Raw genomic sequence first — 56,901 nt, 5'->3', positions numbered from 1 at the left:
AGGAAGGGGCTTTAGATTATATCGCCAAGCCATTCCATCCTGAGGTAATCATGAAAGCTATTAATGAGGCCTTGCAGGATGAAGGGAATGTACCTGCGGTAAGAACTGCCAAAGCACAGCCGACAAAAATAGAAGATACTTATATCAAAGGAGGAAGCGAGGCTTCTGCAAAACTGAATAATTATATCGAGCTTGTCGCTCCTACCAATATGTCTGTTCTCATAATGGGAGAGAGTGGAACAGGAAAGGAGCAGATCGCAAAAAGTATTCACGATAAGAGTAAAAGAAATTCTGCTCCATTTATCGCAGTAGATTGCGGCGCCATTCCCAGGGAGTTGGCATCAAGTGAATTTTTTGGGCATGTTAAAGGCTCATTTACCGGAGCGGTAAATAATAAAACCGGGCATTTCGAAGCGGCTAATGGTGGTACGATATTCCTGGACGAAATAGGAAACCTTAATTACGAATTGCAGGTGCAGCTGTTACGTGCTCTGCAGGAGCGTAAGGTGAAGCCGGTGGGGAGTAATGAAGAGATCAATGTAAACATTCGGGTAATTGCAGCAACAAATGAGGACCTGTTCGCTTTGGTTAAAAAAGGTGAATTCAGGGAAGATCTCTATCACCGGCTGAATGAATTTTCTATAAAAGTACCTTCTCTTAAAGACAGGGATGAAGATCTAATGATCTTTGCAAATTACTTTCTTGATAGTGCCAATAAGGAACTTGAAAAAGATATAACCGGGTTTTCTGAAAAAACCATAGCTGCATTTAAGTCTTATCACTGGCCGGGAAATCTTAGGGAGCTTAAAAATGTGGTAAAAAGGGCGGTGCTTCTTTCTGAAACAGAATACATCTCTTCCACCTGTTTGCCTGCCGAAGTTCTTGCTGCCAGGGAAGAACAGAAAGAAGAGCAACACTTTAGCCTTTTCAAGAGTAAAAATGAACAGGAACTGATCCTTGATGCTCTGGAAAAAACCCACGGTAATAAAAGTAAAGCTGCACGAATGCTTTCCATCGACAGGAAAACACTTTACAATAAACTGAAGCAGTACGGGATCAAGCTTTAATTTCCTTTTGTAATTGCGTTAGCAGATTGTTTATCTCTCCAATAAGCTGCTTCACATTAACTTCTTGCTGTTTTTTGCTTTCAGCAGTTTCCAGAACAGCTAGTTTGCTTATTATATGCGGGACTTGTAGTTGCCTGAACATTGGTAGCATCTTATGAGCAACGGCAGAAATCTTCTTTTTTTCAGCTTTTTTATGGGCAAGTTCCAGCGCCAGAAGATTTGACCTGGTGCTTTCTATAAAAGCGGTAAGAATGGCATCCATGGCTTCAGTATCATCTCCTGCAAAATTTCTTATTTCATTAAGGCTGTAATCTTTGTCCGGATCTTTGGAAACAGGAGCGGGAGCGGCTACATTGGCTAATTTTATGTTGAGCAGATCCCCAATGATCTGCAGTAATTTCTGCGAGGAATAAGGTTTTAAAAGGCTACCGCGAAATCCCATTTTGAGGTATTCTGCAGGACTTATGTTAGGCTGCCCCGAAAGCGCAACTACAGGCAGGTGTTGTAATTTGGGATCATCATTGATTTTTCTCAGAAGCTCGAATCCATCCATCTTAGGCATCTGAATGTCTGTAAGCACAAGGTCTGCTTCTGCATTCTTTAGCTTCTCAAGCGCCTCCCTGCCATTTTTTGCAGTGCGAAATGACATGCCTGTACTCCTGATGAGTTCTTTTAAGAGTCCCAGTTGAGCCGGTTCATCATCGACTATTAAGACACTGAGTTTCTCCGGATCCTTTATCTGTACAGCTGTGCCGGGACCGGGTGTTTCGTTCTGGGCTGCATAATCCACAGGAATTTCCAGCAGGAAGGTGCTGCCTTTTCCGGGTTCACTTTCAAGGCTGATCCTTCCCTGTAAAAGATCAGTTAATTTTTTGCTGATTGCCAATCCGAGACCTGTACCTCCATAGCGTTTCTCAATGCTGTTGTCCTCCTGTGAAAATTCTTCAAAAACACGTTCTTTCCTGGATTCGGAAATTCCAATACCGGTGTCTTTTACTTCAATACATAGCACAGGATTATGTTTCGACTCCCGCAGCCAGGCCCGCACCTTCACACTGCCTTCGGGTGTAAATTTACAGGCATTACTTACCAGATTTGTGAGGATCTGTTTGATCCTGAAAGGGTCTGTGATCACTGGTCTATCCAGTTCATTAGCTACTTCTGTGATTACCTCTACTTCCCGCGGCTTTTCGGGAGGTACTGCATTTTCAACTGTTTCCTCGATCAAATTCTTCGGATTGAAGGCCAGCTCCTCAATAGACATTTTTCCGGCTTCAAGTCGCGAGAGGTCCAGCAGGTCGTTTACGAGGTGTAACAGGTAATCTGAAGATTTCTTGAGCTGCCGCAGGTAACGGTTCTGTGATTTGTTCAGTCCACTCTTTTCTAGCAAACCCGTATAGCCAATTACAGAGTTTAGAGGGGATCTAAGGTCGTGTGTAACAGTATTCATAAATTGTTCCCGGCTGGAGAGCAGGGATTCGGCATAAGTTTTTGCTGCTTCAAGTTCCTTACGGTAACGCTGACTTTTTATTACATCCTGGGTAACGAGAAAAACAAAAGTGAGAATTACAATGAGACTGGCGGCTCCAAGAAATCCTATGATCCGTGAGGTTTCTTCTACTGTATTCTGCCAGGCTGCTACCTGGTCAAGAGAGGCAAGTCTCTCTTCTGTTTCCAGGGTTGAAAAAAGGATTCTCAATCTACTGTTTAATTCCACTTCATTTGCCAGCAGCTGATCTTCCTGTGCTCTGAGAGCAGCCCTGTATCTTCTTTCCCTCGTCTCCAGCTGACTCAAAACTGTTTTAACCGAATTGACCAGGGAATCTATAGTGATCCCGGGAGGTTCCGGGTTTTCGGCATCTGAATATTGAAGCAGTTTTATTAGCAGCTGGCGTTGATGAGGTTGTAAGTCCTTGAAACGCTGCTCGTAATTTCTTCTTTCGAAATTTTCATCTACCCTTTGCAGTTCATTCAGTACGCGGGCATAATAACTCTCGGTCTCTCCCAATGCTCTAAGTTCGAGAAGTTCCTTGAGGTTTTCAGTTTTACGGGATAAAAGCACGTTGATACTGTCAATCTCCTGGTCCAGGGAACTATCAGTGCGAAAATTTTGGAGGGAAGCCAGGGTAGTCTTAATAGAATCTATTTTTTGTGTATAAGTATCCAGCCCCTCGATATCTCCGGTTTGGATCAACTGGCGGCTAAGGCTTTCCGCTTCATATAATTTGGTGGCAGCATCTCCCACCAGCAGGAGTTTTTGATTTCCGGAGGCACTTCTTCCGGTCATGCTTGCATAATCAATTACCTGATTATAAATAAACCATACCGCAAGTCCCATAAGAACCGTAAGTAGAAGATAACCGGCAAATACCGTGAACGTTATAGAAGACCTTTTCTTAGCCATAATTAACCTGATTCTGTAAAATTAAAAGCTTTCTTTTCCAAACCTTCAAAAATTAGGTTAAATCAAAAAAAAGCTCTTACCTTTGCCGCGTCTCAAAGGGGTGCCTACTTCGGTGAAAGCCGTAGGAAGCTGAGATCATACCCAAAGAACCTGGGCAGGTAATGCTGCCAAGGGAAAGATGCAAAAACAGCATCTTGCAAGTATAGCACTCCTGTTAACCGCTAATGGTTATCAGGATTTTTTATTTTATAACAACAGGAATAACAGCCCCTTTTATTCGTAACCATTTTTTACGAATGAAACATGTTTTCTTAATTTTCAGTTTTTTACTTGCCGCAGGTAGCGGTTATTCACAGGAATTCCAGGTGTCGGGAACAGTGACAGATGGCGGAACGCCTCTTGCCGGTGTGCTCGTACGACCCGATGGCAGTTCCCGCTTTACTCAAACCAATGCTCAGGGTAATTATGAGCTTCAGTTGAAAGAGGGAGTACATCATCTTATTTTTTCTTTCGGGAACCAAAAGAGAATAAGGATTGACCTCTCTGAAGATCTTGTACTCAATGTTGACATGAGCGATGCACAGGAAGTGCTGGATGAGGTATTTCTTTCAGCAGTTCGTGTAACTGCAGCCTCTCCCATTACCTACAGCAATCTTACCAATGAGGAGATCGAGGATCGCAACCTGGGACAGGACATTCCTACTTTAATGCAATATATGCCTAATGTGGTTACTACCAGCGACGCCGGTGCGGGAATTGGTTATAGCAGCATCAGGGTAAGAGGTACAGAAGCCCGGGGAATTAATGTCACCATCAACGGAGTTCCCTATAATGATGCCGAAAGCCAGGGAACCTTCTGGGTCAACCTGGGAGATTTCGCGTCATCTGTTGAAGACCTTCAGCTGCAACGAGGGGTGGGAACCTCAACAAACGGGGCCGGCGCATTTGGAGCAAGTCTGAATATACTAACTGACAGATATAACTATGCTCCTTCTGCAGAGATTGCTAACAGTTTTGGATCCTATAATACCCGAAAGCACACTGTTAAATTCAGCACCGGAATTTTTGATGACCACTGGGAATTCTCCGGAAGAGCCTCTGTGATCAAAAGTGACGGATATATAGATCGTGCCTCTTCAGATTTAAAATCTTATTTCTTCCAGGGATCTTACGTGGGAGAAACCAGTTTGATAAAAGCCCTCACCTTTGGCGGAAGCGAAGTAACTTACCAGGCCTGGGATGGGATAGATGCAGATCAACTACAGGAAAACCGGAGATTTAATCCTGCCGGGGCTTATGAAGACAACGATGGGAATTTACAGTTTTACGACAATCATGTTGATGATTATAAGCAGGATCATTTCCAGTTACTGTGGAATGAGAGGTATGGTGGCGGCTGGTCATCCAACCTTGCCCTTCATTATACCTATGGAAGAGGATTTTATGAGTCCTACCGGGCAAATCGTAGACTCACCCAATATGGGCTGGAACCATTTGTAGCTAATGGTGAGGAAATCACCCGAAGTGACCTGGTTACCCAAAAATGGCTGGTCAATGATTTCTACGGAACCACTTTTAATGTGCAATATGATACAGATAATCTGGAGCTAATTCTTGGTGGCGCCTGGAATAACTATGAAGGAGACCATTTTGGAGAAATCATTTATACCCGTTTTGCGCCCAGTTTGCCATTGCAGCGTTATTACGACAACTCATCTCAAAAAAGTGATTTTAATGTGTATGGGAAGGCAACCGTGGCAGTTTCAGAAGCACTTAGCCTTTATGGAGATCTTCAGTTAAGAAGGATACATTATGAAGTTGACGGGGTGGAGGAAGAAAATATTCCTTTTATTGTTGATGACACACATACGTTCTTCAATCCTAAAGCCGGACTGACCTATAAATTTTCAGAAAACAACAGGCTCTATTTTTCATTTGCCAGGGCACACCGGGAGCCAAACCGTACAGATTATGAAGCGGGAAATCCAGAACCCGAGGAGCTGAATGATTATGAATTGGGCTGGAGATTTTTGTCGGGGAACTTTCAGCTTAATTCAAACCTGTATTATATGGACTACCGCAATCAGCTGGTGCTTACGGGAGAGCTGAATGATGTGGGGGCCCCCATAAGGAGAAACAGCGGGAACAGCTACAGGCTGGGTCTTGAATTGGATGCCGTAGTAGTATTACATCCAAAATTCAGCTGGAGACCTAATGTCGCAATCAGCCGGAATAAAAATGATGACTGGTTCGCAAGCTGGGATGGAGAACTGCAAAGCTTTGGTAAAACAGATATCTCATATTCTCCGGGAGTAGTGGCCGGAAATATTCTTGAATACAGGCCCGTTGATGGGCTGGAGCTTAAATTCCTTACAAAATATGTGGGAGAGCAGTATATGAGTAACCTGCAGAATGAAGAAGCGCGTCTGGACAGCTATTTTGTAAATGACTTTAATGTGCAGTACACCTGGAGATCGGCACCTGTGTTTAAGGAAGTGGTTCTTACAGGCCTTATCAATAACATATTTAGTGAAGAATATGTGTCTAACGGGTACTACTACACTTACGATTATGAAGGGGTGACCTATGATGGTGCAGGATATTATCCGCAGGCCACCCGAAATTTCCTGGTAGGGATGACCCTGAAATTCTAAAGAAGATTCAAAAAAGGCATTTTAGGAACCTCTCCTCAAATGCCTTTTCTTTTTAATGTCTTAATTCGAGATCTGCAATACATTTCCTGTTCTGCGGGTGCGGTAAGGCTTAAGAGTGTAAGTTCCCTCCCCTGCAATTTGCTGTCCCGTGATGATGTCGTATTTATTTCCGTCGCAGGAGCAGCTTGCTTCAGTACCGTTTACCGTAAGGCTCGAACAGGCCTGGGGGACATGATTTGGATCTGTAAGTTCAAAAGCTAGGTATTGATCGTTGTTTAAATTAAAAATGACAATTCCATTTATTCCGTAATTTCTGGTGATATATTTATTTCCCGGAAAATTAAGTTGGTTGTATTCCGGCAGGCTTAGATCCATATTAACCGAGAAATTCAGGTTAGGAAGGTATGGGTTCTGACGCAGGTCATCGTCAGATGAGCATGCCAAACAGGTTAAGACCAGGAGTAAAAGAGGTAAAATATGCTTCATATCAGGTTTTGCCAAAGCTACGTGATTCTAATTGTACTGGATATTTTAATTTACTATATTTGTGTAAATCCCGTCGGCGAATGGGATTTTTTCTATTTATATAAACGATGAAATTATGAGTAAAGTATCATATTATACCGCAGAAGGCCTAAAGAAATTAAGGGACGAACTTAACCGATTAAGGGATGTTGAGCGGCCAAAGGCTTCTCAGGCTATTGCCGAAGCCCGTGATAAGGGAGATCTTAGTGAAAATGCAGAATATGATGCAGCTAAGGAAGCCCAGGGACTTCTTGAAATGAAAATTTCAAAAATGGAAGAAGTTTACTCTAACGCCCGGCTAATTGATGAGTCCCAATTGGATACTTCTAAAGCCCTTGTTCATTCTACAGTGAGAATTAAGAACCTTACCAATGGAACAGAAGTAAAATACAAACTTGTAGCCCAAAGTGAAGCCGATCTTAAAGCCGGTAAAATATCTGTTGATAGTCCTATCGGAAAAAGTCTTCTTGGAAAGAAAGTTGGTGAGGTGGCAGAAATCAATGTGCCTGCGGGGACAATGAAATTTGAGATCCTGGAGATCACACGTGACTAGGCTGCCTAAAATGCTTTTTTGAAGGATCCTTTCTGCGGAAAGGATTTTTTTATGCCTGAGCTTTAGCTTAAAATGTTAACTTGTTGCTTTAAAAATTAAACTATGTCAACAATATTTACCAAAATAATCAACGGGGAAATTCCCGCTTATAAGGTTGCTGAAGATGAAAAATTTCTGGCTTTTTTAGATATCAGGCCTAATGCTAAAGGGCATACCCTCTGTATTCCTAAAGAAGAGGTTAACAAGATCTTTGATCTGGATGAGGAAACATATATGGGCCTCATGGCGTTCTCCCGAAAGGTGGCTAAAGGACTTGAAAAGGCCGTTTCCTGCAAAAGAGTAGGAATGGCTGTGGTGGGGCTGGAAGTACCCCACGTGCATGTACATCTTATTCCCCTTAACAGCATGGGAGATATGAATTTTGGCCAAAGCCTTTCTTTTTCTGAAGAAGAATTCAGTCAAATTGCAGAGGACATTAAAAATAAGATCGGGTGAATTTAGATGATTATAAGCTTTCACTCGACCTGCGGATAGATTTTAGCGACCTCGATATGTACCGGCATGTCAATAATCTCACCTTTATCAGGTTTTTGCAATCGGGCAGGGTGAATTTTTGGGAGGCAACGGGGCTCGCTAAATTATTTTCTGAATCTAACAAGGGAGCTATCCTTGTTTCCACGCACTGTGATTTTAAAAAATCACTGTTTTATCCAGGAACAGCTACAGTGAAAACCAAATTGGCGTATATCAAAAACAGTAGCTTTGGCCTGGACCAGGTAATCCTGAATGAAATGGGAGAAGTTTGTGCTGAAGGTAGGGATATTGCTGTTTTCTTTGATTTCAGTGAAGATAAGGCGCTGCCAATTCCGTCGCAGTTAAAAGAGGTTATGCAACAATATTAGCCTTGTGTAACAGGATCTCAATAGTAGTTCCTTTGTTGATCTCACTTTTTAACACTCTAATCCGGCCCTGATGATATTTTTCGATGATCCTGCGTGCGAGTGACAAACCAAGTCCCCAGCCTCTTTTCTTGGTAGTGTATCCGGGTTCAAAGATCTGTTTGAATTTACTTTTAGGGATTCCTTTTCCTGTGTCACTTATAAGGATGTACACATTTTTAGAATCGTGTTTCATTTTTATCTCCAGATCTCCTTTCCCCTTCATGGCATCGATGGCATTTCGCACAAGATTCTCGATGGTCCAACTATAAAGTTGGGCATTCATATTTACCATTATCCTTTCATCGGGCATGTTAAGGCTGAATTTTATCAGTTTTGAGCTTCTGGCCCTGAGATATTCAAATGATTCCCCGGTTCTTTCCACAATATCTTCAGGTTCAAGGGTGGGGGAAGATCCTATTTTGGAAAAGCGTTCTGTGATAGTCCGAAGCCTGTCTACATCTTTTTCAATTTCGGTAATGTAGGTTGAATTTACATTTTCTGTCTTAAGAATTTCTGTCCAGCCAATGAGAGAGGAAAGTGGGGTGCCTATCTGGTGGGCAGTTTCTTTGGCCATACCTGCCCACAATTTATTCTGTTCGCTGGTTTTTGTGGTCTTGTAAAAGAAATATACTACTGCAATAAAAAGGATGATAATTAAAATGAGCGCCAGAGGATAATATTTAAGCTTGGTAAGCATGGGTGAGTTACCGTAAAATACCTGGTTGATACGACCTTCGCCCAAATCCATTTCTATAGGTTCGTTAGTGCTTTTTAGCCCCTGAAGATAATCTGAAAGCCTTTCCTCGTTTTCTGTGATCTCGGTTGGAATGTTGATGGCGTCCACTATTTTTCCATTCTCGTCTACCAGAATGGTAGGTATACTCGAGTTACTGTTGATGATCTCGAGATAAAGATCAAGGCCAGTATCTGTATCCACCTGGTCCAGATAAACCTGGGCAGATGCCCAGATATTCATTTTTTGTCTTTCCTCTTCCTTGATCCGCTGAAAAAAGGCAACTGCATTCCAGACAATGAGCATAATAATGATGAGGGAGGAAATTGTAATAAACCAGCGGCGAAAGTTTCGTTTGTCTGAAAACCTCATGTAGGGCAGTACTTTAATTGTGATTAAATATAAGCGTTTTAAGGAAATTAATATTGTGCAGGGTATTTTTCATCTCTTAAGCTGTTTCGTTACCTTTGCCAAAATCTTGAAAATGCTTAGCATAGATCCAAAAGAAATTCCTGTTGCCCAAATGCATCAATACCTGCTGGGAGCTGTTGGTCCACGACCTATTGCTTTTGCCAGCACTATTGATGGGCAGGGAAGGCCTAACCTGTCGCCCTTTAGTTTTTTTAATGTTTTTAGTGCTAACCCACCCATATTGATTTTTTCTCCTGCGCGTCGTGGAAGAGATAATACTGTAAAGCACACCTATAATAATGCGAAAGCTACGGAAGAAGTAGTGATCAATGTGGTGAATTACGACATTGTGCAGCAGGTATCGCTTTCCAGTACAGAATATGCCGAAGGAGTAAATGAATTTAAAAAGGCCGGCCTCACCATGATGAGGTCAGACATTGTGAGACCTTTTCGTGTAAAGGAGTCTCCGGTGCATTTTGAATGCAGGATCAATGAAATAGTAGAATTAGGGGGCGAAGGCGGTGCAGGAAATCTTGTTATTTGTGAGGTGCTAAAAATGCATATTCAGGAAGATATTTTAGATGAAAAAGGCTATATTGATCAGCACAAAATTGATCTTGTAGCGAGAATGGGAGGCAACTGGTACACCAGGGCAACTCCCGGTATGTTTCAGGTGCCCAAGCCTTTGCAGACATTAGGTATTGGAATTGACTCTATTGCCGAAGACATTCGAAACAGCAGGTATCTTTCCGGAAATGATCTGGGCAGACTTGGAAATGTTGAGAAGTTGCCGACTGCTCAGGAAGTGAAAGATCTATTGAACGGAAACAGCGAGCTTTCAGAATTAATTAAAAATAATGATGAGGAGAAAATTCATTTGAAAGCCAAAAAATATTTAGAGAACGATGACCCGGGGACAGCCTGGAAAATATTATTAGCAAAAAACGTGTGATATGGAAGTACAAGGAAAAATTAAAATGATAGGTCAAACCCAGACCTTTGGAAGTAATGGGTTTAGAAAAAGAGAGGTAGTGGTAACTACAGAGGAGCAGTATCCACAACACATACTTGTAGAGTTTGTGCAGGACAAATGTGACCTTTTAAATAACTTCGCTGTAGGACAACCTGTTAAGATAGGGGTGAACCTTCGTGGACGGGAATGGGTAAATCCACAGGGAGAGACTAAATACTTCAATTCTATCCAGGGATGGAGAATAGAAAATCTTGCAGCCCAGCCTCAGGGTGGTGGTGCGGTACCTCCGGCAGATCAGTTTGCGCCTGCAAGTGATCTTAATGAAGAAGATTACGACGATCTTCCATTCTAAGGAAATCAAATATATTTTAAAAGCCCCGGATCGAAAGTTCCGGGGTTTTTAACTTTAACAGGTAAAATGGTCTAAAGGTAAATAGTGGCCGACGTATAAATGAATGTGTGTCTCACCGGATCTCTTATGTAATTGTCCAATCTGTATTCCAACCCCACATTTAGATCCAGATCATCGATAGAAGTATTTTCAAGGCTTAGCATGAAACGCTGTTCGGGCTGGGGTTTAAGTTTTGAAGACAGGCTGTAGAGGGCTTCGGTAGAAGCACCTATAGAAAATTCCTGAGATAGCGCTTGTGTTATTCCGATCCTGTACCTGCCTCTAAAGATGGTAAAATCATCTACAAATCTTTGTTCAAATCTCGCCCGGTGCCAGAGGTTGAGGAATGAACTTCCCGGAACCAAAAGGTACTCCTGAATGATCCTTTGCTCGTTAGTACGACTCTCATTGAACCAGGTGTTGATCCTGTACCTGAATCTCAGGGCCACAGCTGAACTCCCGGAAATTCTATACCGGGTATAATGATTGAACTCCAGGTGCTCGGTATTATATCCATTTATCCTTTTTTTATCATAGGTTTCGAGCAGAATGCCCCGATGTGCCACTCCGAAAGAATAGGACCAGCTATCCGTATCATTTATTACCACCCGTACGACCGGTTCCAGTAAAAGTGCATGTGTATCCTGGGAATGCAGGGGAAGATAAAATAACAGGAAGGTAAAAAGGAGTAAATATGTCGAAGAAGAATAAGATTTTTTAGCTTTTTGGATCATTAAAAAATAGTCTCATTGGGTCTTATTCTCAATTTAATTAAAATGTAACGGTTGAAAGCCGGATTAGTTTGGATTGTCATTTTCTTAACAGCTTAGATGGGTAAAGAGTTCTGCATTCTATTTTTATTTTATTTTTACTTCTGAAAAAAAACCTGCTTTTGAAATTTCTTACTCCAAAAGACGATTTTCCTCCCGTGGAGACTGCGACTGAAGAAGGTCTTTTGGCCTATGGTGGCGATCTTTCTCCTGAAAGGCTTCTCAGAGCCTATTCCTGCGGAATATTTCCATGGTATGACAGCTCTCAGCCTATTCTCTGGTGGAGCCCCGATCCCCGGATGGTCTTGTTTCCCGAAAACCTGAAGATCTCCAAAAGCATGAAACAACTTCTGAAAAGAGATGCTTTTGAAGTGACATTTAATGAAGCTTTTGAAGAAGTAATGCAAAACTGCGCAACAATGAAACGGGAGGGACAACCTGGAACCTGGATCACTTCTGAGATGAAAGAAGCTTATCTCGATCTTCACAAAATAGGGGTTGCAAGATCTGTAGAAGTTTGGCAGGAAGAGGTTCTGGTGGGTGGTCTCTACGGAATCTATCTGGAAGAAAAGAAAATTTTCTGTGGGGAAAGCATGTTTACAAAGGTCAGCAATGCATCAAAATACGGATTCATTTCCCTGGTCAAAAAATTGGAAAAAGAAGGAGTGAAATTAATAGACTGCCAGATATATACAGAACACCTTGAAAGCCTGGGTGCCGGTGAGATCCCCCGCAGTGTCTTTCTTGAATACCTTGGTTAAAGCTGGATACTGGCGCTGCTAAGAATATAGATCTCACTTGAAGGCGCTCCTGTATAATCCTCCCGTCGTAATTCAACCCCTGCACTTAGATCCAGATTTCTAAAGGAAGAATTTCCAATTTTGAGCGTGAAACGTTGATCTGTTTCCGGCCTAAGATCTTTTACCATACTATAAAGGAATTCAGTAGAAAAGCTGAGTCCAAAATCCTCGTTAAGAGGTTGAGCAATACCTATTCTGTAGCGTAACCTGTAAATAGTAAGTTCTCTAAAACGCTGTTCAAATCTTATTCGATGTGCCGGAGTTAGAAAAGTGCCGCGATGTTTATAGGTGAATTGTTCGATGATCCTGAATTCATCTTGCCTGCTACCCTCAAAAATTTCCCGGAATCTGTACCTGAAGCCTAAACTAAATGCAGCATTGCTGCTTGTTTTGTAAGTGGTAAATTGATTGAGTTCGAAATGCTGTTGATCGTCCTCGAGGATCCGCTCATCGTTCAAATCACTTTGGAACAGGTATCTGTTGGCAAGTCCAAAAGTAAATTCCCAGGAGTTATCTGAAGGCAGTGTGATATCAAATTCCGGTTCCCACAGGAGCGAACGGGGAGTAGACTGAGCCAGAGCAATTCTGCTGTTTCCCAGGAATAACACCGCTAGGAAGAGTAGCGAAATATGCCATTTTTGAAACATCATATTTTGAAGTTTATAGTTTTTTAACTTCCCTATGCCTGAAGCATTGGGTGATATGATCATTCACCATTCCCGTAGCCTGCATATGCGCGTATACTACAGTAGGTCCCACAAATTTAAATCCTCTCTTCTTAAGGTCTTTACTTAAAGCTTCACTTACAGGAGTGGTGGCGGGCACCTCCTTTAAATGATGCCAGTCATTCTGTAGAGGTTTTGCATCAACAAAGCTCCAAATATAATTAGAAAAACTTCCGAATTCCTGCTGCACCTTCATAAAAGCCCGGGCATTGGTGATCGCCGCACGAATTTTAGCGCCATTTCTTATGATGCCGCTGTCCTGCCTTAGTTCGGTAACTTTGGCTTCTGGATAATTTGAGATCTTTAGATAATCGAAGTTATCAAAGGCCTTTCTAAAGTTTTCTCTTTTCCGAAGAATGGTGATCCAGCTCAGTCCGGCCTGAAAAGTTTCCAGGATCAAAAACTCAAAAATTGAGACATCATCTTTTAAAGGCACTCCCCATTCCCGGTCGTGATAAGTTTCGTAAAGGGGATCACCCACGCACCAGCCACAACGGATCTTTTCTTCCATTAATTCTGAAAATTATAAGTTATAGTGCCGGGCTGGGAATCCCTGCCGGCCAGCCTGGAAAATTTTGCTCCGGCTGCATATTCCAGGGCCATGTCTGTAAGACACTGATTACTTGTGGAAGATGCATTTTTATTAATTGAAGTTCTCACGACATCTCCTGCCGCATTCACTGTTATATTCACCACCACCCGGCCCCGCCTGTCACAGGTGTAAATAGGATTTGGAATATCTACCGCCGTGCGACCCAGGAGAGAAAAAGAAATAGAACTACTTCTCATGGTTCCCGGCGTTACAGAGGTCTTTTTAGTGCTGTTATCTCCTTCAGAAGCTTTTTGTCGCTCCCGTGTTCTGTTATTGTTGAGCGCTACGTCTCCCTTTGCAGGTTCAGTAGATTCCTCTTCTGAAGCGTCCTGTTTGGCTGCATTCTTCTGGAAGATCTCATCCAGCCTGGACTCCAGGTTTTTCTGGCTCTCCTGCTGGTTCTGATTATAAGCTCTGTGGGTTTCGAAATTTGGTTGCTGAGGTTGCGGGGCAGGAGGTTCGGTCTCTTCGGGTTCTGGTTGTTGTTCTTCGGGAGCAGGTTCGGGTCGGAGGTCATTAAGCTCAATAAGAGTTTCTCTTATCTTTTTGGATTCATTGGAGATATTGATGTTGTACATGGACAGGATCAATATCGAAAAGATAAGGATGGTAATGATCAGTGCCTTATGTTGGTCAAAAAAATCCATTGTTAAGTCTCTTCCTCCGGGGAAAGATACTCATTTACGAAAGAATCTACTGTTAATGCGTTTTCAACTTTATACTCTCCTATCCGGGTGCGGCGAAGTGAGGACAGATATGCTCCACTGCCGAGCTCCTTTCCGAAGTCATGCGCGAGACTTCGAATATAGGTTCCTTTGCTGCATGATACTCTAAAATGCACTTTTGGAAGATCGATCTTCGTGATCTCGAATTCTGAAATATTTACTTCCCGGGTAGGAATCTCTACTTCTTCTCCGCTTCGGGCGTATTCATACAGCCGTTTTCCGTCTTTCTTTAAAGCTGAAAACACAGGTGGCCGCTGCTGGATATCTCCTGAGAAAGCTGCTGTTGCCTGATGAATTTTCTCTTCCGTCAGGTGATCTGTAGGATAGGTCTGGTCCACTTCGGTTTCCATGTCGTAGGAAGGAGTGGTAGCACCGAGTGTAAAAGTACCGGTGTATTCTTTTTCCTGTCCCTGAAGACTTTCAATAAGTTTTGTCGATTTCCCGGTGCAAAGGATGAGTAATCCCGAAGCTAAAGGATCTAATGTTCCCGCATGGCCAACTTTAATCTTTTTAATCCTGAAGTTTGTTTTTATTAGCCATCTCACCTTATTAACCAGTTGGAATGAGGTCCATTCCAGCGGCTTGTCAAAAAGGAGTATTTGTCCGGCCTTAAAGTCTTCTTCAGTCATTATCTAAGTTGCAAAGAAATATTCGTAAGAAATAGCAATTGTACCAACAATAAAACAGTAAATAGCGAAATAGGAAAGTTTACTTTTACGCACAAGCGAAATCATCCAGGTACAGGCGGCATAGCCGGCTATGAAAGCAGCAATAAAACCTGCCAAAAGAGGCATGGGTTCTACAGTTGAATTTGCAAGATCCCCACTTAAAATATCCTTGGCTATTTTTCCCAGAATAAGCGGTACTACCATAAGGAAAGAGAATCGGGCAGCTTTTCCTTTATCATTTCCCAGCAACACTGAAGTGGAAATTGTTGCTCCACTTCGGGAAATCCCCGGAAGAATTGCAATGGCCTGTGCCACTCCTATCACAATACTATCTTTATAACTCACTGGTTTTCCTGTATGTTTTGCTTTATCGGCCAACCAAAGCAGTAATGCAGTGATTAAAAGCATGAAGCCGACAAAAGTAAGTTCTCCACCAAAGAGAGTCTCTAATTCTTCTTCAAACATGACACCTACAATAACAGCCGGTATCATAGATAAGATGATTTTTATCGAAAATCTTGTTTCTTCATTCCACTTAAAGGAGAACAGGCCACGAAAGATCTCGGCTACATCTTTTCTAAAGACCAGCATAGTACTAAGAGCGGTAGCAAAGTGCAGAACCACGGTGATCATCAAAGACTCCTCGGGAATGCTCTTATCTCCTAATAAAGCTTTTCCAATTTCCAGGTGTCCGCTGGATGAAACAGGTAAAAATTCAGTAAGTCCCTGGATGATTCCAAGGAACACGGCATCAACAACTTCCATTAATTATTTTCGGGGGTTAAGTAGGATTGCGTAAACTTCAATGGCAAAACCAATGAGTACCAGGGTAGGTGCAAGGCGAATTCTTCTAAAATTATAAATTTCTTCGTTAAAAACATTGGGATCGTCACTCCCGCCTCCGGCCATGAGTATAAAACCCAGAGCAATAAAAGCGAGACCAATTCCCATAACTACATAGTTCTTCTTTCCAAATACGAAATTAAGATCCTGCTTGTGTAAAGGCTTTTTATTCTTGTTCATTTAATATCAATTAATTGCCGCAGATATATAGAGGTCTTTGGGTTTCAAAAATAGTATTTTTCAGGCATCTTTAATAATTCCGGAGTCTCCCTAAAATTATCTGTGCATCCGTGGCTCATCTAATAGTATAACTCGTCGGTTTTCAGGTTCAGGAATCTTTGGGTGGCAAAAAAGGTACTTAACCAGGTAATTATAATTCCTAAAAGGAATACACCAATAAATAACCCGGCTAAAAGACCTATGTCATTTAAGAGTGCCAGTTCCGGGAAGCTTTTGTCCATATAGTAAAGAACAATTCCCATGCCTATCAAAGCCAGAAGGGCTCCAATCATTCCCAGTTTCACACTTTTCCAGATAAAGGGTTTCCGAATAAATCTCTTCGTGGCTCCTACCATCTGCATGGTTTTAATTATAAACCTCTTAGAATATACGGACAGGCGGATGGAACTATTGATCAACAGCACAGCAATAAAAGTAAATACCGCACTTATGGCCAGGATCCAAAAACTTATTTTAGTAACATTTTCATTAAGCAGGGAAATAAGTGGCTTGTCATATACCACTTCATCCACAAAACTTTTTGCCATTAATTCTTCTGCAATTGTATCAACCTCACCCGAGGTAATATAGTCGGCTTTTAGATATACGTCTATGGAATTCTGCAGTGGATTATAACCCAGAAATTCCATAAAATCTTCTCCAATTTCCTTGCTGTGTGCTTCTGCCGCTTCTTCTTTGGTTACATAGGTGGTGGATTTGGTGTATTCAGCTAAAGCAAGGCTTTTGTTGAGCTGGTTGATCTCCACCTCCTTAGCGGTATCCTTCAGGTATATGGTAAGAGCGATCTGCTCCTTAAAATGATCGGCAATCTTTTTGGTGTTGAGCACCAAAAGCCCCAGTGATCCGAGTAGAAAAAGGACCAGCGCTATGCTGATCACGACCGAAAAATAAGAAGAAATAAGACGTCTTTTTTGATACTTTTCAAAAGATGAACTCATAGGACGGCTGCATAAATTTGTGTAAAAATAAGAAAGTAAATCAATCCCTTTCTTTAAAACGATCAAACTTTTCACTTTCGTACATTAAACGTATTTTTGCGCTTCTCCGGAAGGTTTCCGGACTTGTAAAATTGTGACGCTGAATCATTAAAATGAGGTACAACTTCAATCAAATTGAAAAAAAGTGGCAGGAGTACTGGGCAAAAAACCAGACCTTCAAAGCCGAAAATAATTCTGATAAACCAAAATATTACGTGCTCGATATGTTTCCCTATCCGTCGGGAGCAGGATTGCACGTAGGGCATCCCCTTGGATACATTGCCAGTGACATTTACGCCCGATTTAAAAGACATAAGGGTTTTAATGTGTTGCATCCGCAGGGTTATGACAGCTTTGGGCTACCTGCAGAGCAATATGCGATCCAGACAGGGCAACATCCGGCTGTTACTACAGAAGCTAATATCAATCGTTACCGCGAGCAGCTGGACCAGATTGGATTCTCATTTGACTGGAGCCGGGAAGTGCGTACCAGTGAACCTGACTATTATAAATGGACGCAGTGGATATTTATCCAACTCTTTGAATCCTGGTACGATCATAATTCTGAAAGAGCCAGACCAATATCTGAACTTGAAGAGATCTTTGCTGCAGAAGGCAATAGTGGCGTGAACGCAGCCTGCGATGATGATGTGGAGCAGTTCAGTTCGTCTCAATGGAACAGCTTCTCTTCTGAAGAAAAACAAAAACAACTACTAAAATACAGATTGACTTACCTGGCCGAATCTGAAGTAAACTGGTGCCATCAACTGGGGACTGTGCTTGCCAACGACGAGATCGTCAACGGAGTTTCAGAAAGAGGAGGATATCCGGTGATCAGGAAAAAAATGACCCAGTGGAGCATGCGTATCTCAGCTTATTCAGAGCGACTGCTCCAAGGGCTAAATACTATCGACTGGACCGAAAGTCTAAAAGAGAGTCAGCGCAACTGGATCGGGAAATCTGTGGGAGCATCTGTAAGGTTTAAGGTTAAAGGAATAAGGATTAATGATAAAGATGCGTGGATACCTGTTTTTACTACGCGTCCGGACACGATCTACGGAGTCACTTTTATGACCCTTGCGCCGGAGCATGAGCTGGTGGAGAAGATCACTACGGCCGAGCATAAAGATGAGGTGGAGGCGTATGTCGAAGCTACGGCCAAAAGGAGCGAGCGTGAAAGAATGGCCGATGTCAAGACCATTAGCGGAGTATTTACCGGGGCTTATGCCGAGCATCCTTTTACTAAAGAGCCGGTGCCAATCTGGATTGGAGATTATGTATTGGCGGGCTATGGGACAGGAGCCGTGATGGCAGTTCCATGTGGGGATCAGAGAGATTACGAATTTGCAAAGCATTTTGATCTTCCAATCAGGAATATATTTCAGGATGTTGATATTTCTGAAGAAGCCTATTCAGGTAAGGAAGGAACTGTGATCGCGAATTCAGATTTCCTTGACGGCCTTGAATATAAAGCAGCCCTTCAAAAAGCCATTTTAGAGCTGGAGAAGATCGGGCAGGGGAAAGGAAAAACGAACTATAGATTGAGAGATGCGGTTTTTAGCCGCCAGAGATATTGGGGAGAACCATTTCCGGTTTATTACGTGAACGGACTTCCGCAGATGATCGAAAAAGAGCATTTACCGTTGCGTCTTCCCGAAGTAGAAAAATATTTACCTACAGAAACAGGAGAACCGCCTTTAGGAAATGCAACAGATTGGGCCTGGGATAAAGAAAAGAATGAGGTGGTTGAAAATTCAAAGATTGACCATAAAACTGTGTATCCGCTGGAATTGAACACCATGCCGGGATGGGCAGGAAGCTCGTGGTATCTCTTCAGATATATGGATCCGCATAATGAGGAGCAATTTGCTTCTGAAAAAGCGCTGCAATACTGGGAAAATGTGGACCTGTATATTGGCGGAAGCGAACATGCCACCGGACACCTGCTTTATTCCAGATTCTGGACGAAATTCCTTACTGACAGAGGCTTTTTGACTGTTGAGGAACCATTTAAAAAGCTGATCAATCAGGGGATGATCCTGGGAACCAGTGCTTTTGTCTACAGGCTGGAAGGGGAGAATAAATTCGTTTCCAAAAAAATGTCTGAAGCTCATAACGTGCAGGCAATACATGCAGATGTGTCTATGGTCAACGCTTCAGATGAACTGGATATAGAAGCTTTTAAAAAGTGGAGGCCCGAATTTGCCGATGCTGAGTTTATCACTGAAAACGGTCAATATATCGTTGGACGCGAAGTCGAAAAAATGTCCAAATCCAAGTACAATGTGGTGAATCCCGATGATATTTGTGAGGATTATGGAGCCGATACCCTAAGAATGTACGAGATGTTCCTTGGTCCGCTGGAGCAGGCAAAACCCTGGAATACGGCCGGGATCACAGGTGTCCACAACTTCCTGAAGAAACTCTGGAACCTCTATCACGACCATGACAATAATTTTGAAGTGAGTGATGGAAAAGCTTCAGTCGATTCTCTAAAAACGCTGCACAAGACTATTAAAAAGGTGACAGAGGATATTGAGAATTTTAGCTTTAATACTTCTGTCAGTACATTTATGATATGCGTCAATGAACTTTCGGTTCAAAAATGCAATTTTCGGGAGGTTTTAGAACCGCTGGTTGTTCTTATTGCACCTTATGCACCACATATTGCAGAAGAACTTTGGCAGAAGCTGGGGCATGACAGTTCGGTCACAACGGCAGCATATCCTGTATACGAGGAAAAATATCTTATAGAAAGCACCAAGGAATACCCTATTTCATTTAATGGGAAAATGCGTTTCACTCTGGAATTAAGATTAGACATGAGTAAGGAGGAGATCGAGAAGACGGTGATGGCTCATGAGAAGACGCAGCAGCAGTTGAATGGCAGGGAGCCTAAGAAGGTAATCATTGTGCCGGGCAAGATCGTAAATATTGTTGGCTAATTTTTTCCTGAAGTCGCAGCAGCAGCGGGATAGGACAAAGTTGCAGTTTCAGAAAAAAATGTAAATTGGCCGAATTTTTGTTATTAGAGTTTCAACAAAATAATTTTTAAAACTATGATGGGATATTATATCATCGCCGGACTCATCTTTGTAGTGAGTCTTTATGTTAGTAATAAATTAAAGAGCAAATTCAAGCACTATTCAAAGGTGCACCTGCAAAACGGGATGAGTGGTCGTGAGATTGCCGAAAAAATGCTTAGGGATAATGGGATCAATGATGTTAAGGTGATTTCCACCGCCGGGCAGTTGACAGATCATTATAACCCTTCTAAGAAAACAGTTAATCTGAGTGAAGCAGTATATACTCAAAGAAATGCGGCAGCAGCTGCAGTGGCAGCTCATGAAGTAGGACACGCCATTCAACATGCCAATGCTTATAGCTGGCTGCAAATGAGAAGTCAGTTAGTGCCGGTGGTACAGGTGGCTTCACAGTTCTCCCAGTGGGCGATCTTTGGAGGTTTGATCCTTATGACGATGGTGTCGGTAGGGGTGGGACAAACCGTATTGCTCATAGGAATTATTCTATATGCAATGGGTACTTTATTCAGCTTTATTACTCTTCCTGTAGAATACGATGCCAGTAAAAGAGCACTTGTTTGGCTGGAGACAGAAAATATGCTGAATTCCCAGGAACATAAAGCTGCAGAAGATTCTCTTAAATGGGCTGCCCGTACTTATGTGGTGGCTGCAATTGGTTCTCTTGCTACCTTACTCTACTTTCTGAGTATCTATTTGGGAAGAGACTAAAAATGGAAAACTTAAGCAAACTAAAAAGGACGCCAAACGGCGTCCTTTTTAGTTTTCAACGGGAGGTAGATTACTCGTGTTTAATACGTTCGTCAATAAGTTTCAGTGCAATACCATCGGTACCCATAAGATCGAACATCTCAAGGATTCTTCGGAACTGGTTTTCTTCCTCCATTTGTTCCTTCACGAACCACTGTAGAAAGTTTTCAGATCCATAATCCTGTACTTTCCGACATTTGGTAACTATATTGTTGATGGATTTTGTGATCTGTATCTCCTGGTCCAGCGCAGTTTCAAAGATTTCCTGAAGGGAATTGTATTCATGATTTATGTTACTCACCTCGGGAGAATACGCAGTGCCGCCGTTTTCATTGATGAACTTAAATATCTTAAGCATGTGCTCCCGTTCTTCGGCCGATTGTTTGTAGAAGAACTCTGCACTATACACCAGTCCGTTATGATCACACCATGAGGCCATGGCTAGATACACTGCTGCAGAATGTGCCTCTTTGGAAATCTGCTCATTAAGCAGGTCCATAACATCTACATTAATTCCTATTTTCTGTCTTACAATATCTTTCATGTTCGTTCTTTTTTTAAAAGTACGAAAAGAAAACAGCTTTCCCCGATTGCGAAGAAATTTATAATTAATCTAAATCAAGAAGAGTTTAATGAGCTACCAGGGAATTGAGTTCCAGGACACCAAAAGTGGCTTTGAGGAGTTGCTTAAGATCGATCACCTGTAAAGTATCAAATACAAACAAATGTTCCCGGTTACAAAGGCTTAGGATTTCAATTCCGCTGTAATTAAGGTCCTTGTCAAAGTGAGAGGATAAATCGATCGCCTGCACCTTTTGCCTTATGGCCAGGAGCTGGCAAAAGCTAAGTTTAACCTGTTTGTGGCCAAAGTCGATGTAAAAACTACGACTGTGATCACATTGGTAGGAGGCAAAATAATATGACTTGTACAGCAGATTCATTCTGCCGACAAATGTATATCTTATTCAGAATTGTTCCAAATAATAAAAGTAAAAACTCTCAGAACCTGATAAGGATCAGTTACAGGTGCCTGAATATTAATTCCCTACCTCTCCAAAAGGGTTGTATCCCAGGTATTCTTTTTTTTCTTCCTTAAAGGAAATTCCATTCTCTTCCAGTTCCTTCAGGATAGGGTCATAAATCTCTTTTGTGATAGGAATTTGTACTCCCGGGGTAGAAATTGTGCCGTTAAGGATCTTTAGCGCTGCTATACCTACAGGTAATCCTACTGTTCGTGCCATAGCAGTGCGGGTTTGATCCTCTCCGATATGTACCATGGTGGAATCAATTTGTTTTTGTTCCCCATTGATCTCGTAGCCAAATTTGTGATACATAACGATCATGTCTTTGTCTTCGGGAGAAAGGGTCCATTTTTCCATTAATATCTTCTGCAGGATCTCTGCCGGGGTCGCGTTTTTTAGACCAACTTTCTTATCCGGATTGAAAATATCAAGTTCCAGAAGTTTATCCCACATGATGTCATCCTGATCTATTTTGAGGTTGTGTCTGAATTTTAATTCTACTGAATCTGTAGGGGAATATGGAAGAAAGGAATTGACAAAATCACGGTAGCTCATCTCTTCGGAATTTTCCATGGTGTAACTGTCATCTGTCATCCCCAGTTGCACAAACATATTCCATGCACGGCTGAAGCCTACCCGCCGTATAGTTCCACGATATAATGTGAGGATATCATCGAGTCCGTATATGCTTTTATATTTGAGAGAATTCCTGTTGGCATAGACCTCAAATTTCCCATACTTCTTAACCTCCAGAAATTCGGTCCTTCTAAAGAGACGGTTGTATGGGATATATTTGAACTTCCCCTCCTGTAAAAATTTCGCTACGCCCCCTTGTCCCCCAACTACTACGTTTCTGGGATTCCAGGTAAATTTATAGTTCCAGAGATTCGTATCACTTTCGGGAGCAACCAGTCCGCCGGTAAAAGATTCGAAAAGCAGCATTTTTCCGCCCTGTTGACGAATACGGTCAATAACCTTCATTGCACTCATATGATCTATTCCCGGATCTACCCCTATCTCGTTCATAAATACCAGACCTTTCTTCCTAACCTCCTCATCCAGTTGCTGCATTTCATCACTCACATAAGAAGCTGTAACCATATTCCGCCCAAACCTTAGACAGTCTTTGGCTACTTCTATGTGAAATCTTGCCGGAAGCATGGATATTACAAGATCGGCATCCTGAACAGCCTGTTCTCTTTCGTTTTTCTCAAAAATATCCAGTTGCATCGCTCTTGCCCTGCGATGTTCTCCTGCAAGTTTCCGGGCGTTTTCCACAATGAGATCTCCGATGATGATCTCGATGTTTTCGCTTTCAGATTTTTGTAATAAATATTCAATGAGGACAGATGTGGATTTCCCCGCACCTATGATAAGAATTTTGCGCATAAGGCTAAACTTTGAGTATGTTTGTTAATTGTTTGGATAACGAATGTAATTAATTGGAGGCGTCTTTAAAAATTATACTATGAACAGGAGCTTATTAATAGCCGGCGGAATATTTGGGGTAACAGCAATTATATTTGGAGCATTTGCTGCTCATGGTTTAAAATCAGCAATAGGCCTGGAAAGTTTAGAAACTTTTGAAACAGGAGTTAAATACCAGATGTACAATGCTTTATTTCTTCTGTTTTTGGGAGGACTACCTGTAGCCTCAGAAAAAGTTAAAAAAATTTGCTTCTACTTAACAGTTTTTGGGGTGTTGTTTTTTTCCGGTTCAATTTACCTTTTAGCCACTAATAGCCTCACTTCATTTGATTTTCGGGTAATTGCCCTTATAACACCTGTTGGAGGAATGTTGATGATTTTCGCATGGATTGTGTTACTAATCAGCTTCTTTAAGTTAAAAAAGAAATAAAAGAAAATAGCTCCCGCTGTTTCTTTCTAAGTTTTTCTACTTTTGTTCCCCTAAACAAACCACACAACTAAACTTTTTATGTTGGCTAAAAAACGACTTACGAAAACGATTGCGCTGGAGCAGTATGGTATTACTAATGCAGAAATCCATTATCAACTCTCTCCACAGGAGCTACATGAGATCACAATTGAAAAAGGACAGGGAGTAGAAGCTTCTTCGGGGGCTTTGGCTGTCAATACAGGAGAATTTACAGGAAGATCTCCCAAGGACAGGTTCATAGTAGAGGATGATATTACCAAAGACAGGGTCTGGTGGGGAGATATCAATATCCCTTTTGATCCGGGAAAATTTGATGCTCTTTATGAAAAAGTCACAGACTATCTGTCGGGCAAAGAAGTCTTCGCACGTGACTCCTATGCATGTGCAGATGATGACTACAGACTAAACATCAGGGTGATCAACGAATATCCATGGTCAAATTTATTTGCCTATAATATGTTCCTTCGTCCAGAGGATAACGAGCTGGATAATTTCAAAGAGGACTGGCTGGTGGTCAATGCCCCAGGTTTTAAAGCAGATCCTGAAGTAGATGGAACTCGGCAGCACAACTTCGCCATATTGAACTTCACTAAAAAGATCGCTTTAATAGGAGGTACAGGATATACAGGAGAAATCAAGAAAGGAATTTTTTCTGCCTTGAACTTTATCCTTCCGGTAGATAAGAACACCTTACCCATGCACTGTTCTGCCAATGTGGGAGAGGATGGAGATACAGCTATTTTTTTCGGTTTATCGGGTACAGGGAAAACAACCCTTTCGGCAGATCCTGAGAGAAAGCTAATAGGGGATGATGAGCATGGATGGACTAAAGAAAACCGGGTATTTAATTTTGAAGGGGGTTGTTATGCTAAGGTGATCAATCTTACCGAAGAAAATGAACCGGATATCTTTCGGGCAATAAGACCGGGAGCCATTCTGGAAAATGTCATCCTTGATAATAATGGAGAAGTGGATTTTGAAAACACCGATATCACTCAAAATACAAGGGTGAGTTACCCCATTTATCACATTGACAACATACAGGAGCCCTCTATAGGGGAGAATCCGAAGAATATCTTTTTTCTCACAGCAGATGCTTTTGGAGTATTGCCTCCAATTAGTAAACTTACCCCGGGCCAGGCAGCCTATCACTTTATTAGTGGATATACGGCCAAAGTAGCCGGAACAGAAGCCGGAGTTGATGAACCGGTGCCAAGTTTTTCTGCTTGTTTTGGAGCACCATTCATGCCCCTGCACCCCACCAAATATGCAGAAATGTTAAGTGCCAAAATGAAGGAGAATAATGTAAATGTATGGCTTGTTAATACCGGATGGACCGGAGGACCTTATGGTGTTGGTTCCAGAATGAAGTTAAGATATACCAGAGAAATGATCTCCTCTGCCCTTGAGGGGAAACTGGAAAATGTAGAATTCCAGGAGCATCCGATTTTTGGTTTGCAGATGCCTCTTGAATGTGAAAATGTGCCTTCTGAGGTCTTGAATCCGCGGAATACATGGAGAGATAAAGAGGCCTACGATAGAAAAGCGAAGACCCTGGCTACTTCCTTCCAGCAGAATTTTCAGAAATTTGAAAAACAGGCAAATGCAGAAATTATGGCGGGCGCACCAAATGCCTCGTAATCCTTGTATTGTAATCAATAAAAAAAACCGGCAACTGCCGGTTTTTTATTTCTATGAGAAGATCTTTTATTGAACCTTCTTATTTTGTTCTTTAATGTATTTTTCAAGAGCCATCGTCATAGAGGGAGTTTCGGGCGTTGGTGCCTGAATGTTTACTACTAGACCATGTTCTTTTGCAGCTTTTACTGTAGTATTTCCGAAAACAGCAATTTTGGTATCCTTCTGTTTAAAATCAGGAAAGTTTTCGAACAAAGATTTAATCCCGCTGGGGCTAAAAAACACCAGAATATCGTAAAATACCTCCCTAAGATGTGAAAGATCACTGACTACGGTTTTATAAAATATCGCTTTCTTCCAATCCACTCCTAACTTGTTCAGGGTTTTGGGAACATCCGGTTTCAGCATGTCTGAGGATGGTAAAAGGAACTTCTCGTTTTTATATTTTTTTATAAGAGGAGAAAGCTCGGCAAATGTTCTTTTTCCCACATAAATCTTTCTCTTTCTATATACTACATACTTCTGCAGGTAATAAGCTACTGCCTCACTTTGACAAAAATATTTAAGCGTATCGGGTACTTTGAACCTCATTTCTTCGGCAATTCTGAAAAAATGATCTACAGAGTTACGGCTGGTGAGTATAATGGCAGTATAGTTTGAAAGATCTACCTTTTGTTGTCTTACATCCTTTGAAGAGACCCCTTCAACATGAATAAAAGGGATGAAGTCTATCTTAACTTTTTGTTTTTCTTCAAGATCAAAATAAGGAGAATTTTCAACCTTCGGTTCTGGCTGGGAAACCAAAATTGTTTTCACTTTCATATACATTTTTTTTATTCGCCCTGCAAGCTGGTAACCGTCTTATATAAAATATAATAGGGGCCAATTTCAAGTGCGCAAAGATACAAAATAAAATAAAACCAATTGTTGAAAATAAACTGGCTGTTTTTTCTGAACACGCTTATCAGAGTTATAAAATTCATGAGCAGGATAATTCCAAGAATGATGAATAATATTAAACTGGTAGGGTGCCAAACATAGATTAGGAAGATAACTACCGGCAAGAGAATCAGAGACATGAAATTCCGGTAACTGAGCTTATAAAACAGGTAATAGTTCATCCTTTGATTTACGGAAATGACATCTGCAATTATTTTTTCGAGAGAGAACTTTAGCAGGACAAAAGCAGTATATGCGGTTACAATGCGCAGGAACAAAACTTTTGGTCTTTCGGGAGAAGGATCTGCAAAGGTGAGGTAGAAAATGTAGATGAATAAACCTACAGAAATTACATTAACTGCAAACATTACAATATTGAAAGGGTGAAAAAGATTAGGATCCTTACCTTTAAGCAGGAGGTACTTATCTGTGGCAAATAACATAGTGAAGTGAGCAAAACGCTGGGAAAATACATATTTGGCCACCACCAGTAACACAAAAGCCAGCACCATTAATAAGGTGATCCAGTCTTGTGAAACTGCGTGTCTTTCTATAGCTTCCAATAAATTTATTTTCTACAAAGGTAAAATATAAACGATTAAAAGACATCTTAAAACTGAATCCTAAACTTTAAAAATAGTTACATTTGTCCAAAAGTATTTTATGCCAGATGGGATCGTTATAATACCCACCTATAACGAAAAAGAGAATATTGAGCGGATCATCAGGAATGTATTTTCTCTCCAGCGCAATTTTCATATTTTGGTGGTGGATGATAGCTCTCCCGATAAAACTGCGGAGATTGTAAAATCACTTCAGCCGACCTATCAGGATCAATTATTTTTAATAGAGCGCAAAGGGAAATCCGGTCTGGGTACGGCCTATATTGAAGGATTTAAGTGGGTGCTGAAAGGAGAATACCGGTACATCTTTCAAATGGATGCCGATTTTTCTCACAACCCGAATGATCTTATCCGGCTATATAATGCCTGTAGTCGTGGTGGGGCGGACGTCGCAGTCGGTTCCCGTTACAAGACCGGTGTGAATGTTGTAAACTGGCCAATGAGCAGGGTACTGCTTTCCTGGTTGGCCTCGAAGTATGTGAGGTTAATAACTGCAATGCCTGTAGAAGATACTACAGCGGGATTTGTATGTTACAAAAGGGAAGTCCTGGAAAGAATTCACCTTGACAAAATTAAATTTGTAGGTTATGCTTTTCAAATTGAAATGAAGTTTAAAGCATATCTTTCTCAATTTAAGATTGTGGAAGTGCCGGTTATTTTTACCGACCGTACAAGAGGTACATCCAAAATGAGCGGCTCCATTATATGGGAGGCGGTATTTGGAGTAGTGAAAATGAAAATTAATAGCTTGTTTAACAAGATGACAATATAATGAAGAAGGTTTTAATTAAGAATGCAAAGATTGTCAATGAAGGGGAGATCTTCGAAGGGGATGTTTTTATTGAGGAAGGATATATAAAAGAGATTGCTACGAGTATTAGTGCCAAATCTCCTGATCTTACTATAGTTGATGCCGAGGGGAATTATCTTTTTCCGGGCTTGATCGATGATCAGGTTCATTTCAGGGAGCCGGGATTGACTCACAAAGAAAATATTGAGACCGGTTCCCGGGCTGCAGTTGCAGGAGGTATCACCTCTTATTTCGAAATGCCTAATACCCAGCCTCAAACCACTACCATTGAGTTGCTTGAGGAAAAATATAAGATTGCAGAAGAAACCTCTTATGCCAATTATGGTTTTATGTTTGGGGGAACCAATGATAACCTTGAAGAGATAAGGAAAATAGATCCCAAAAAGGTCCCGGCCCTTAAGCTTTTTCTCGGATCTTCTACTGGAAATATGCTTGTTGATGATGAGAAGGTGCTGGAAAATATCTTTAAAGAATCTCCTGTAATAATTGCAGCTCATTGTGAAGATGAGAAGACAATTCAAAATAATCTTCAGGAATGTATAGAGCGTTATGGGGAGGATATTCCCATAGAGTTGCATCCAAAGATCAGGAGTGAAGAAGCTTGCTACATTTCTTCTTCAAGGGCAGTTGCCCTTGCAAAAAAAACCGGGGCAAGACTTCATGTATTTCATCTTTCTACCGCAAAAGAATTGAAACTCTTTGACAGTAAAAAAGCACTGAAGGACAAAAAGATCACAGCAGAAGTTTGTATTCACCATCTATGGTTTAATGAGGAAGATTACCAGAAAAAAGGAACTTTTATTAAATGGAATCCGGCTGTAAAAACTAAAAAAGATCAGGATGCCCTTCTAAAAGGTCTCATAGAAAACAAAATTGATGTTCTGGCTACAGATCATGCTCCACATACCAAGGAAGAGAAAAAGAATGTTTACACAAAAGCACCCAGTGGAGGGCCTTTGGTACAGCATGCTTTACCTGCCTTGTTGCAAATGCATCATCAGGGAAAGATTAGTCTTGAAAAAATAGTGGAAAAATTCTGTCACAATCCTGCTATTTTGTTTGATATTGAAAAACGTGGTTTTATAAAGGAAGGTTATAAGGCAGACCTTGTTTTGGTGGATCTTAACGCCCCCTGGGCGGTACAACCCGGCAATACCTTATACAAATGCGGCTGGTCCCCCTTTGAAGGAATCACCTTTAAATCTCGTGTGACCCATACCTTTGTAAATGGAAACCTGGTGTACAGGAACTTTAAATTTAATTCATTTGTCAAAGCCGAACGTCTCACGTTTGACCGTTAATATGAAGAAGATAGTCTCAGTCATAGTTATCTTTTCTGTAATTGTTTCCTGTCAGGAAATTAACCGCACCCCCAAACCTGACGATCTCATACCCGAGAATAAGATGGTGGACGTGCTAACCGAGATCTCCCTGCTTCACGGTGCCCGCAGTTATAACAAGGCTCTTATGGAGGAAAAGGGAATTAATCCCTATCCATACCTTATGGAGAAATTTGGGATAGACAGCGTGCAACTGGTGCGGAGTAATAATTATTATGCAGAAAATTACAAGCAGTACCAAAGGATCTATGACAAGGTGAAAGTAAGGCTGGAAACGCTTATGCAGAAGTATGATTCCATCAGGGAAGTTGAAGAAAAGAGGCAGGATTCAATAAGAAAGCTAATTAAATCTGATACCCTTAACAAGAGACAGGTCGATTCCCTGCTTCAGGACACGATTTTGATTAATCTGCCACAACCGGTTTCGCGAAAGAGAGAAAGAAAAGTTTTTCAGGATACCGTCAGGTAGTGTGTTCCTCTTTGAACATCTTTGAAGTACGTTCAATCACCTGGTGCACAGGTTGAAAATTATAATTCAATTCAGCTTTAATTTTTTCAGCAGAATAAAAGCTGTGCTGAAAAAGGCTTTTTGAAGACCTGCTATCAAGATGTTTTTCCCTGTTAGAGAATACCCCGGAAGCCTCCTGCCAGATCCAGCCGGTGAAAACCATCCATTTTTTTAGCCTTTTAGAGGGTGCAGGTTTTCCAAGTTCTTCTGCGGTCATTTCAAAGACCTTTTTAAAGGAAAGATTTTCTGATACTAAAATAAACTCCTCATTCCTCACAGAAGAATACATTAATAGCTGCATGACTTTTACCACATCCCAAACCCCGACAAAACCTGTGGTTTTAGGGAAGTGATAATCAAGTCCGGAATTTACTTTTGAAAATATCTTTCCACTGCCACTATTCCAGAAACCTGGGCCAATAATGACTCCGGGATTAACTATGATAACGGGGATGCCCTCCTGACTTGCCCGCCACACTTCCATTTCTGCTCCGTATTTGGTGATGGCGTACATGCTATGGTTTAGTTCCTTATTCCAGAACGAGGTTTCGGTAATTTCCTTTTCTCCGGGTTTGAGGTCAAAAGTTGCAATGGAACTAACAAAACAAAGTTTTTTTACTTCATTTTTAATGCAAAAGTTGACCACGTTGGCAGTTCCTTCAATGTTGACCTTTCGCAGTTCATTATCTTTTGAGGTATCGAAAGATACCATGGCTGCACAGTGGTACACCAGATCCACATTCTCAAAAGCCGGGGCGAGAGATGGTACATCGGTAATATCAGCCTTCTGCCATTCAATTTTATCGAAAAGCTCAAGGGCTTCAGCTTCCGGATGTGTATAGGAGAAAACCTTTTTTACAGCCTCAAGACTTTCCTGAGTGCGGTATATTGCCCGCACATTTTTTCCCTCTGAAATAAGATCCAGCAGCAAATGCGAACCCACTAATCCTGTGCCTCCGGTAACTAAAATCATGGGGTAAATATAGTTAAAAGCGGGTAGGAAAAATGATGGTTTATGGTATCTTTACGGCTGTTTTTATTTGAAAAGTATTAAAATGAGAAAGAATTTTGTTGAAGAATTGACCTGGAGAGGGATGATCCATGATGTAATGCCCGGTACCGAAGAGCACCTAATGGAAGGGTTTCGCTCTGCCTATGTGGGGATTGATCCAACTGCCGATTCTCTACATATAGGTCACCTGGTGGGAGTAATGATGCTCAAGCACCTGCAGGAGGCAGGTCACCGGCCTGTGGCACTGGTAGGTGGTGCGACGGGAATGATTGGAGATCCTTCAGGAAAATCTAATGAAAGAAACCTTCTTGATGAGGCGACTTTGTTGCAAAACCAGAATGCCCTAAAAAATCAGTTATCCCGATTTCTTGATTTTGAAAGTGACCAGGAGAATGCTGCTGTAATGGTGAACAACTATGACTGGATGAAAAATTTCAGTTTTCTGGAATTCATTCGGGATGTTGGGAAGCACATTACAGTGAATTATATGATGTCCAAGGAGAGTGTCAAAAAAAGACTTTCTTCAGATGCTTCCGAAGGCATGTCTTTTACTGAATTTACTTATCAGTTGGTACAGGGCTATGATTTCCTACATCTTTACAGGGAACTTGATTGTACCCTGCAAATGGGTGGCAGTGACCAGTGGGGAAATATTACCACCGGGACAGAGCTTATTCGCAGAATCGGGGATGGAAAGGGTTACGCTCTCACCTGTCCGCTGATCACCAAGGCGGATGGTTCCAAATTTGGAAAGAGTGAATCAGGAAACATTTGGCTGGATTCTGAAAGGACTTCTCCCTATAAATTTTACCAGTACTGGCTGAATACAAGTGACGAGGATGCAGAGCGTTTTATCAAGATCTTCACCTTCCTTTCCAAAGAAGAGATTGAAAACCTTGTAAAAGAACATGCTGAAGCACCTCACCTGCGGCAGTTACAGCGTAAACTTGCCGAAGAGATCACAATAATGGTACATTCCAGAGAAGAGTACGACAATGCTGTACAGGCATCTGAAGTTTTATTCGGAAAAAGTACTGCTCAGGATCTAAAGAAGTTGAATGAAGCAACTTTCCTCGACGTTTTTGAAGGAGTGCCACAAGCTAAAGTGGACAGGGAAGAGGTAGAGGCAGGTTTGGATATGATCGCTGCACTTTCGGCCAAAACAGAATTCCTGAGTTCAAATGGCGAAGCGCGCAGAGCCTTAAAAGAGAATTCTATTTCTGTAAACAAAGAGAAAGTTTCTGAAGATTATGTCATCACACCTCAGGACCTGCTTAATAACAAGTACGTGATCATTAATAAAGGAAAGAGGAATACCTATATTTTAAGGGTTGAATAGAATAAGTAAGCCCCCTTGCTTTAGAGAGCGAAGGGGGCTACTAACTAACCAACCAATTATGAAAACATAATCTAACCGAACAGTAAGTCGGCAGAAAATCAATTCCTTACAGGTACCAAAAAAATTTTTGTGTTAAAAAACCATCAGGTTGCAACCCCGGATGTCGCTGTTGTCGAAACGGCCTAATATCTCTGTTTTTCCATCCTCTAGATTCTTTCCCAGATCCTGGGTGGCGATAAAAGAGCAGGAGTTAATATTGGCAAGATCAATAACGTTAATTCCGCCAGATTTCCCGTTTGGTAGCCAGCTAAGGGCGTCTTCGGGATCACGAATAAGCAGCTTCATCCATGGAGGACATTCAAAAATGCCATTTTTGAGGGCGTATGCCTGGGAAAGTAATTCGGTCATTCCATATTCACTGTGGATGTTTTCCACACCTAATCCTCTCCTTAAGGTCTCGTGAAGTTCAGCCCTGATCATCTCTTTTCTGCGGCCTTTCATGCCTCCGGTTTCCATCACAATGGTATGTTTAAGATCCAGGCTGTAAGTTTCAGCAAGGTCGAGTAAAGCGAAAGAAACTCCAATAAGAAGAACTTTCTGACCTCTCTGCTCCAGATACTTAATTTTTTCAACCAGCGCATTCAGGTCATGTAAATGAAATCCGCTCTCAGGTTTTTTACTTCTCCGGATTAGATCCTCTACCATGTATATCAAAGAGGATCCTGTGCGTTCAAGATAGGAAGGTAACATGGCAAGGACCACATAGTCTTCCACACTTCCGTAGAAAATCCCGAAGCACCTGAGGAAACTTTCCTCATAAAAGGAGAGATCAGTTACGTAGTGTTTGCTGGTTTGCTGCCCGGTAGTTCCGCTGCTTGTAAAAGTAATATCTGTGTTTTCCTCTGAAGAAATTACCTTATGGGACTTGAAGAATTTAATGGGTAGAAAAGGAATGTTTTTAGTAACATGTACGTTTTCAGGATTTCGGGCCAGCAGATCGCAGAAGTTTCGGTACACTTTGTTGTTAGTATACTGATACCGGAACACCTGCAAAGATTTTGCGTCAAAATCTTTGGCAGTAGTAATGGAAAATATATCCTTAGGCTGCTTCATAGCGGAGTTGAAGCTGCAAAGGTAAAGAATAAATTAAATGAGATATTTATCGAACGACGAGCTTGCGGGTAGCAGTGCTCTTTCCTTCCTGGATCTTCATAATGTAAACCCCGGGTTCAAGAGTGGAAATATTCAGTTCATTTCCAATGAGCTGGGCAGAAAGAATAGCATTTCCCAGTACATTGTAGATCTCTACTTTTTTAGCTTTTCCATCCTTTGTATTAATATAAACCTTCTGTCCAGAAGCAGGATTAGGAAAAATAGAAAGACCTTCAATAGGAACTTCTTTAACAGGAGTTTCAACGGGAGATACCTGCGCAAAGGCCGGATTTGCGAACAGCAAAAGGCCAATGATCATAAGGGGGTACAAGTAGAGTTGTTTCATTTTCAGCTAAGTATCAAATCAAAATTACAATAAAAATTTCAAAAACCGCACCAATTTTTAGTTGAAGAAACGTTAAAGTGTCATTTTGTGCAATAAAATAAGAAAGGCTACCGTTAAGGCAGCCTTTTCTAATTTTAGCGATTGCTGAAAATTTCTAAAGTTCGGCGTCAATCCAGGTCCAGGTTGAAACATCAACTTTTGATCCGAGGTTATAGGCATCCTCCGGTACGGCAATCGCACCATCTATCTTCACATTAGCCAAAGGACCACCATCTCTCATATCAATATTCTTTTCGTAACCTTCCAGGTATAAGTTAGTAATAGTTGCACCAGATTCTTTCTTGAACTGTAGTGCAGTCCCTCCGGTAGTAGAAATTGCTGTAAAGTTAACCAGTTTTGGATCGCCATTAGCACCATCGGCTTCAACTGCAGTGGAGAAGTTTTCTATCGTGTGGTTAACGTACACATTGGTAACGGTTCCATTCCAGCCTTCTGTCCAGTCTACAGCGTCGTCTTCAAGATTTTCAAGATAAAGATTGGTAGCGGATACAGTTCCTCCAAAAAATTCCACACCGTCATCAGCTCCACTGAGTACAGCAATATTTTCTACGGTTGTGCCAGATCCAACAGCATAAAAGGAGATGCCGTTATACTGAGATTCAGAATTGATTTGGGCTCCGGTTCCTGAAATCACAAGGTACTTTATGCTTCCCGAGTTGTCCTCATCATTGTTACCCCCGTAAACAAATCCGCCAACTTCAGCTACTGCATCAACACCTTCAGTAGTTGTGGCATCTCCAACTATTGTAAGTCCACCCCAGTCTCCTGGATTTCCGTTGGCAGATGAGATCACTACAGGATTTGCTTCAGTTCCCTGAATATCGATCATACCACCTTTAAGTACTGCGATATATACATCTGTACCGCCGTCTCTTGCAACGATCTTTGTTCCTGCAGGAATAACCAGTTTACCTCCATCCTGAACAATATATGAAGAGTTAAGGTTGTAGGTTACAGCAGGATCAAGAGTTACTGTTCCATCTACTGTGCCTTGAAGAATATTTGAATCTACGCTACTTCTGTTATTGATCCAGGTAAAAGCATTTGCAGAAACAGTTGCGGGAATAGTATAATTCACCTCAGGATTTGCTACATTACCTTCAACAACTACGTTGGCTAGGGGGCCATTATCTCGCATATCTACTGAAGTATCATAACCAGTTAAAGAAAGACCTTCAAAAGTAGCGCCCGATTCTTTTTTGAATTGTAGTGCAGTTCCACCAGTTGTAGAAACAGCAGTGAAGTTGATGATTTGTGGATTGTTATTAACTCCATCGGCCTCAATCGCAGTAGAGAAACCTCCTATAGTGTGAAGTACATAAACATTTGTAATTGTACCATTCCAACCTTCGGTCCAGTCCACTGAGTCATCTTCGTTGTTTTCAAGATATAAATTAGTTGCAGATACTGCACCTCCAAAGAATTCTATACCGTCATCGGCACCATCAAGGATTGCTACATTATTAATTGTAGTGCCGCTTCCAACTGCATATAAGGATAAACCGTTGTATTGGGAATCTGCATTTATTTGAGCTCCTGCGCCTTCAATAACAAGATATTCAATAGTTCCGGAGTTGTCACTGTTATTCGTTCCTCCATATTTAAATCCACCTACTTCGGCAGTTACATCAACTCCTTCTGTAGTAATTCCATTTCCAAGGATCACAAGTCCTCCCCAGTCTCCGGGTTGACCATTAGCAGACCTCATTACAACCGGATTGCCTTGAGTACCATTAATTACTATATCGGCATCCTTATGTATGGCTATATAAACTTCTGTGCCTTTACTGGCCACAATCTTAGTTCCTGCTGGAATGGTCAAGGTATTACCTGCAAGTACTTCAAAGGATCCTGTAAGTTTATACTCTACAGATGGATCAAGAGTTAGGTTTTCATTTAATTCTCCATTCAATTCATCGTTTTCAACTTGTGGGTTATCGATGATTGGGTCGTTATCCTCACTACAGGCTGTAAATATCAAGCCGCTGAATAGTAAGAAAAGGACAGCTAAGTTTTTAGTCATTTTTTTCATTGTGTCTGTTTTAATTAATTTATTTTAAAGTGGTTTGTTAAGATTAAAAGCTGTAGTTAATTCCCAGCGACAGTACTGCGCCCCTGGTGTAAGATCTAACTGTTTCGGTAGTTTCTATTCCTGTTGTAGAGGGTCTTACATCCTGTACTCTTTCTACTGTTGGGTTTAGAAGGTTTTTTCCGGTGAATTTAATACCCCAGTGATCTCCCAGATCCTGACTAAGGACTGCGTCCAGGGTTACAAAACCTTTTTCAATAATTGCATCATTGTAAAAAGTTTCACTGTCTGATTGCCTTTCAGGAGCACCAAGCGCAAAGATTTTGTCTGAAGCATAATTCGCGACAATACTTGCCATAAAAGGATTTTCTGTGCCGACAACCAGGTTTAAAGAACCGTTAAAGATCCAATCCGATGCACCTTGCAGCCCAGTTTCTGTAAGACCTTTATATCTAAAGGTGCGGAGGAGTTGTCCATTTTCATTTCTTAGTTCCTTAAGATCTTGTGAGTGCCACATACGGGAAGCATTAAATCCAAGATTAAAGTCATAGGCTGCACCATTTTCCATTCTTACTAGTTCCAGTCTTGTTTCCAATTCCAGTCCATAGATCTTCGCCTGGTCTCCCGCATTAAAATAGGAATAGATACCTGCAGAACCCCTGTCCTGAACCTGATTAATTGGATCTTCTATTCTTTTGTAGAATCCGGTAAGGGATAACAATTCTCCACCAGAAGGAAAGATTTCATATTTAAGATCAAGATTGTAATTTGTTGACGCCTCTAGATTAGGATTACCTCTGGTGACCTGTCCGGTTTGGGAAACGTACTCGAAAGGAGCTACTTCTTTAAATTCAGGCAGGGTAATGGTTTTACTGGCAGCGAGGCGAAGATTCGATTTGTCGTTTAGCGCATAACGAAGGTTGACAGCAGGATAAAAATTATTGTAGGAAAGATTTGATGTGCCAGTTCTTCCCGGAATGTTCCCCACGTTGTACTCGACATAAAGTTCATCCTTTTGGTAGCGGACTCCGGCATTGATATTTAGTTTCTCCAGGCCAAAATTAATAGTGGCAAATCCTGCGGCCGATTCCAGGTTAGCCCTGTACCTGTCTGCCTGAAGGGTATTATTGATACTAATAGTGCCATTATTAAGATTCTCTTCGGAGAAAACTTCCTCCAGATTGTCTATTGAAGAAGGAGTCAAAGTTCTTTTGGAAGGTTCGATTAATCCAAGAAAACGTGAAATAAAATCTCTTTCTTTGTATCTGTAAGTTCCTCCAAAATTTAGATCAAGTTGCCTGTTTTCGGCTGTAAGTATTTCCTGTCTATCCTGAATCCTCCCGTTAAATTCATAGTCGTCAATTTCCTGGTAACTTTTTCTTTGCTGGTAACCTCCGGTATCTCCAAGATATACCACGTCGTCATTAAAATTGACCTCATTTCTTATACGGTTCGGTTCGTCGGCATTTACAAGGTTCAGTCCGGCAGCCCAATCCAGGTTGTTTCTTTCTCCCAGCTTGTGTTCTCCCAGTAGTTGATTGACCCAAAGGCGGGTTTGTTTTGTATTTTGATCTCTTACAAATTGAGAGAGCCCTTCACCCGGATCTGTTTCTTCAAAAATGAATCCCTCCTGGTTTCTTCCGCCTTCGTAAACATTGTCTGAAAGTTTATTGATGAAAAGGCTATTTGCCCTAAGCTTATTGTTAGCATCCAGCTCATAGGCAACAGTTGCCAGTCCTGTTGTATTCACTGTTTTGGAATAAACAGTTGCATCTGTTATAGTATCTGTAACAAAGTTAGCGCGGAATTCCCGAAATACTCCTTCTGTAAATTGATAGTCCACGTCTTGCGACGCAGTTAGTAAAACCTCAAGCTTTTGTCCAAACCTTTTTCCGGCTGTAAGGTTGTACTTGTAATTCATTGGAAAGTCGGCAGTACCGGGATTCCAGTCCTGGTGAATTAATTTATATTCTGAAGCCTTTCCGCCGGTATAAAAACCAAAATCTGTATTCTCCATGTTGGGAGAGGACTTGAAATTATTAAACACTCCCTCTTTTATAACATTGGTGTTTATTCCTGCACCTGCGCCAAAACTCAGTTCACCTTTTCCAACCAATTCCCTGGTGGTAATATCAATATTACCTGAAGCCTGGTCTGCCGAACTACCCGAAGAGTAGGTCTTGCTAATAGCTACACTCTGGATCACGCCGGTAGAAAAAAGTTCAAGGTCTATATTCTTTCTTTCCACATCGTCTGAGGGTATGGGAAGTCCGTTAAGTGTTGTGTATAAGTAACGGTCACCCAATCCTCTTACGAAAATATCACCCGATGCTTCACTGCTGGTCACTCCCGAAATCCGGGTTGTGGCTTTAGCTGCATCAGAGATGCCCAATTTGGCTAATTCACGGGCTCCAATACCTTCCTTAATGGCTATTGCTTTTTTCTGATCCAGTAAAAGAGCCACTTCAGAATCTCTTCTGGATACGGTGGTAATCATCACTTCATCAAGGGAGGCCGCACTGCTTCCAAGTTCTGTATTTATTTCTGTAACTTTATTTGCAACAACTTCTACGTTTGGCACTTCTAAAGTCTCATATCCTAAAAAGCTAAAAACAACAGTGTAAGTTCCCGGCTCAAGATTAGTTAGAGAATAAAGGCCATCCATATCTGTAGTAGCTCCTTTAGTAGTTCCTTTAATGAGAACGTTAGCAAAAGGAAGAGGTTCCCCCTGCATTTCCTTATCTGCAAGTTTTCCAGCTATAGTACCGGTTTCTGGATTTTGCGCATACACGGCCATGGTGAAAAGGACGGTTATAGCAAATGTTAAAATACTTTTCATTTTTGTCGAATTTCAATGCCGCAAAGAAAGAGGTGTAATGTAACTGTAGTGTTAATCTCAGATTAAAGAACTATCACCACTAGGTTATCTGAATATTATGCGAAAAGAATTTCAAGAATTATTAAAACTGACAACTGCGGAGCCAATGTTAATTTAATGTTACCTCAATGTTTCGGAAAACTAAAATTTTCTTATCTTTAGAGAGAACTCAAAATCAGGCAGAGATGAAAACAATTAAACTACTGCTGTTATGTTTGGCCATATTCAGTGGAGGAATGGTAACGGCGCAGGAGAATGATGTAAAAAAAGAATTGCGTCAACAAGGAGATCTTATAGAGGCAACATTTTATCATGACAATGGGCAAATAGCCCAAAAAGGAACATATAAGAACGGCAAACTCCATGGAGAATGGATTTCTTACGACATAGAAGGAAATACTACAGCCCTGGGGAAATATTCCCAAGGTACTAAAACAGGTAAATGGTTCTTCTGGAGTGAAGACAGGCTTTCTGAAGTGGATTTTGAGGACAATGCCATTGCTTCAGTAATTCACCGTGTAAGAGACGAAGGACTTGTAAGTAAATAAAATTTTCAAAAAATTGATTTATAAATCGCTGAGGTAACTCGGCGATTTTTTTTTGGAAAAATTTACGGATTGGGTTTTAAACTCATATATAGTTCGGCATGCCTCAAAAATTCTCTCATCAGGGTTTTGGCGAAAAAAATAGAATTACAAGTTTTACCCGAAGACTTTGTGTTTAAGATTATATAATATACAATTAATAGAATTGTAGATTATGAGTTAAAAAGCTGAACCATTTTTGCAGAAAAAAAATGGAACTATTTATTGTTGTATTTGCTGCTTTATTCTCTGTAATTAATCTCTTGGGTACACTGCCCATATTCGTAGGTTTAACCCAGGAACATTCCCTAAATGAACGCTCCAGGATTTCCCTGTTTACCTCTATTAATGTTATGGTTATTCTGGGAATAGCTTTCTTCCTTGGGAAGTATGTTCTTCAATTTTTTGGAATAAGTATCGAATCTTTAAGAATTGCTGGGGGATTAATTATTGCCGCTTCAGGTTTTGCCCTCCTTACAGGATCCTTTTCTAAACATAAAGGAATGGAAAAACAGAGGGTGAAAGATGATGCTTTGCAGCGGGAAGAAGTGTCATTAACACCTTTGGCTATTCCCATGCTCGCAGGTCCCGGCTCCATCTCTTTGCTAATTGGGTTGTATGACGAATATGAGCTTTTTACTCAAAAGATCATTGTTGTTTTAGCTATAGCTGCCGTGTGTATTGCTACCTTTCTCATGCTAAAATGCTCGCATTATATTGTCAGGTTCCTGGGTGCTTCGGGAATAAATGCCATTTCAAGGATTATTGGATTTATTGTAATCGCAATTGGGATAGAATACATAAGTTCTGCTGTTATAAGTGTATTAATGCTTACCTGAACTAATTTCCACTAAACGAAATAAACAGAATGGAATATTTATCTAACGTAAATACTTTCTTAATTCCTTAGAGAAAGCTTTTCTTATTAATGACTTCACACTGTCTTAATATAATTTCGCGCTTTTTCAAGTAGGTTTGCTTCAATAAATTGATCAATCTAAAAGCCATGGCCGGTTTCAATTGTAAGATTTGTTTGATTAAGCCAAAACCAGGGGTGTAAAGAAATTTATACCCTTTTTTTATTTGATAAAGTGTAATTCTTAAAATCAGTTTAATATTCTGGTGACCATGAGGTAATAATCCCTTTTTAAATTGCCTAAACCTTAAATCTCTTATATTGAAAAACCGAATAGTTGACGAGCATCAAGGTCTTTCACAAGATCACCATGTTCTGTCTTTCTCCTTTTTCTTTTATTGGTTCTTAGGGTCCTTCAGGCGCAACAGAGAAAATTATAATTTTCTTGTTGAGGAAATTTTAATTCTGTGTTTATCGCTTTCGTTTTCATCTTCTTTTTTTTCATCCGGTAGACATCACAGATCTAATTTCTTTAATCCTTTATATGAAAAAATATTTCAAAATGATGAAAAAACGAAAAGTTGAAGTTGTCGTGATTTCAGACGTTCACCTGGGCACCTATGGTTGTCATGCAGGGGAGCTGGTTTCTTATCTTAAAAGTATACAGCCCAAAATAGTAATCCTTAACGGGGACATAATTGATATCTGGCAGTTTAATAAGAGCTATTGGCCAGATCTACATATGCAGGTCATTAAATGTATAACAGGATTTATGGCCCGGGGTATAAAAGTCTATTATGTCACCGGTAATCACGACGAGATGTTGAGGAAATTTGTTGGTTTTGAAATGGGTTCCCTTGAAATTGTAAATGAGGTGGTACTCAATCTGGACGGCAGAAAGACCTGGATTTTTCACGGGGATGTTTTTGATGTTACTATGCAAAATTCTAAATGGCTGGCAAAGTTGGGAGCAAAAGGTTACGACAGCCTTATCCTAATCAACAGGATGTGCAATTATTTTTCTGAAAGGATGGGGAGAGGGAAATTATCTCTTTCCAGGAAAATAAAAAACAGTGTAAAGAGTGCGGTAAAATTTATAAACGACTTTGAACAAATTGCAGCAGAAATTGCCATTTCCAATGGATACCAATATGTTATTTGTGGTCATATCCACCAGCCGGTAATAAAAAATATTAAAGGCAAGGAAGGCGAAGTGATCTATCTCAATTCCGGCGATTGGATAGAAAATCTTACTTCACTGGAATACAACAAAGGGAGCTGGAAACTATATCATTTTCATGAAGATCATCACAGGGTAATGGCCGCCCGGGCTAAAACTTTTAAGGATTCAAAAATAAACAGTAATGAATTATTTGAAAATCTGGTACGCGAATTAAATTTCGTAAAGCCGTAAAAAATTAAAGCCACTTTTATTAGTTAAGTAGGATGAAGATATTATATGCAATTCAGGGAACAGGAAACGGGCATTTAAGCAGGGCCAGAGATATAATTCCTGTGCTGCGAAATATGGGGGAAGTAGATATTCTAGTAAGCGGGACACAGGCAGACATTGCTTTACCATATTACATAAAATACCAGATGAAGGGCCTTAGCTTTATTTTCGGAAAGAAGGGTGGAGTGGACTTGTGGAAGACCCTTATTAAGAATAATTTATGGGATTTTATAAGGGAGATGAAAAAGATTCCGGTGGATCAGTACGATATCGTGATCAATGATTTTGAACCTGTTTCTGCCTGGTCTTGTTTTTTCAATAGACAATCCTGTATTGCCCTGAGTCATCAATGTGCAGTACTTTCCCCAAATGCACCTCTCCCAAAACACAGGGACATAATCGGGAGATTTATCCTGAAACATTATGCTCCTGCAACGGCAAAATATGGTTTTCACTTTTTAAGATTTAACGACCAAACTTTTACACCGGTAATAAGGAAACAGGTGCGTGACCTCACAGTGACCAACAAAGGCCATTATACGGTTTACCTCCCATCATATAGTGACAAAAAGATCATAAAAATTCTTGAAAAATTTAAAGATGTAAAGTGGGAGGTTTTTTCGAAACATAATGATAAAGTGTATCACTGCGGAAAAATTTGCCTGAGTCCCATTCAGAATGAGACCTTTTTAGAAAGTATGGCTTCAAGTGCAGGTGTACTTTGTGGGGCAGGTTTTGAAACCCCTTCAGAAGCTCTTTTTTTAAAGAAAAAGCTACTGGTAGTACCTATGGAAAATCAATATGAGCAGCATTGTAATGCTGCTGCCCTACAAGAATTGGGAGTTACTGTACTTAAAAACCTTAAGAAAAAACAGGTTGGCCGTATTCAGGATTGGCTGTGTAGTGATTTGGTTGTACCAGTAAATTTTCCCGATAGGACAAGTGAGATAGTTGAGGATTTAATAAATGATCACCTGGTGTCTAACCTCAGCGCTGTAAATGAAATCTTAATAGGCGAAGTGAAATCCTCGATTGGATAGATGGCGAAAAAAAATACGTATTACCTATTCTTTAGTAATTCCAGGTTGTAATGTCCAATTTATATTACGAGGAGCCGGAGGAACTTCTATCTTTCAAAAAGGAGGATTTTGGAGAAGATTTTATATGGGGTATATCAACAGCCGCTTATCAGATAGAAGGCAGTCATCGGGCAGGTGGCAAAGGTTTATCTATCTGGGATGTCTTTACCAGTAAGAAAGATAAAATATTTCAGAGCCAAAACGCTAACGTTGCCTGTGATTTTTATTTAAGATACGAAGAAGATCTTTCTTTAATGAAAGATCTGAATATCAAAAATTTCAGGTTTTCTATTTCCTGGCCCCGAATGATACCTAATGGTCACGGGCCTGCCAGTCCAGAAGGAATAGCTTTTTACAACCGGCTTATTAATAAATGTCTGGATCTTGAAATAGAGCCATGGGTGACGCTTTATCACTGGGATTTGCCTCATGCCCTTGAAAAGAAAGGAGGCTGGGCCAACAGGGAAATTATTGCTTGGTTCAAAGATTATGTAACTCTCTGTGTAGAAAATTTTGGAGACAGAGTTAAGAACTGGATGGTTTTAAATGAGCCACTGGTCTTTGTGGGTGCCGGTTATTTTCTGGGAATGCATGCTCCCGGGAAAAGAGGTATGAAAAGTTTTTTACCGGCAGTTCATCATGCCGCAATATGTCAGGCAGAAGGAGCAAGAATTATAAAACATCACCATCCCAAAGCAAGGGTGGGAACTAATTTTTCCTGTTCTTTAATTGAACCTCTGCGGGGAAAAGATAGATTGGCGGCAAAAAGGGTAGATGCTCTGGTAAACAGGTTATTTTTAGAGCCGGCATTGGGAATGGGATACCCGTTAGAAGATTTGAAATTTCTCAGAAAACTTGAAAAGTATCAGCTTCCCGGAGATGAGCAGCTATTAAAATTTGATTTTGATTTCGTAGGGATACAAAATTATACACGGGAAATTGTGAGGCATTCCTGGTTTGTTCCTTATATAAAAGCGAGAAATATTAAGGCTGAAAAAAGACAGGTCCAATTAACCGAAATGAATTGGGAAGTTTATCCCCATTCTATTTACCAAATGCTGAAGAAATTTGACGGCTACGCTAATATCAGAGACTTGTATATTACCGAAAATGGTGCAGCCTTTAAAGATACTTTCGAGAATGGCGAGATCAAAGATAGCAGGAGGATCAAATATCTTAAGGATTATTTAGCTGCAGTTCTTAGAGCAAAGCGTGAAGGAGTAAATGTCAAAGGCTATTTCGTGTGGACTTTTACAGATAATTTTGAATGGGCCGAGGGTTTCCGTCCCCGCTTTGGCCTTGTTCATGTAGATTTCCAAACTCAAAAGAGGACGGTTAAAGCTTCTGGTAAGTGGTTTCGTGACTTTCTTAAAAACTACAATTACTAATTTGGGCTAACGCTTCAGTAATCATTTGATAATTTTTAGTTTACATTGAAAAGCATGAGAATCGATAATTTCGTACTGCTTATAGTATACCTAAGTGAATCTATATTTCTTATGTTTTTGTCAACTCATACTTGAGGTATAGAATGGTTGCCCTGGCCAGGCAACCTTTTTTATTTATACCTGTATTGGATATTGGCATTAGAAAAAGAATTCAACTATAATACTTTTTGGGGAGGAGGAAAAACTATGATAAATTTAATACAGAATAAGGAAGCCTTGAACCAGGCGGGTGTTGAAATGTTCAACCTCTGCACTATTCAGTTAACAAATGCCAGAGAAGCCTTTCTTAACCTTGACAAGGAGCTGGCAGAGAACGTGATACGCATGGAGCATAGGGTGAATGCCCTTGATTTGAAAATAGATCGGGATTGCGAACAATTTCTTGCCTTACATAAACCTGTTGCCAGTGATTTAAGGTTTGTACTGGCACTCAGAAAAATTAATTTCGATCTGGAAAGAATCGGTGATTACGCTTATGGAATATCAAAGTATACAGTAGAAATAAATACAGTGCCAGCCAAGAAACTCCTGGATAAACTCAGAGTAGAAGAAATGTTCAGATATGCACTTTCCATGCTCGAAGATATTTTTCAAGCCTATGTTGATGCCGACAGTCAACTTGCTCATAAAGTCTTTAAAAAGGAGCAGGTTTTAAATGAGATCAATAATAATTCGATCTCCATTATAATTAATACAATTAAGGATGATGTGAATCTAATTGATCAATTTCTTCTTTTATTTACTGTTATTAAGAAACTCGAAAGAGTGGGAGACCTGGCAACCAATATAGCACAGGAAATAATTTTTTACGGAGAAGCAGAGGTACTTAAGCATCAAAAGGAAAAATTTGGTATTTGATAAATTCCATTTTTTAAAATTTTATCTAATTTCTACACTTTTGAGAAGCCTGCTGTTTTTTATTTTCTTTAACCGATATTTGTAATAGAACCTAATAAAATGAAAAAAAGCGACATTTGTATCCTGCTGGTTGATGATGAACCCGATATCATCGAGATCATTCGTTATAACCTGGCCGCCGAAGGTTATAAAGTGACTACTGCCGAGAATGGAATTGAGGCTTTAAAGGCTGCAAAAAAGCACAAACCTCTTTTGATTATCCTGGACGTAATGATGCCAGAGATGGATGGAATGGAAACCTGTATTCAAATGAGAAAAGACCCCGACCTGGCCAATACTATTATTACTTTTCTTACCGCTAGAGGGGAAGATTATTCTCAAATGGCCGGTTTTGATGCGGGTGCCGATGATTACATCACTAAACCTATAAAACCCAAGATCCTGTTGAGTAAGGTGAAGGCCCTATTAAGACGTCTCAATGACAACGGAGTAACTAAATCTGAAATTATTACAGCAGGAGATCTGGAAATTAGCAGGGAAGAATATAAGGTGACCCGTGGAGAGGAAACAATTGTTCTTCCGCGCAAGGAGTTTGAGTTATTGTATCTTTTAGCTTCACAACCCGGAAGGGTTTTTCAGCGCGATGAGATCCTGGAGCGCGTTTGGGGTAATGAAGTAGTGGTGGGAGGCCGTACTATTGATGTGCATATTAGAAAACTTCGGGAAAAGATCGGTGATAACAGTATTCAGACAATTAAAGGTGTTGGGTATAAATTCGTAGAGTAATGGCAAAAGGTTTTAAGCGATCATATAAGTTTGCGGTAAGAACCTCCATTTACATTACGCTCTTTCTCACAGGGATCTCTGCAGTTTTTCTTATTCTACACGACGCGTATTCAGAATGGGCACTTCTGCTTTATGCTTTTAGCTGCTTTTTATTTTCTTTTTTAATAATCCAGTACAGGGTGGAATTCTTCATCTATAAAAAGATCAAGAAGATCTACGAGAATGTGAGCATGCTCAGTGCAACCCCATTAAAACCGGAGCAGGTTACTACAGATATGAATAGCCTGTCCCTGGAGGTGCAAAAATTTGCAGAAGGAAAAAAACTGGAGATAGAGGCGCTCAAGATCAGGGATTCCTATCGGAAGGAATTTATGGGGAACATATCTCACGAACTCAAGACTCCCTTATTTACTGTACAGGGTTATATAGAAACTCTTCTGGATGGGGCAATGAAAGATAAAACCGTGCGGAAGCAATATCTCGCCAGGGCTGCTAAAGGTGTAGAGCGCCTGGTTTACATAGTGCAGGACCTGGATATGATCACAAAGCTGGAGACAGGCGAACTAAGGCTTAAGCCTGAAGCTTTTGATATTGTGGAAGTGGTACAGAACGTATTTGACCTTTTAGAAATGAAGGCAGCTAAAAAAAATATCACACTAAGCTTTGAAACTCCTTATGCTCCGGTTTGGGTGAGAGCAGATAAAGAAAGAATTCAACAGGTGGTAACAAACCTTATAGTGAATTCCATCAAGTATGGAAAGAATGACGGCACTACAGAGGTTTCCATTGAAGATCATTCCAAAAAGAAGATCATTGTAAGAATCAGCGATAATGGAGAGGGTATCCAAAAAGAGCATATTCCAAGGTTGTTTGAGAGGTTTTACCGGGTGGACAAAAGCGGTTCGAGGAAAGAAGGAGGTTCAGGCCTCGGCCTTGCAATTGTAAAGCACCTGCTTGAAGCACATAAGGAAAGGATTTTTGTAGAAAGTAGCTACGGAATGGGAAGCGAATTCTCATTCACCCTTAAAAAGGCTAAAAAGTCGGGAGTAGTCACAGATAAATCCGGGGTCATTTAATCCGGAGTAGTTTTCTAACTTCAATAGTTTATTAATATTGAAATCATCCTGTTTGCAGGAGGGAGCAAAACCTAATTTCTCCATTCTTCCGGCAAGATATTCCTGCTCGAACTGGCCCGGTGTTGGGATCAGGAATGCTTTCTTTTGTAATACTGCCAGGTCCATTAAAGTTGTATAACCCGATCTTGAAATAACAACTTTGCTGCTGTTTATCGCCTGCTCCAGTTCCTTCCCAAAAAGGTAATTTTTTATATCCATATTGGGAGCTGTTAATGAAGGTATGTTCTCGTTTACCAGACCCCTTACAAAAAGGATCTTTCCTGACAATGTTTTAAGCTCGTTGAAAAGGATTTCTTCCAGCAGACTTCTTTGCGGCTCAGGCCCTGAAAGCAGGACCATATAATCATATTTTTGTGGTAGCGTCTCCTTGTGAAATCTGCTTATGATCCCCATATACTTTACCGATTCATTTTTTGTTTTGGAATGACCAAGGAAACCGCTGAGATTAGGTTTCCCGGGGGCATCGGGAACCCAGCATTCATCATATTTTCTAATGTATTGCTGGTGAAGACGACTGCTCAAAAAGGTGGTATTACCTGAAAGTACGTTGAGCTGATGGGTGATAAACACATTAGGAAGGTGTTTGTATCTTACCCCAAACCTACTATCTGAAATTATTCCATTGAGATTCAGTTTTTCCACCAGGATCCTCGTAGCTCTTTTTTCTTTCTGAATGTTCTTGAGAATGTGAGGAGTATCGAGCAAAAGCTTCCATTTAAGAAGGCTGCCCTTACTGGTATAAGTGATATTGTAGGAAGGCAGTTCGAATGCCTTCAAATCTGGAAACTCTTTTTTAAGCAATTCAAGAGCGGCTCCATCTGAAGCTATAACAGGAGTAAATCCCTTTTCTTCCAGCTTTTTTATAAGCGGGATGCAGCGTGTGGCATGCCCCAAACCCCAGTTTATAGGAGCAACCAGAATCTTTCTACTTCGCATAAAACAAATATAAATGAAAGGCCTGTGGGGGATTTTATTTAATTTTACCAAAATATTAAATTTTCAGGTGGGAAGTAAGAATAAATTAAAGCGATTTAGAGAAAATGAGACTTTTTCGAATGTGGTTCAACCAACCCGGGAAGAAGTTGTGGAAGGAGATTTTCGACTGAGAGGTAAATGGAGTAGTGGTTTTTTTAAAAATGGCAAACCAATTGTCCTGGAACTGGGCTGCGGAAAAGGGGAGTACAGTGTAGCCCTGGCTCAAAACTATCCCGATAAAAATTTTATTGGTATTGATATTAAAGGCGCGAGATTCTGGAGAGGTGCAAAAACTGCATTGGAAGAAGGACTTCAAAATGTGGCATTTTTGAGAAGTCAGATAGAATTGGTTGATTACTTGTTTGATGAAAATGAAGTCGATGAGATCTGGATTACTTTCCCCGATCCTCAGATCAAATACAAACGCACCAAACACCGCATGACCAACTCTGAATTCCTGCAGAGATATAAAAAAATATTAAAACCAGGAGGCCTTGTCAACCTGAAGACAGATAGCGAATTTATGCATGGCTATACCCTGGGTTTACTTCATGGTGAAGGTCATGAAGTGGTGCAGGCCAATCACAACGTGTATAAAAACGAATATTCTCCCAAAGAAGTCACCGGGATACAGACATTTTATGAAAAGCAGTATCTTGAGCAGGGAAAACCTATAACTTACATACAGTTTAGAATAAAATAACGGCCTTGGAGGAAACCCGAATTTTCCTTATTACTTATTTTGCAGCCTTACTTGGAGTTGTGCCTCCCGGCCTGGTGAACATGAGTGTAGCCAAAACCTGCTTAAAAAGGGGGAAAGCCAGCGGAATTTATATGGCTCTAGGGGCCTCTGTTGTGGTTTTGCTGCAGGCTGCCATTGCTATTATGCTTGCCCGCTACATTTTTGATAATACCTATATCAACAGTATACTTTTGAGGGCAGGTTTTGTGATCTTCCTTATCATGATGTTCTACTTTCTTATTATGGCTCAGCGAAAAAGGAAGGATGTGGAAGTGACACCCACATCGGGAGTGAAAAGTTTTTTTAAAGGAATAATGATCGGTGCCCTCAACATTTTTCCTGTTCCCTTTTTTATTGCTCTTGCGGCTGCGCTGAACGTAAACGGAGATATTGAATATCATCTGCTCAACAATACAGCCTTTGTTCTGGCTGCCTCCCTTGGCACCTTTACTACCCTTTATCTATATGCACTTTTCTTTGCTAAAATCGAGGCAGAGGGGACCTTTTTTGTGAAATATTCCAATTATTTCATGGCGGCGCTAATGCTCGTGCTGCTGGTAATTACTTTTATCAGGATTTTTACCCAGTGATGAGCGAAACTTCTTTTTTTGATAAAGTTTATGAGGTGGTGAGGCAGATCCCTCAAGGAAGAGTGACCAGTTATGGTGCAATTGCCAGGTATCTTGGATCTGCAGGTAGTTCAAGAATGGTAGGATGGGCCATGAATAATGCTTCAAAAATGGAAGATATTCCTGCTCACCGGGTAGTGAACAGAAAAGGGCTCCTTACCGGAAAACATCATTTCCCGGGTACCAGACTTATGGAACAACTTCTGGAAGCAGAAGGAGTAAGGGTTGAAGAAGATCAGGTCCTTGATTTTCAGAAGCATTTCTGGGATCCTTCAGGAGAACTCTAAGCCTATAGTTCAATCAGTATTATTGATCCTTAAAAAAGGCTAATAAGTTCTTTTTCTTAGCTTTTCCGTTTATATTTGCATTTAGAATGAATCTATATAAGGTTCGGGAAATTAGAAATAATTCAGCATGAAACTTAACAGAAAAGATATAATGAATGCTCTTGAGACTATTTCGGTTTCTGGAGAAGGTAAAAACATGGTGGAAAGTGGTGCAGTCCAGAATATCATGACCTTTGGAGATGAGGTCGTAGTGGACCTTTTGCTTACTACACCTGCGCTTCATATTAAAAAGCGTGCAGAAGTAGATGTGATGAAGGCTATCCACGAGCATGTACATCAAAAAGCAAAAGTCAAAGTAAACATAAAAGTTCAGGCGCCCGAGAAGACTGAGATCAAGGGTAAATCCATCCCTGGGATCAGGAATATAGTTGCAGTGGCATCAGGAAAAGGTGGGGTAGGAAAATCTACCGTTACTGCCAATCTTGCTGTTAGCCTCGCAAAAATGGGATTTAAGGTGGGTCTTTTGGATGCAGATATTTATGGACCTTCAATGCCGATGATGTTTGATGTACAGACAGAAAAGCCTTTATCGGTAAATATCGACGGTAAGTCAAAGATGAAACCTATAGAAAACCATGGCGTAAAGCTTTTGTCTATTGGGTTCTTTACTCAGCCAAACCAGGCAGTGATCTGGAGAGGACCAATGGCAGCAAAGGCCTTGAATCAAATGATCTTTGATGCAGCCTGGGGAGAACTTGATTTCCTTTTAGTGGATCTGCCTCCGGGAACAGGAGATATCCATCTTTCAATAATGCAGTCTCTGCCTCTTACTGGTGCTGTGGTAGTGAGTACGCCTCAAAATGTGGCCCTCGCTGATGCACGCAAGGGGGTGGCTATGTTCCAGCAGGAAACGATTAATGTTCCTGTTTTAGGGATCATTGAGAATATGGCTTATTTTACTCCGGAAGAGTTACCCGATAATAAATATTACATTTTTGGAAGGGAAGGGGCTAAAATGCTTGCCGAAGATCTTAACGTGCCGTTCCTTGGACAAATTCCACTGGTGCAAAGCATAAGAGAGGCGGGAGATATTGGACATCCTGCTGCCCTGCAGGAAGGAACTCCGTTATCTAAAGCTTTTGAAGTCCTCACTCAAAATGTGGTACAGGAAACGGTAAACCGCAACAAGAGTTTGCCTCCTACCGAAGCAATTAAAATCACCACTATGGCTGGCTGTAGTGCAGTTAATAAATAGTCATGACAAGCGAAGAAGTTAGGTTAAATGTGGAAAGGGCTCTTGAAGAAATAAGACCTTTCTTAAGAAATGATGGTGGAGATATCTCCCTGATCAGTATTGAAGATGACCGGCTGGTGAAGGTACAGCTCCAGGGCGCCTGCGTGGGTTGTAGTGTGAATACTATGACCTTAAAGTCTGGTGTCGAAATGACGATCAAACGCTATGTGCCTCAAATTGAAACAGTACTGAATATCGAAAAATAGCATTTTCAGTACTTTATTAAAAAGAACGTAATGATTAAAACAGATATGTTGATCATCGGTGCGGGGCCTACGGGTCTTTTTGCCGTTTTTGAAGCAGGATTATTAAAACTCAAGTGCCATCTTATAGATGCTTTGCCACAGCCGGGAGGCCAGTGCTCAGAGATCTATCCCAAAAAGCCCATATATGATATCCCGGCTTTCCCCGAAATTCTGGCGGGAGACCTCGTAGATAACCTTATGGAGCAGATACGTCCCTTTGAACCGGGATTTACTTTGGGAGAGCGGGCAGAGACTATAGAAAAGCTTGAGGATGGCAGTTTTATTGTGACGACCAGTGAAGGCACAAAACACCAGGCACCGGTAGTGGTTATTGCCGGCGGACTCGGAAGTTTTGAGCCACGTAAGCCGCCTATCCCAAATATCGCAAAATTCGAGAACAGAAACGGAGTTGCCTATATGATCAGGGAACCTGAAGATTATCGGGGGAAGCGTGTGGTGATTGCAGGCGGAGGAGATTCAGCACTGGACTGGGCCATCTATCTTTCTGAAGTTGCTTCGGAAGTTTCTCTGGTCCACAGAAGAAATGAATTTCGCGGGGCATTAGATTCCGTTGAAAAGGTATCTGAACTCGCTAAGATCGGAAAGATCAATCTTATTACTGAAGCCGAAGTAGTAGGTCTCAAGGGTGCTGAAACTCTTGAGTCTGTAGTCATCAGGCATAAAGGAGAGGCTTCCGAAGAAGAGATCAGGGAAACCGATTATTTCATTCCGCTTTTCGGACTTTCGCCAAAGCTGGGACCTATTGCAAACTGGGGACTGGAGATAGAAAAGAATGCGATAAAGGTAGACAACAGCTACGATTACCAAACGAACATTCCCGGGATCTATGCAATTGGGGATGTGAATACCTATCCCGGGAAACTAAAGTTGATCCTTTGTGGTTTCCACGAAGCTGCCATTATGTGCCAAAGCGCTTACCAGCGGATTTTCCCCGATAAGAAGTATGTGATGAAATACACTACCGTAAGTGGGGTCAATGGTTTCGACGGCAGCAAAAAGGAAGCTAAGAGAGAAGTAGTAAAGAGTATAAATTAATACTTAAAATCCAGACCTCACAGTGCCGAACCGTCGGGACTGTGAGGTTCCATTTTTTAAAATGTCAGATATTAAGATCACCATAATCGACCGCGAAGGAGAGGCTCATTTAGTAGATGCGCCTACAGATATGAACATGAATCTCATGGAGGTCATACGCACCCACGAGCTTGCGCCCGAAGGTACCATAGGGATCTGCGGAGGCATGGCCATGTGTGCTTCCTGCCAGTGTTATATGCTCAACAAGGACCACTTATTGCCCGAAAAAAGTTATGAGGAGGAGGATATGCTGGACCAGGCATTCTTTGTGCAGGAAAACAGCAGGCTTAGTTGTCAGATCCCTATAGATAAGGAACTGGAAGGCCTTGAAGTGAAGATAGCTCCCTATAACGCCGATTAAAAAAGAGGTCTGGTTTTTGCCCTTTTTGAGAAGTAATAAATTCACAGGTAATATGATCCTTAACGTCATAATTTTCTATTCAAAGAAATCAAAGGATTATCTAAAGCTTGACGGGGTGATCCCAAAAAAGCCGGTTGAGCTGAAGACGGAGTGCTGTGAAAAATATAAAAAGGGCAAACGCTGTAAACGCTGCCCTTGTTATGATCTTATGTAATAATTTAAGATTCAAAGTTCAAGATTCAAAATTGCTCAAATTCTTCAGCTATGGCTTTGGCGAATATTTCAAAGATTAGCGATAAAGTTTTGATTAAAACCTAACTTGAAACGCTGGTATCCCGGTAATATACAGTCCCGTGATCAACAGCTGTGCATCAATAGTACCCTCCTGTTTTTATTTTATTTATGTTTGGCCTTTTGGTAAGCTGCCAGCTTTTGTGGTCCTTCAAGAACTATCCTGATCACCTTTAGAAATCCTTCTTCATTTATAGCCACCTGCCACTTTACCAGACTAATTGCACCCTCTTCAATTTCCAGTCCGGTGATAGATCTTGGATGTACACAGCTGCCATCATTAAAGTACGGGATCTCTCCGGGCCGCGGAAACCGGGGTCTGTGAGTGTGGCCTGTAATAGTGAACTGATCGTTATTTTCCACGATCCATTTTTTGGTTCTGCGTTCGATCTTGTTAAGTTCGATGTTATTTTTTGCCGGACTGGTAGGATCTCCAATTCCAAAGATCTGCAGTTGTCTCCACAGTACCCTTACAAGAAATCTGTCAATTTTCCACATGTAGTAATGCAGCCAGTCTGCCTGGTGTCCATGTACCATTAAGATTTCCTGTCCGGTGGTTTTATGTTCCAGTATAAGAGATTCAGGAAAATTAATTCCGGGAAAAAGCGGAAGCTCTTTTTCTGTTCCTGTGTCGCAGTAAGTATAGAGATGCTTTTCCACATAGTCCTGATTGCTGTAGACCATATCGTGATTTCCAACAATGCGAAACAACCTGCCTTCTGTAAAGAACATCCTCATTAACAGGAAAACATCCTTATGCGCTTCAAAAATGGATTCGAATGTCAGGTTTTCCCATAGCTCATCCCCGTCCCCCAGTTCACAATAGGTAAAACCATTTCTGTAGTAATGGGAGAGAGCGTGGAAGTAGCTGTTGCGGTTGTTTGCAAAGTCGTCGGCAAAACTGTTGTTGCCACGGTGACAATCGCTGAAGATGATAAACTTTGAATCATCATCGAATGGGATCCGGAATGCATTCTGGTAAGCATCTGTTAATCGTTTTCCGGATGACATTATCCAACGTGGTTTAATTTAAAATAAGACCTCACAGGTCTCAAAGACCTGTGGGGTCTGGTAATATTTATTATTGAAAAGCCGGAATCCCGGTAATATCCAGTCCGGTGATCAACAGGTGGATGTCATGAGTACCTTCGTAGGTGATCACGCTTTCCAGGTTCATGGAGTGACGCATGATGCTGTATTCCCCTGTTATTCCCATTCCGCCGAGAATTTGTCTGGCTTCTCTTGCAATATTAATCGCCATGGCGACATTGTTTCTCTTGGCCATGGAAATTTGGGCTGAGGTGGCAGTGCCTTCATTTCTCATAACTCCGAGTCTCCATGCGAGCAATTGGGCTTTGGTGATCTCGGTGATCATTTCGGCAAGTTTCTTTTGCTGCAGCTGGAAGCTCGCAATCGGCTTTCCAAATTGCTCTCTTTCTTTTGCATAGCGCAGGGCTGTATCATAACAATCCATTGCAGCGCCAATTGCACCCCAAGCAATACCATAGCGGGCAGAGTCGAGACAGCCCAGAGGTGCACCCAATCCGCTTTTTTCGGGCATAAGGTTTTCCTTGGGGACTTTCACGTTGTTGAAGACAAGTTCGCCGGTTGCACTGGCGCGCAGGGACCATTTGTTGTGTGTCTCCGGAGTTGTAAAACCTTCCATCCCACGTTCTACAATGAGTCCGTGAATGCGTCCTTCTTCATCTTTGGCCCACACGATAGCGATATCTGCGAAAGTCGCATTTGAGATCCACATTTTTGCTCCGTTAAGCAGGTAGTAATCTCCCTTGTCTTTGAAATTAGTAGTCATCCCGCCGGGATTCGAGCCGTGGTCGGGTTCTGTAAGTCCGAAGCAGCCCATCATCTCTCCTGAAGCCAGCTTTGGAAGGTATTTCTTCTTTTGTTCTTCTGTTCCGTACTTGAAAATAGGATACATTACCAGTGAAGATTGTACAGAAGCTGTGGAACGTACTCCGCTGTCGCCTCTTTCTATCTCCTGCATGATGAGTCCGTAGGAGATCTGGTCGAGTCCGGCGCCGCCGTATTCTTCAGGAATATATGGACCAAATGCACCAATTTCGGCAAGGCCTTTTATAAGTTGCTTCGGGAATTCGGCTTTTTGAGCCGCTTCTTCTATAATTGGTGATACCTCCCGCTTGACCCATTCGCGGGCAGCATCGCGTACCATTTTATGTTCGTCGGAAAGTAATTCATCGAGATTGTAATAATCGGGCGCCTGAAACTGGTCTGCTTTCATTTGTAGTTGTTTATTGTTTGTCTGGAAGAGTAAATTTAAGCAAACTGAAATTAGGGGCAAGCGGGAAAAAGTTTAATTAAGGAGAAAGACCTCACAGGTTTTCAAAACCTGTGAGGTCTGGAATATATACTTTAACCCTTTCAGGGTTCTAAAACCTGAAAGAGTTAATTTTACTGCTTCAGCAATTCTTTCTTAGTTCCATAGAATTTTTTTGTGTACTAAAAGTTTGGACGTACTGTGCTTCGGAAAGTCTAGTCCTGACCCGGAAAAGGTCACATGTTTATAGAACAAGAAAGATTTGGAGGTGCGACCCCTTCGGGGTCGAATATTTTCTGATTTGGATTTCTTCCAGGTGAGGTGGCGGAAGTAGGAAGAATCTAGTAAATCTACAAATTTGTTTTCAGTAGCTTTTTCAATATTTTAGGATCCATTCTGTTATTGAAGAAAGTAATTAAAATTAACTCATTTTTTGAGTGATGAATTTTATAGAAGAGAGCAACATTAGGGTGAACAACAATTCTTCGAATTTCTGAGTTGGAATCAATTATTGGATGTAGTGTCTTTCCAGAAATAATGTGAGTAAGATTTTCTTCAGTGAGCCGATGAAAAACACGGATCTCTTTGGCAGTCCAATGTTTCTTAAGATTTTCCAGAATTTCAAAATAGGTGACCTTGGCTAATCGTGTCCAGACGATTTGCATTTTAAATGCCGTATTTTTCTTTTACCTCTCTCATTACATCTTTATGAGAATAGACACTTCCTTCCTTTAGGTCTTTTAAACCGGCTTCAAGAAAAAGCTTTTCCGTATCAGAAATTTTGTAGGACTTACCCGAAACTGATGTTTCATCCTTTATTTCCTGAAGTCTCTTTACAATAGATTCATCCTCAATCGAGATGAGCCATTCCATAAGTTTAAATTTTTCAGCAGCTAAATCCATCGATTTTTCTTTTAAAGATACAAAAATTGAGGATGTTAAAAACTATCAAGGACTTGCAGAGCTCTACATCTTCAAATAAAAATCCTTCACGAGTTCAATATATTCGGGCGTATATTGATGCCTGGCGGTTTCGATGACCAATTCATCTATCAGTGGCTGACCTTCCAAAAATGACATTTCCAGCAGACTTCTTTTTACTGCTGAATCCGGAGTTCCCTTAACGCGGGTGATGCGCTGTGGAAAGAGTCCGTGGTCAGCAGCCAGGTAGCGGAATTTCTCCTCCTCGGTATAGGGAATAATCACGTTGAATTTTCCCTTTTTTGAAAGGAGCAGGGATACACCTTCTAAAAGTTCTTCGAACGGAAGTGCCTCTGCAAACCGCGCCTGATCCCGCTTCGCATCTCCCGAAGAATAGTCGGCAGAATAGAACGGCGGATTAGAAACTATAAGCTCGTACTTTTCCTCATCCTGCATCTCCTCCACAAATTCGTCAAAAGCTGCATGATAACAAAAGAGCCTGTCGCCCCAGTCGCTATTCTCAAAATTCTCCACGGCCTGTTCGTATGCGTCTTCATCAATTTCCAAAGCATCTATGAGTTCAGCATGACTCCGCTGCGCCAGCATAAGGGCAATTACTCCCGTGCCGGTTCCAATGTCCAGGATAGAAAAAGGATGGTGGTCAAGAGAAGTCCACGCGCCGAGAAGAACGCCGTCTGTTCCGACTTTCATGGCACATTTTTCTTGTTCAATTGTGAATTGTTTAAACCTGAAAATAGTATTGAGAATTGAGTAGTGAGTATTGAGATTTTAAGCGGTTTATAATTTAAATTCCTTGAACCTTAAACTTTAAACCTTGAGTCACCTCTAAAAAGCCTAATTTCGAAAAGCTCTGAGAGGCTACTATTTGACGATTAAATTGTTGTTTCTTATTTGCATTATGATAAACGAGAAAATCAGAGGATTTTTAATGTTTAGAAGGTGAAAAAATCCAGAAAATAAAGAGTTTTGGGATTTCCCGGGACTCCAGGGACACATTTTCTCCATGTTTTTGGCTATCCTCACTAGATTTATCCACATTCCGCGGGCAAATGCCCACATTCGGTTCTTGATGAGCCCCCGATACCTGGTTTTTTTATTTCTAATGTTTACCACAAACTGAAATATAGTGGCTTCTACATTGTTTCTTCGCTGCTTTTCTTCCACAGG

The 56,901-nt window shown here is 41.0% G+C and carries 58 protein-coding genes (1 of these 58 only partly in view); 31 read left to right on the top strand and 27 right to left on the bottom strand.

All coding sequences use genetic code 11. From position 1 onward, the window contains the following. A protein-coding gene (locus tag G564_RS0108725; protein ID WP_029037328.1) for a sigma-54-dependent transcriptional regulator crosses the window boundary here: on the top strand, positions 1–1,067 show its 3' portion. 277 nt of this gene lie to the left of the window's left edge; only the last 1,067 of its 1,344 coding nucleotides appear in the window; its start codon lies beyond the left edge, outside the window; the stop codon is at positions 1,065–1,067. Here the strand turns inward: G564_RS0108725 and G564_RS0108720 are convergent. Continuing rightward, the gene (locus G564_RS0108720; RefSeq protein ID WP_029037327.1) at positions 1,057–3,471 is read right to left on the bottom strand and encodes an ATP-binding protein; all 2,415 of its coding nucleotides are present in this window, start codon (positions 3,469–3,471) and stop codon (positions 1,057–1,059) included. The two genes, G564_RS0108725 and G564_RS0108720, sit on opposite strands and share 11 nt — an antisense overlap. Before the next feature lie 296 nt (positions 3,472–3,767). On the opposite strand from G564_RS0108720, the gene G564_RS0108715 reads away from it, so the two are divergent. Then, a complete protein-coding gene (locus G564_RS0108715; protein ID WP_029037326.1) occupies positions 3,768–6,125 on the top strand; it encodes a TonB-dependent receptor in 2,358 nt (785 codons plus the stop codon). Positions 6,126–6,185: 60 nt separating this feature from the next. Here the strand turns inward: G564_RS0108715 and G564_RS0108710 are convergent, their stop codons facing one another. After that, positions 6,186–6,611: a Rieske (2Fe-2S) protein gene (locus G564_RS0108710; RefSeq protein WP_029037325.1), complete on the bottom strand. Its 426-nt coding sequence runs from the start codon at positions 6,609–6,611 to the stop codon at positions 6,186–6,188. Positions 6,612–6,726: 115 nt separating this feature from the next. Here G564_RS0108710 and greA point away from each other — a divergent pair, with 115 nt between their 5' ends. The 3 genes from greA (at position 6,727) to G564_RS0108695 (ending at position 8,105) form a co-directional block, all read left to right on the top strand. Continuing rightward, the gene (greA, locus tag G564_RS0108705; RefSeq protein ID WP_029037324.1) at positions 6,727–7,203 is read left to right on the top strand and encodes a transcription elongation factor GreA; all 477 of its coding nucleotides are present in this window, start codon (positions 6,727–6,729) and stop codon (positions 7,201–7,203) included. Positions 7,204–7,305: 102 nt separating this feature from the next. Beyond that, positions 7,306–7,698: an HIT family protein gene (locus tag G564_RS0108700; protein ID WP_029037323.1), complete on the top strand. Its 393-nt coding sequence runs from the start codon at positions 7,306–7,308 to the stop codon at positions 7,696–7,698. Continuing rightward, on the top strand, positions 7,695–8,105 hold the full coding sequence (locus G564_RS0108695) for an acyl-CoA thioesterase (RefSeq protein WP_029037322.1): 411 nt from the start codon (positions 7,695–7,697) through the stop codon (positions 8,103–8,105). The genes G564_RS0108700 and G564_RS0108695 overlap by 4 nt, the downstream gene beginning before the upstream one ends. Here the strand turns inward: G564_RS0108695 and G564_RS0108690 are convergent. After that, positions 8,089–9,249, bottom strand: coding sequence for a sensor histidine kinase (locus G564_RS0108690; protein ID WP_029037321.1), 1,161 nt, complete (start codon positions 9,247–9,249; stop codon positions 8,089–8,091). The two genes, G564_RS0108695 and G564_RS0108690, sit on opposite strands and share 17 nt — an antisense overlap. Before the next feature lie 112 nt (positions 9,250–9,361). Here G564_RS0108690 and G564_RS0108685 point away from each other — a divergent pair, with 112 nt between their 5' ends. Beyond that, the gene (locus G564_RS0108685) at positions 9,362–10,240 is read left to right on the top strand and encodes a flavin reductase family protein (protein WP_029037320.1); all 879 of its coding nucleotides are present in this window, start codon (positions 9,362–9,364) and stop codon (positions 10,238–10,240) included. A 1-nt stretch (position 10,241) separates the two neighbouring features. Then, positions 10,242–10,613, top strand: a complete 372-nt coding sequence (locus G564_RS0108680) for a DUF3127 domain-containing protein (protein ID WP_029037319.1) — start codon at positions 10,242–10,244, stop codon at positions 10,611–10,613. A gap of 71 nt (positions 10,614–10,684) precedes the next feature. Here G564_RS0108680 and G564_RS0108675 read toward each other — a convergent pair whose 3' ends face one another. Then, on the bottom strand, positions 10,685–11,386 hold the full coding sequence (locus tag G564_RS0108675) for a DUF2490 domain-containing protein (protein WP_029037318.1): 702 nt from the start codon (positions 11,384–11,386) through the stop codon (positions 10,685–10,687). Positions 11,387–11,544: 158 nt separating this feature from the next. On the opposite strand from G564_RS0108675, the gene aat reads away from it, so the two are divergent. Beyond that, entirely contained in the window at positions 11,545–12,183 is a 639-nt protein-coding gene (gene aat / locus G564_RS0108670; protein ID WP_029037317.1) for a leucyl/phenylalanyl-tRNA--protein transferase, read from the top strand. On the opposite strand, the gene G564_RS0108665 is transcribed toward aat, so the two are convergent. The 7 genes from G564_RS0108665 to G564_RS0108635 all read right to left on the bottom strand — a co-directional run bounded on the left by G564_RS0108665 (position 12,180) and on the right by G564_RS0108635 (position 16,953). Next, a complete protein-coding gene (locus G564_RS0108665; protein ID WP_037373739.1) occupies positions 12,180–12,872 on the bottom strand; it encodes a DUF2490 domain-containing protein in 693 nt (230 codons plus the stop codon). The genes aat and G564_RS0108665 overlap by 4 nt on opposite strands. A gap of 10 nt (positions 12,873–12,882) precedes the next feature. After that, positions 12,883–13,458 carry a DNA-3-methyladenine glycosylase I gene (locus G564_RS0108660; protein WP_029037315.1) on the bottom strand — a complete coding sequence of 192 codons (576 nt, stop codon included), beginning with the start codon at positions 13,456–13,458 and terminating at the stop codon, positions 12,883–12,885. Then, positions 13,458–14,186 (bottom strand): energy transducer TonB family protein, encoded by a 729-nt coding sequence (locus G564_RS0108655; RefSeq protein ID WP_029037314.1) that lies wholly within the window; start codon positions 14,184–14,186, stop codon positions 13,458–13,460. The genes G564_RS0108660 and G564_RS0108655 overlap by 1 nt, the downstream gene beginning before the upstream one ends. Positions 14,187–14,188: 2 nt before the next feature. After that, positions 14,189–14,893, bottom strand: a complete 705-nt coding sequence (gene truB / locus G564_RS0108650; protein ID WP_029037313.1) for a tRNA pseudouridine(55) synthase TruB — start codon at positions 14,891–14,893, stop codon at positions 14,189–14,191. Between the two features lie 3 nt (positions 14,894–14,896). After that, positions 14,897–15,697: an undecaprenyl-diphosphate phosphatase gene (locus G564_RS0108645; RefSeq protein WP_029037312.1), complete on the bottom strand. Its 801-nt coding sequence runs from the start codon at positions 15,695–15,697 to the stop codon at positions 14,897–14,899. A 3-nt stretch (positions 15,698–15,700) separates the two neighbouring features. After that, complete coding sequence (locus tag G564_RS0108640; protein WP_029037311.1) at positions 15,701–15,955, bottom strand: DUF3098 domain-containing protein; 255 nt, start codon at positions 15,953–15,955, stop codon at positions 15,701–15,703. Positions 15,956–16,074: 119 nt separating this feature from the next. Beyond that, entirely contained in the window at positions 16,075–16,953 is an 879-nt protein-coding gene (locus G564_RS0108635) for a cell division protein FtsX (RefSeq protein ID WP_029037310.1), read from the bottom strand. A 152-nt stretch (positions 16,954–17,105) separates the two neighbouring features. Between G564_RS0108635 and leuS the strand changes: the two genes are divergently transcribed. Together leuS and G564_RS0108620 are read left to right on the top strand one after the other, a co-directional pair. Further along, entirely contained in the window at positions 17,106–19,937 is a 2,832-nt protein-coding gene (gene leuS / locus G564_RS0108625) for a leucine--tRNA ligase (RefSeq protein ID WP_029037309.1), read from the top strand. A 114-nt stretch (positions 19,938–20,051) separates the two neighbouring features. After that, positions 20,052–20,744, top strand: coding sequence for a zinc metallopeptidase (locus G564_RS0108620; protein WP_029037308.1), 693 nt, complete (start codon positions 20,052–20,054; stop codon positions 20,742–20,744). A gap of 70 nt (positions 20,745–20,814) precedes the next feature. Here the strand turns inward: G564_RS0108620 and G564_RS0108615 are convergent, their stop codons facing one another. The 3 genes from G564_RS0108615 to G564_RS0108605 all read right to left on the bottom strand — a co-directional run bounded on the left by G564_RS0108615 (position 20,815) and on the right by G564_RS0108605 (position 23,194). After that, entirely contained in the window at positions 20,815–21,327 is a 513-nt protein-coding gene (locus tag G564_RS0108615) for a ferritin (protein WP_029037307.1), read from the bottom strand. Between the two features lie 85 nt (positions 21,328–21,412). Beyond that, complete coding sequence (locus tag G564_RS0108610; RefSeq protein WP_029037306.1) at positions 21,413–21,724, bottom strand: hypothetical protein; 312 nt, start codon at positions 21,722–21,724, stop codon at positions 21,413–21,415. A gap of 96 nt (positions 21,725–21,820) precedes the next feature. Beyond that, positions 21,821–23,194, bottom strand: coding sequence for a saccharopine dehydrogenase family protein (locus G564_RS0108605; protein ID WP_029037305.1), 1,374 nt, complete (start codon positions 23,192–23,194; stop codon positions 21,821–21,823). Positions 23,195–23,273: 79 nt separating this feature from the next. Between G564_RS0108605 and G564_RS0108600 the strand changes: the two genes are divergently transcribed. Then, positions 23,274–23,663, top strand: a complete 390-nt coding sequence (locus G564_RS0108600; RefSeq protein WP_029037304.1) for a DUF423 domain-containing protein — start codon at positions 23,274–23,276, stop codon at positions 23,661–23,663. 78 nt (positions 23,664–23,741) lie between these two features. After that, the gene (pckA, locus tag G564_RS0108595; protein ID WP_029037303.1) at positions 23,742–25,343 is read left to right on the top strand and encodes a phosphoenolpyruvate carboxykinase (ATP); all 1,602 of its coding nucleotides are present in this window, start codon (positions 23,742–23,744) and stop codon (positions 25,341–25,343) included. A 66-nt stretch (positions 25,344–25,409) separates the two neighbouring features. On the opposite strand, the gene G564_RS0108590 is transcribed toward pckA, so the two are convergent. Both G564_RS0108590 and G564_RS0108585 read right to left on the bottom strand, forming a co-directional pair. Continuing rightward, positions 25,410–26,162 (bottom strand): uroporphyrinogen-III synthase, encoded by a 753-nt coding sequence (locus G564_RS0108590; protein WP_029037302.1) that lies wholly within the window; start codon positions 26,160–26,162, stop codon positions 25,410–25,412. Between the two features lie 11 nt (positions 26,163–26,173). Next, positions 26,174–26,842: a DUF4271 domain-containing protein gene (locus tag G564_RS0108585; protein WP_029037301.1), complete on the bottom strand. Its 669-nt coding sequence runs from the start codon at positions 26,840–26,842 to the stop codon at positions 26,174–26,176. A 100-nt stretch (positions 26,843–26,942) separates the two neighbouring features. On the opposite strand from G564_RS0108585, the gene G564_RS0108580 reads away from it, so the two are divergent. From G564_RS0108580 to G564_RS18930, 3 genes are read left to right on the top strand one after another with little or no spacing between them, the layout of a single operon-like run. Next, positions 26,943–27,674, top strand: coding sequence for a polyprenol monophosphomannose synthase (locus tag G564_RS0108580; RefSeq protein WP_029037300.1), 732 nt, complete (start codon positions 26,943–26,945; stop codon positions 27,672–27,674). Then, positions 27,674–29,014, top strand: a complete 1,341-nt coding sequence (locus G564_RS0108575) for a dihydroorotase (protein WP_029037299.1) — start codon at positions 27,674–27,676, stop codon at positions 29,012–29,014. The genes G564_RS0108580 and G564_RS0108575 overlap by 1 nt, the downstream gene beginning before the upstream one ends. Before the next feature lies 1 nt (position 29,015). Continuing rightward, positions 29,016–29,522, top strand: coding sequence for a DUF4296 domain-containing protein (locus G564_RS18930; RefSeq protein WP_051205371.1), 507 nt, complete (start codon positions 29,016–29,018; stop codon positions 29,520–29,522). Here G564_RS18930 and G564_RS0108565 read toward each other — a convergent pair. Beyond that, positions 29,515–30,534, bottom strand: a complete 1,020-nt coding sequence (locus G564_RS0108565; protein ID WP_029037298.1) for an NAD-dependent epimerase/dehydratase family protein — start codon at positions 30,532–30,534, stop codon at positions 29,515–29,517. The two genes, G564_RS18930 and G564_RS0108565, sit on opposite strands and share 8 nt — an antisense overlap. Before the next feature lie 82 nt (positions 30,535–30,616). Here G564_RS0108565 and tyrS point away from each other — a divergent pair, with 82 nt between their 5' ends. Continuing rightward, the gene (gene tyrS, locus G564_RS0108560) at positions 30,617–31,912 is read left to right on the top strand and encodes a tyrosine--tRNA ligase (protein WP_029037297.1); all 1,296 of its coding nucleotides are present in this window, start codon (positions 30,617–30,619) and stop codon (positions 31,910–31,912) included. Positions 31,913–32,044: 132 nt separating this feature from the next. Here tyrS and G564_RS0108555 read toward each other — a convergent pair whose 3' ends face one another. The 4 genes from G564_RS0108555 to G564_RS0108540 form a co-directional block, all read right to left on the bottom strand. Beyond that, complete coding sequence (locus G564_RS0108555) at positions 32,045–33,025, bottom strand: LuxE/PaaK family acyltransferase (RefSeq protein ID WP_029037296.1); 981 nt, start codon at positions 33,023–33,025, stop codon at positions 32,045–32,047. A 46-nt stretch (positions 33,026–33,071) separates the two neighbouring features. After that, positions 33,072–33,410, bottom strand: a complete 339-nt coding sequence (locus tag G564_RS0108550; protein WP_029037295.1) for a T9SS type A sorting domain-containing protein — start codon at positions 33,408–33,410, stop codon at positions 33,072–33,074. Between the two features lie 154 nt (positions 33,411–33,564). Continuing rightward, on the bottom strand, positions 33,565–35,502 hold the full coding sequence (locus G564_RS0108545) for a hypothetical protein (protein WP_029037294.1): 1,938 nt from the start codon (positions 35,500–35,502) through the stop codon (positions 33,565–33,567). Positions 35,503–35,545: 43 nt separating this feature from the next. Then, positions 35,546–38,338: a TonB-dependent receptor gene (locus G564_RS0108540; RefSeq protein WP_029037293.1), complete on the bottom strand. Its 2,793-nt coding sequence runs from the start codon at positions 38,336–38,338 to the stop codon at positions 35,546–35,548. A 224-nt stretch (positions 38,339–38,562) separates the two neighbouring features. Between G564_RS0108540 and G564_RS0108535 the strand changes: the two genes are divergently transcribed. From G564_RS0108535 to G564_RS0108500, 8 genes are all read left to right on the top strand, one after another. Further along, positions 38,563–38,925, top strand: a complete 363-nt coding sequence (locus G564_RS0108535; RefSeq protein WP_037373751.1) for a toxin-antitoxin system YwqK family antitoxin — start codon at positions 38,563–38,565, stop codon at positions 38,923–38,925. A gap of 248 nt (positions 38,926–39,173) precedes the next feature. Further along, positions 39,174–39,800, top strand: a complete 627-nt coding sequence (locus G564_RS0108530) for a MarC family protein (RefSeq protein WP_029037291.1) — start codon at positions 39,174–39,176, stop codon at positions 39,798–39,800. Positions 39,801–40,382: 582 nt separating this feature from the next. After that, a complete protein-coding gene (locus tag G564_RS0108525; RefSeq protein ID WP_037373749.1) occupies positions 40,383–41,231 on the top strand; it encodes a UDP-2,3-diacylglucosamine diphosphatase in 849 nt (282 codons plus the stop codon). 32 nt (positions 41,232–41,263) lie between these two features. Beyond that, positions 41,264–42,310: a glycosyltransferase family protein gene (locus G564_RS18925; RefSeq protein ID WP_051205370.1), complete on the top strand. Its 1,047-nt coding sequence runs from the start codon at positions 41,264–41,266 to the stop codon at positions 42,308–42,310. Positions 42,311–42,360: 50 nt separating this feature from the next. Further along, the gene (locus tag G564_RS18920; RefSeq protein WP_037373737.1) at positions 42,361–43,737 is read left to right on the top strand and encodes a GH1 family beta-glucosidase; all 1,377 of its coding nucleotides are present in this window, start codon (positions 42,361–42,363) and stop codon (positions 43,735–43,737) included. A 246-nt stretch (positions 43,738–43,983) separates the two neighbouring features. Next, positions 43,984–44,655 (top strand): phosphate signaling complex protein PhoU, encoded by a 672-nt coding sequence (gene phoU / locus G564_RS0108510; protein ID WP_029037289.1) that lies wholly within the window; start codon positions 43,984–43,986, stop codon positions 44,653–44,655. A gap of 99 nt (positions 44,656–44,754) precedes the next feature. Next, a complete protein-coding gene (locus tag G564_RS0108505) occupies positions 44,755–45,441 on the top strand; it encodes a response regulator transcription factor (protein WP_029037288.1) in 687 nt (228 codons plus the stop codon). After that, positions 45,441–46,517, top strand: a complete 1,077-nt coding sequence (locus tag G564_RS0108500) for a sensor histidine kinase (protein WP_029037287.1) — start codon at positions 45,441–45,443, stop codon at positions 46,515–46,517. Before G564_RS0108505 ends, G564_RS0108500 begins: the two co-directional genes overlap by 1 nt. Here G564_RS0108500 and G564_RS0108495 read toward each other — a convergent pair. Beyond that, entirely contained in the window at positions 46,455–47,513 is a 1,059-nt protein-coding gene (locus tag G564_RS0108495) for a glycosyltransferase (protein WP_029037286.1), read from the bottom strand. The two genes, G564_RS0108500 and G564_RS0108495, sit on opposite strands and share 63 nt — an antisense overlap. A 67-nt stretch (positions 47,514–47,580) precedes the next feature. Here G564_RS0108495 and trmB point away from each other — a divergent pair, with 67 nt between their 5' ends. The 7 genes from trmB to G564_RS0108460 all read left to right on the top strand — a co-directional run bounded on the left by trmB (position 47,581) and on the right by G564_RS0108460 (position 52,205). Continuing rightward, entirely contained in the window at positions 47,581–48,255 is a 675-nt protein-coding gene (gene trmB, locus G564_RS0108490; RefSeq protein ID WP_029037285.1) for a tRNA (guanosine(46)-N7)-methyltransferase TrmB, read from the top strand. 5 nt (positions 48,256–48,260) lie between these two features. Continuing rightward, positions 48,261–48,884: a LysE family translocator gene (locus G564_RS0108485; protein ID WP_029037284.1), complete on the top strand. Its 624-nt coding sequence runs from the start codon at positions 48,261–48,263 to the stop codon at positions 48,882–48,884. Continuing rightward, positions 48,884–49,210 (top strand): MGMT family protein, encoded by a 327-nt coding sequence (locus G564_RS0108480; RefSeq protein ID WP_029037283.1) that lies wholly within the window; start codon positions 48,884–48,886, stop codon positions 49,208–49,210. The genes G564_RS0108485 and G564_RS0108480 overlap by 1 nt, the downstream gene beginning before the upstream one ends. 127 nt (positions 49,211–49,337) lie before the next feature. Beyond that, on the top strand, positions 49,338–50,465 hold the full coding sequence (locus G564_RS0108475; RefSeq protein ID WP_029037282.1) for an Mrp/NBP35 family ATP-binding protein: 1,128 nt from the start codon (positions 49,338–49,340) through the stop codon (positions 50,463–50,465). Between the two features lie 2 nt (positions 50,466–50,467). Beyond that, on the top strand, positions 50,468–50,710 hold the full coding sequence (locus G564_RS0108470) for a NifU family protein (protein WP_029037281.1): 243 nt from the start codon (positions 50,468–50,470) through the stop codon (positions 50,708–50,710). A gap of 30 nt (positions 50,711–50,740) precedes the next feature. Then, on the top strand, positions 50,741–51,805 hold the full coding sequence (locus G564_RS0108465) for an NAD(P)/FAD-dependent oxidoreductase (protein ID WP_029037280.1): 1,065 nt from the start codon (positions 50,741–50,743) through the stop codon (positions 51,803–51,805). Between the two features lie 61 nt (positions 51,806–51,866). Further along, a complete protein-coding gene (locus G564_RS0108460) occupies positions 51,867–52,205 on the top strand; it encodes a 2Fe-2S iron-sulfur cluster-binding protein (protein ID WP_029037279.1) in 339 nt (112 codons plus the stop codon). A gap of 396 nt (positions 52,206–52,601) precedes the next feature. Here G564_RS0108460 and G564_RS0108450 read toward each other — a convergent pair whose 3' ends face one another. From G564_RS0108450 to G564_RS20480, 5 genes are all read right to left on the bottom strand, one after another. Next, positions 52,602–53,507 carry a metallophosphoesterase family protein gene (locus tag G564_RS0108450; RefSeq protein WP_029037278.1) on the bottom strand — a complete coding sequence of 302 codons (906 nt, stop codon included), beginning with the start codon at positions 53,505–53,507 and terminating at the stop codon, positions 52,602–52,604. A 70-nt stretch (positions 53,508–53,577) separates the two neighbouring features. Beyond that, the gene (locus tag G564_RS0108445; RefSeq protein WP_029037277.1) at positions 53,578–54,756 is read right to left on the bottom strand and encodes an acyl-CoA dehydrogenase family protein; all 1,179 of its coding nucleotides are present in this window, start codon (positions 54,754–54,756) and stop codon (positions 53,578–53,580) included. A gap of 702 nt (positions 54,757–55,458) precedes the next feature. Then, complete coding sequence (locus G564_RS0108435; RefSeq protein ID WP_029037275.1) at positions 55,459–55,695, bottom strand: hypothetical protein; 237 nt, start codon at positions 55,693–55,695, stop codon at positions 55,459–55,461. A gap of 63 nt (positions 55,696–55,758) precedes the next feature. Next, complete coding sequence (locus G564_RS0108430) at positions 55,759–56,424, bottom strand: tRNA1(Val) (adenine(37)-N6)-methyltransferase (protein WP_051205369.1); 666 nt, start codon at positions 56,422–56,424, stop codon at positions 55,759–55,761. 171 nt (positions 56,425–56,595) lie between these two features. Next, positions 56,596–56,901: transposase (locus tag G564_RS20480; RefSeq protein ID WP_037373734.1), on the bottom strand; the 306-nt coding region annotated here is incomplete at its 5' end.

The sequence above is a fragment of the Salinimicrobium xinjiangense DSM 19287 genome (genome assembly GCF_000423585.1).
Taxonomy (GTDB): Bacteria; Bacteroidota; Bacteroidia; order Flavobacteriales; family Flavobacteriaceae; genus Salinimicrobium; species Salinimicrobium xinjiangense.
This window is presented reverse-complemented; position numbering and strand designations above follow the sequence as displayed.

What these genes read in the sequence shown, in the direction of transcription:
- G564_RS0108675 (WP_029037318.1), bottom strand. Translation starts at nt 11,386, where the DNA reads ATGATCCAAAAAGCTAAAAAATCTTATTCTTCTTCGACATATTTACTC.
- G564_RS0108635 (WP_029037310.1), bottom strand. Translation starts at nt 16,953, where the DNA reads ATGAGTTCATCTTTTGAAAAGTATCAAAAAAGACGTCTTATTTCTTCT.
- G564_RS0108615 (WP_029037307.1), bottom strand. Translation starts at nt 21,327, where the DNA reads ATGAAAGATATTGTAAGACAGAAAATAGGAATTAATGTAGATGTTATG.
- G564_RS0108505 (WP_029037288.1), top strand. Translation starts at nt 44,755, where the DNA reads ATGAAAAAAAGCGACATTTGTATCCTGCTGGTTGATGATGAACCCGAT.
- leuS (WP_029037309.1), top strand. Translation starts at nt 17,106, where the DNA reads ATGAGGTACAACTTCAATCAAATTGAAAAAAAGTGGCAGGAGTACTGG.
- G564_RS0108655 (WP_029037314.1), bottom strand. Translation starts at nt 14,186, where the DNA reads ATGGATTTTTTTGACCAACATAAGGCACTGATCATTACCATCCTTATC.
- greA (WP_029037324.1), top strand. Translation starts at nt 6,727, where the DNA reads ATGAGTAAAGTATCATATTATACCGCAGAAGGCCTAAAGAAATTAAGG.
- G564_RS0108450 (WP_029037278.1), bottom strand. Translation starts at nt 53,507, where the DNA reads ATGTCATCCGGAAAACGATTAACAGATGCTTACCAGAATGCATTCCGG.
- G564_RS0108565 (WP_029037298.1), bottom strand. Translation starts at nt 30,534, where the DNA reads ATGATTTTAGTTACCGGAGGCACAGGATTAGTGGGTTCGCATTTGCTG.
- G564_RS0108685 (WP_029037320.1), top strand. Translation starts at nt 9,362, where the DNA reads ATGCTTAGCATAGATCCAAAAGAAATTCCTGTTGCCCAAATGCATCAA.
- G564_RS0108540 (WP_029037293.1), bottom strand. Translation starts at nt 38,338, where the DNA reads ATGAAAAGTATTTTAACATTTGCTATAACCGTCCTTTTCACCATGGCC.
- G564_RS0108665 (WP_037373739.1), bottom strand. Translation starts at nt 12,872, where the DNA reads ATGATGTTTCAAAAATGGCATATTTCGCTACTCTTCCTAGCGGTGTTA.
- G564_RS0108530 (WP_029037291.1), top strand. Translation starts at nt 39,174, where the DNA reads ATGGAACTATTTATTGTTGTATTTGCTGCTTTATTCTCTGTAATTAAT.
- G564_RS0108435 (WP_029037275.1), bottom strand. Translation starts at nt 55,695, where the DNA reads ATGGATTTAGCTGCTGAAAAATTTAAACTTATGGAATGGCTCATCTCG.
- G564_RS0108580 (WP_029037300.1), top strand. Translation starts at nt 26,943, where the DNA reads ATGCCAGATGGGATCGTTATAATACCCACCTATAACGAAAAAGAGAAT.
- G564_RS0108645 (WP_029037312.1), bottom strand. Translation starts at nt 15,697, where the DNA reads ATGGAAGTTGTTGATGCCGTGTTCCTTGGAATCATCCAGGGACTTACT.
- G564_RS0108480 (WP_029037283.1), top strand. Translation starts at nt 48,884, where the DNA reads ATGAGCGAAACTTCTTTTTTTGATAAAGTTTATGAGGTGGTGAGGCAG.
- G564_RS0108690 (WP_029037321.1), bottom strand. Translation starts at nt 9,249, where the DNA reads ATGAGGTTTTCAGACAAACGAAACTTTCGCCGCTGGTTTATTACAATT.
- G564_RS0108500 (WP_029037287.1), top strand. Translation starts at nt 45,441, where the DNA reads ATGGCAAAAGGTTTTAAGCGATCATATAAGTTTGCGGTAAGAACCTCC.
- G564_RS0108620 (WP_029037308.1), top strand. Translation starts at nt 20,052, where the DNA reads ATGATGGGATATTATATCATCGCCGGACTCATCTTTGTAGTGAGTCTT.
- G564_RS0108550 (WP_029037295.1), bottom strand. Translation starts at nt 33,410, where the DNA reads ATGAAACAACTCTACTTGTACCCCCTTATGATCATTGGCCTTTTGCTG.
- G564_RS0108475 (WP_029037282.1), top strand. Translation starts at nt 49,338, where the DNA reads ATGAAACTTAACAGAAAAGATATAATGAATGCTCTTGAGACTATTTCG.
- G564_RS0108710 (WP_029037325.1), bottom strand. Translation starts at nt 6,611, where the DNA reads ATGAAGCATATTTTACCTCTTTTACTCCTGGTCTTAACCTGTTTGGCA.
- G564_RS0108445 (WP_029037277.1), bottom strand. Translation starts at nt 54,756, where the DNA reads ATGAAAGCAGACCAGTTTCAGGCGCCCGATTATTACAATCTCGATGAA.
- G564_RS0108680 (WP_029037319.1), top strand. Translation starts at nt 10,242, where the DNA reads ATGGAAGTACAAGGAAAAATTAAAATGATAGGTCAAACCCAGACCTTT.
- G564_RS0108720 (WP_029037327.1), bottom strand. Translation starts at nt 3,471, where the DNA reads ATGGCTAAGAAAAGGTCTTCTATAACGTTCACGGTATTTGCCGGTTAT.
- G564_RS0108590 (WP_029037302.1), bottom strand. Translation starts at nt 26,162, where the DNA reads ATGAAAGTGAAAACAATTTTGGTTTCCCAGCCAGAACCGAAGGTTGAA.
- G564_RS0108555 (WP_029037296.1), bottom strand. Translation starts at nt 33,025, where the DNA reads ATGAAGCAGCCTAAGGATATATTTTCCATTACTACTGCCAAAGATTTT.
- G564_RS0108610 (WP_029037306.1), bottom strand. Translation starts at nt 21,724, where the DNA reads ATGAATCTGCTGTACAAGTCATATTATTTTGCCTCCTACCAATGTGAT.
- G564_RS18920 (WP_037373737.1), top strand. Translation starts at nt 42,361, where the DNA reads ATGTCCAATTTATATTACGAGGAGCCGGAGGAACTTCTATCTTTCAAA.
- G564_RS18925 (WP_051205370.1), top strand. Translation starts at nt 41,264, where the DNA reads ATGAAGATATTATATGCAATTCAGGGAACAGGAAACGGGCATTTAAGC.
- G564_RS0108430 (WP_051205369.1), bottom strand. Translation starts at nt 56,424, where the DNA reads ATGAAAGTCGGAACAGACGGCGTTCTTCTCGGCGCGTGGACTTCTCTT.
- G564_RS0108460 (WP_029037279.1), top strand. Translation starts at nt 51,867, where the DNA reads ATGTCAGATATTAAGATCACCATAATCGACCGCGAAGGAGAGGCTCAT.
- G564_RS0108640 (WP_029037311.1), bottom strand. Translation starts at nt 15,955, where the DNA reads ATGAACAAGAATAAAAAGCCTTTACACAAGCAGGATCTTAATTTCGTA.
- G564_RS0108600 (WP_029037304.1), top strand. Translation starts at nt 23,274, where the DNA reads ATGAACAGGAGCTTATTAATAGCCGGCGGAATATTTGGGGTAACAGCA.
- G564_RS0108660 (WP_029037315.1), bottom strand. Translation starts at nt 13,458, where the DNA reads ATGGAAGAAAAGATCCGTTGTGGCTGGTGCGTGGGTGATCCCCTTTAC.
- G564_RS0108465 (WP_029037280.1), top strand. Translation starts at nt 50,741, where the DNA reads ATGATTAAAACAGATATGTTGATCATCGGTGCGGGGCCTACGGGTCTT.
- G564_RS18930 (WP_051205371.1), top strand. Translation starts at nt 29,016, where the DNA reads ATGAAGAAGATAGTCTCAGTCATAGTTATCTTTTCTGTAATTGTTTCC.
- G564_RS0108495 (WP_029037286.1), bottom strand. Translation starts at nt 47,513, where the DNA reads ATGCGAAGTAGAAAGATTCTGGTTGCTCCTATAAACTGGGGTTTGGGG.
- G564_RS0108470 (WP_029037281.1), top strand. Translation starts at nt 50,468, where the DNA reads ATGACAAGCGAAGAAGTTAGGTTAAATGTGGAAAGGGCTCTTGAAGAA.
- G564_RS0108605 (WP_029037305.1), bottom strand. Translation starts at nt 23,194, where the DNA reads ATGCGCAAAATTCTTATCATAGGTGCGGGGAAATCCACATCTGTCCTC.
- truB (WP_029037313.1), bottom strand. Translation starts at nt 14,893, where the DNA reads ATGACTGAAGAAGACTTTAAGGCCGGACAAATACTCCTTTTTGACAAG.
- pckA (WP_029037303.1), top strand. Translation starts at nt 23,742, where the DNA reads ATGTTGGCTAAAAAACGACTTACGAAAACGATTGCGCTGGAGCAGTAT.
- tyrS (WP_029037297.1), top strand. Translation starts at nt 30,617, where the DNA reads ATGAGAAAGAATTTTGTTGAAGAATTGACCTGGAGAGGGATGATCCAT.
- G564_RS0108545 (WP_029037294.1), bottom strand. Translation starts at nt 35,502, where the DNA reads ATGAAAAAAATGACTAAAAACTTAGCTGTCCTTTTCTTACTATTCAGC.
- G564_RS0108575 (WP_029037299.1), top strand. Translation starts at nt 27,674, where the DNA reads ATGAAGAAGGTTTTAATTAAGAATGCAAAGATTGTCAATGAAGGGGAG.
- phoU (WP_029037289.1), top strand. Translation starts at nt 43,984, where the DNA reads ATGATAAATTTAATACAGAATAAGGAAGCCTTGAACCAGGCGGGTGTT.
- G564_RS0108700 (WP_029037323.1), top strand. Translation starts at nt 7,306, where the DNA reads ATGTCAACAATATTTACCAAAATAATCAACGGGGAAATTCCCGCTTAT.
- G564_RS0108715 (WP_029037326.1), top strand. Translation starts at nt 3,768, where the DNA reads ATGAAACATGTTTTCTTAATTTTCAGTTTTTTACTTGCCGCAGGTAGC.
- G564_RS0108525 (WP_037373749.1), top strand. Translation starts at nt 40,383, where the DNA reads ATGAAAAAACGAAAAGTTGAAGTTGTCGTGATTTCAGACGTTCACCTG.
- G564_RS0108535 (WP_037373751.1), top strand. Translation starts at nt 38,563, where the DNA reads ATGAAAACAATTAAACTACTGCTGTTATGTTTGGCCATATTCAGTGGA.